This window comes from Streptomyces sp. NPDC002838 (genome assembly GCF_040295365.1).
Lineage (GTDB): Bacteria > Actinomycetota > Actinomycetes > Streptomycetales > Streptomycetaceae > Streptomyces.
Map to the genome: position 1 here is coordinate 1 of NZ_JBEOVF010000053.1, position 57,671 is coordinate 57,671.

Sequence of the window (57,671 nt, forward strand, 5' to 3'; positions counted from 1 at the left end):
ACCAGATGCGCGCCTTCGCCGACCAGCTGGCCGTAGTACTCGCGGGGGGTGCCGAGTGAAGCGCGGCCCCGTCCGCCGGCCGCCCCCCCACCCCGCCCACCCAGCGGCCCCGCGGGCGGCCCCCCCCCCCCCCGCGGCGCGGCGGGCGGCCGTTTTCGCCCTCGCTCTCTACCTCACCCCCTCCCAACCCCCCCCCCGCGCGGCCGCGCCCCCCCCCCCCCGGGACCCGTGCGCACACGAAAGGCATTGGACAGGGGGCGCTGGCCAGAACTTTCGACGCAAGGGGTGCAACACGACATGACAACGACCGATCTGCCTACCCCGGTTCCCTACCGTGAGGTGACCGACGCGAACGGCCGCGTCTACCGTCTCGGTGAGACCGACATCGACATCATGGGCCGCAAACGCAAGTGGATGGTCATCCTGCCGTGGGTCGGCATGATGGGCATCAGCTCGGCCGAGTACGCGTTCGCGTCCGCCGAGGACACTCTGCACACGGCGCACCACTGGAACAGCGGGCACATCTTCTGGATGCTGGGCGTCTGGGTCTTCTTCCAGGCGGCGGTGGCCTTCCCCGCGGGCAAGCTGCGGGAGAGCGGCAAACTTCCCGCCCGCTGGGCGATGATGCTCGGCGCACTCGGCACACTGCTGGGATATCTCTCCCTGGCGTTCGCGCCGCATGTGATCGTCGCCTACATCGGCTTCGGCATGTTCAGCGGCATGGGCGCGGGCATGGTCTACGCGACCTGCGTGAACATGGTCGCCAAGTGGTATCCGGAGCGCAAGGGCGGCAAGACGGGCTTTGTGAACGGCGGTTTCGCCTACGGCTCCGTGCCGTTCGTGTTCCTGTTCACCGGCTACATGGACCTCACCAACTTCCGCTGGGTGCTGGTCTGTGTGGGTCTGTTCCTGGCCGCGGTCGTGGCGGTGGCGGGCTACTTCTTCCGTGACCCGCCGAAGAACTGGTGGCCGGCCGACATCGACCCGCTGAAGAAGCCCGACGACGCACGTGCCCGGCGCGCGATGGAGAAGAACCCGCCGGCCGTGCACCAGTACACCCCCAGGGAGGCGTGGAAGACCGGCCGCGTGGGTCTGATGTGGTTCTGTCTGCTGTGCACCTCGGGCGTGAACATCTTCGGTATCGCCTTCCAGGTGCCCTTCGGCGACGAGGCGGGCTTCGCGGGCGGCATCGTGGCCACCGCCATGTCACTGAAGGCGATCGTGAACGGCACGGGCCGCGGGGTCATCGGCTGGCTATCCGACCGGTACGGCCGCAAGCAGTGCCTGATCTTCGTCTGCGTCGTCCTCGGGCTGTCGCAGTACGGCATCCTGCTCTCGGGGAACATCGGGAACCTTCCGTTGTTCCTGCTGTTCTCATCGATCTCCGGCTTCGGCGGCGGCGCCATCTTCCCCATGTTCGCCGCGATGACCGCCGACTACTTCGGTGAGAACAACAACGCCTCCAACTACGGCCTGGTGTACTCGTCGAAGCTGGTCTCCGGCCTGCTCGGCTCCGGTATGGGCGCCGTGGTGGTGAGCGCCTGGGACTACTCCGGCGCGTTCGTCCTGGCCGGCTCGATCTCCCTCTTCGCGGGCTTCATGGCCCTGTTCCTGCACCCGCCCGGACGCCCCAAGGCCAAGCGCATCGCCCCCAACCCGCACCCCCTCGGCGAGGAGATGGCATGACATGACGGCTGGCCCCGTCGCATCGAACAGTTCATCGGCACACCCCGACGCCGCGAACCGTCCCTACCGTGAAGTGACCGACTCCCACGGCCGCGTCTACCGCGCCGGCGAGAGCGATCGGGACATCCTCGGTCACTCCCACAAGCTCATGGTGTACCTGCCGTGGATCGCCATGATGGCCATCAGCATCTTCGAATACGCGTACGGCTCGGCGGAGGACACCCTGTCCCACGCCCACGGCTGGACGCAGAGCAACACCTTCTGGATCCTCAGCGTCTGAGTGTTCTTCCAGGCCGGTATCGCCTTCCCGGCGGGCTGGCTGCGCGAGAAGGGCATCCTGACCGCGCGGGGCGCCATGTACGCCGGCTCCCTCATGTGCGTCGTCGGGTTCCTCGCCCTGTCGCACCTGAGCGACGTCCGGCTCGCGATCCTCGGCTTCGGCGTCGTCGGCGGTGCCGGCGCCGGGTTGGTCTACGCGACCTGCATCAACATGGTCGGCAAGTGGTTCCTCACGCACTCCGGCAACCGCAAGAACGCCGCCGGTCTCGCCAAGAACCCTCCCGCGGTACGGCAGTACACACCGAAGGAGGCCATCGGGACCGGCATGCTGCCCCTGATGTGGATCTCCGTCGTGATGACCGCCGGTGTGTCGATCGGATCTCCTTCCAGGTCGACTACGCCAAGAAGGTGGGCTTCGGACCGCTGATGGCGGCGTCGTCGATGGGTGTCATGGCGGTCATCAACGGCATCGGCCGGGGTGTCGTGGGCTGGCTGTCCTACAGGTGGGGCCGCAAGTCCACCCTGGTGTTCGTCATCGTCGTCCTGGGCCTCGCCCAGTTCGGCGTGATCTGGGCCGGGGACATCAGGAGCGAGGGACTGTTCCTGTTCTTAGCCTTCCTGTCCGGCTTCGGCGGCGGCCTCGGCCCCATGGTGGTCGCGGCCTGGGGCTACGACGGTGCGTACGCGCTGGCCGGCGGCGTGTCCCTGGTGGCGGCGGCGATCGCGCTGCTGCTGCGGCAGCCGGGGCGGGACGCGGCGCGTGCTCCTCGACCGCGGCCCGTGGGCTGACGTGGCGCGTATATGAGGAGGCCCTCCCCGGTTGGGGGAGGGCCTCCTCACGTGTGTACGGCTGTCAGCACTTCTCGCGCAGCGAGTGCAGGTGCTCACTGGACCGGCGGGCGAACGTGAAGGACTCGGTCGGATTGTCGTGCTCGGCCTGCCAGTGGTGGGCGAACCGCTGGCCGCGCAGCCGGGTCACGGCGGAGATGAACCGCTGGTAGTCGATGTCGCCGTCGCCGACATCGACCATGCGGTAGCCGTACTGGTTCGACGGGTCGTTCACGCCGTCCTTGACGTGGAAGAGCGGGTAGCGGTCGGGCTGCTTGAGGACGTAGTCGAGCGGTTCGAAGGGTGCGGGGGTGCCGTCGGGCCGCTTGGAGAAGCGGAACTGGCCGGAGTACGCCCAGTAGATGTCCATCTCCAGGTATACGAGGTCGGGGTCGGTCTCGGCGAGCAGCACGTCGTAGAGACGGACCTTGGGGTTGTCGGTGGCGAAGGAGAACTCCTCGGAGTGGTTGTGCTGGTAGAACTTCATGCCGCGTGCCCTGGCCGCCGCGCCGTAGGTGTTGAAGTCCTCGGCCGCGCGCTTCCACGCGTCGACGGTGGAGCCGTAGCGGAACGGGCCGGAGGCGGTGCCGATGTGCTTCAGGCCGAGGGCCTGGGCGTCGTCGAGGACCTTGGTGAGGTTCTGGGCGAAGGTGTAGGCGTTCGGGTCGCTGGAGTAGTAGCCGACGTGGCTGCCGATCGGGTTCAGACCGTGGTTCCTGGCCAGCCGTTTGAGCTGGGCGAGGGTGATCGGGCCCGCCGCTCCTTGCGTGTAGCCGGCGAACTCGACCTCGTCGTAGCCGTACTTCTCGAGTTCGGCGAAGACAGGGGCGAAGCCCAGCGTGGAGACCTTGTCGCGCAGACTGTAGAGCTGGATGCCGAGCCGGCCGGGAGGCAGGACGGGACGGCCGCGGCCGGCGGCGGAAGCTTCTGTGGCGGTGGCTGCCGTCGCCGGGGCTGCGGCGGCGCCGAGCAGGGCGGCCGCTGTGGCGCCGGCTGCGACGCCGAGCATCCCTCGTCTGCTGAGGCGGTGGGCCAGTTCGGGGTCGTGCGCCTTGCTCGTTCGGGCCGTGCGAGGTGTGCGGCTCATCTGGAACTCCTCCAGGTCGCGGGGCGTTGTCAGTGGTGAGTGCTTCACTTGTGATCAGTCAGGAAAGACCGGCCAGTTGGAGCAGAAGTGCTTTCACGTCAGTGGCCGCGACGCGGTCGCCGACAGCGCGGGGGGTGGAGCAGATGAGGAGCGGACCGTCGTCGTCGCTCGCGGGAAGGCGGCCGTGGCTGCCGCGAATAGGTGAGGGATCCAGGGGCACGACCGCCATGCGGTAGCGCATGCCGAGCTTCTTGCGCGCCAGCGCCGTGGCCGCCTTGACCTTGACGTAGGGGTCGAGCGGGTCCATGAAGAGTTCGACCGGGTCGTAGCCGGGTTTGCGGTGGATGTCGACGAGCCGCGCGAAGTCGGGCGCGCGGGCGTCGTCGAGCCAGTAGTAGTACGTGAACCAGGCGTCCGGCTCCGCGACGGCGACGAGTTCGCCGGAGCGCGGATGGTCGAGGTGGTGGTCCTTCTTTCCCTCGTCGTCGAGGAGTTGCTCGATGCCGGGCAGTCCGTCGAGGGCGGCCCGGGTCACGTCGAGGTCTTCGGGCCGGCGGACGTAGACGTGGGCGATCTGGTGGTCGGCGACGGCGAAGGCGCGGGAGGCCATCGGGTCGAGGTACTCCATGCCGTCCTGCGTGTGCACCTCCAGCAGTCCGGCGCGGCGCAGGGCGCGGTTGATGTCGACGGGGCGTTCCGCGCGGGTGATGCCGTACTCGGACAGGGCGACGACCGTACGGCCCTCGGCTCGCGCGTCGTCCAGGAGCGGCGCCAGGGCCGCGTCCAGGTCGGCGGCGGCTTTCAGGGAGCGCGGGTCGTCGGGGCCGTGCCGTTGCAGGTCGTAGTCGAGGTGAGGGAGGTAGCAGAGCGTCAGGTCGGGGTGCCGGGTGCGCATGATGTGCCGGGTGGCGTCGATGATCCAGCGACTGGAGACCAGGTCCGCGCCGGGTCCCCAGAAGTGGAAGAGGGGGAAGGTGCCGAGTTTCTCCGTCAGTTCGTCGTGCAGGGCGGCGGGACGGGTGTAGCAGTCGGGTTCCTTGCGGCCGTCGGCGTAGTAGATCGGACGGGGGGTGACGGTGATGTCGGTGTCGGCGCCCATGGCGTACCACCAGCAGATGTTGGCGACCGTGTAGCCGGGGTGCGCGCGGCGGGCGGCGTCCCAGAGTTTGTCTCCGGCGACCAGGCCGTTGTGCTGGCGCCACAGGAGTACGTCACCGAGTTCGCGGAAGTACCAGCCGTTGCCGACGATGCCGTGCTCCGACGGGTGGGTGCCGGTCAGGAAGGTGGACTGGGCGGCGCAGGTGACGGCGGGCAGTACGGTGCCGAGCGGCGCACGGGAACCGGACTGGGCCAGGGCCTTGAGGTGCGGCATGTGATGGAGGAGACGGGGGGTGAGGCCGACGACGTCGAGGACGAGGAGCGGGGTCGGGCCCGGGGCGGTCCGGTGAGTGCTCATGGATGTTGCGCGGGTGCTCATGGCAGCTCCTTCAGACCGAGGTCCGTCAACAGGTCACGGGCTAGGGCCAGTTCGGCGGCGATGCCGTCGGCGAGCTGGGCCCGGCCGCGGGGCCTGAGCTCGGGCGGGAGTGCCTGCCAGGTGTAGGTCTCGACCTCGAGGTGGTGGGTGATCGGGTGCTGGCCGCCGACGAGCCGGGTCAGGGCGGCCTTGAGGACGGGGAGCGTGGAGGTGAGGGGTGCGTCGGGGGCCGCGTGCAGCGGGACGTGGAAGTGGGCGCGCCACGGGGCCGCGTCGGGAAGGGTGTCGCCCGCGAGGGCCTCGCCGAGGTCGTCGGTGCCGCGCAGGCCGGCGGACGTCGCGGTGCGGGTCTGGTGCAGGAAACGGGGTTCGTCGAAGGCGGCGAGGGCGGCGCGGACCTCGGGGAGATGGGGGTGTTCGGCGTGCAGGGCGGCCGAGAGCTGGGACTTGACGACGGGGATGCCGGCCCCGGCGAGGGTGTCCAGGGCGGTGTGCGGGTCTTCGAAGGAAGTGGCGAGATGGCAGGTGTCGACACAGACGCCGATCCGGTCGTGGCCGATCGCGGTCAGCGGGGCGATGGCATCGCCAGTGGTCTCGACGACGCAGCCGGGTTCGGGTTCCAGGCCGACGCGGATGGAGCGGCCGGTCAGTTCCGCCAGCGCGTCCAGACGCTCGGCAAGGCCTGCCAGGCGGGCGCGGGCCGTCTCCGCGCGCTCCGCCGCCGGCGTCCCGTCCGCCCGTGCGGAGCCGGGCGGTGCGGACAGGACGGTGCGCCAGGTGAGCGGCAGGGTGGAGATGCTGCCCTCGGTGACGTCGTCGGGCAGGAGCCCGGCCAGGACGCGGGCCAGGGCGGTGGTGTGGTCGAGGCGTTCGGGGTCGGCCCAGTCCGGCTTGTAGACGCGGTACTTGACCTCTTCCGCGCCGAAGCCCTGATACGGGAAGCCGTTGATCGTGACGACCTCCAGGCCGCGCCGGTCGAGTTCGGTGCGCAGGCCGCGCAGGGCGGACGGGTCCGTGACGAGGGCGTGCGCCGCGTCCCTGGCGAGCCACAGGCCGATGCCGAGTCGGTCGCGGCCGAGTCGGCGGCGGACGGGTTCGCAGTGGTCGCGGAGCTGGGCGAGGACGCCTTCGAGGGTTTCGGCGGGGTGGACGTTGGTGCAGTAGGCGAGGTGGACGGTGGTGCCGTCGGGGTGGCGGAAGCGCATCGGTCACGCCCCCGGGGACAGGGGGCCGGCCGTCTCGTCCGGGTCTCTCGGGGCGCCGCGCAGGATGGAGTTGCCCTCGTGGGTGGCCTGCGTGGCCGCGACGTCGAGGGCCAGGCGGCCGCTGAGGCCGTAGAAGGCGACGGGGTTGCGCCACAGCACCCGGTCCACGTCGTCCTCGGTGAAGCCCTCGGCGAGCATCAGGTCGCCGACCTTGCGGGTCTTGAGGGGGTCGCTGCGGCCCCAGTCGGCAGCGGAGTTCACCAGCACCTGCTCGGGTCCGTAGGCGCGCAGGATCGCGACCATCCGCTCCTCGTCCATCTTGGTGTCCGGATAGACGGAGAAGCCCAGCCAGCAGCCGCTGTCCTTGGCCTCCTTGACGGTGGTCTCGTTGAGGTGGTCGACCAGGACCCGTTCCGGAGCGAGGGCGGACTCCCGGACCACGTCGAGGGTTCGGCGCAGGCCGGCGAGCTTGTCGCGGTGCGGGGTGTGGACGAGCGCGGGCAGCTCGTGGTCGGCGGCGAGCTGGAGCTGCGCGGCGAGGGCGGTGTCCTCCGCGGGGGTCATCGAGTCGTAGCCGATCTCGCCGACGGCCACGACCTGGTCCTTGACGAGATACCGGGGCAGTTCGTCGAGGACGGGGACGCAGCGCGGGTCGCCCGCCTCCTTGGGGTTGAGGGCGATCGTGCAGTGGTGGGCGATGCCGTACTGCGCGGCGCGGAAGGGTTCCCAGCCGAGCAGGGAGTCGAAGTAGTCGAGGAAGGATGCGGGTGACGTGCGGGGCTGGCCGAGCCAGAAGGACGGCTCGACGACGGCGCGGACGCCGGCGGCGTGCATGGCCTCGTAGTCGTCGGTGGTCCGTGACGTCATGTGGATGTGGGGGTCGAAGATGCGCATCAGGACTCCTTGCCGTCGAGGCCGCGGATGCCGTGCTCGGCGGGCGGTGTGGGCGTGGGGTCGGTCAGGGCCAGGACGCGGTGGAGGTCTTCGGGGACGGGACGGCCCGCGGCGGTGCGTTCGGCGGCGTAGTCGCCGAGCATGCGGGCGAGTTCGCCGTCGGCGTGGGCGCGCCGCTCCAGGTCGGCCACCTCGGTCACGGGCACGCCGGTGAAGAGGCATTTCAGGACGGCGTGCCGCCAGTGGTGGGCGGCGAGGTGCCGGGCGGCGTACGGGCCGAGGGCGGCGGCCAGGAGTCGGGTGTCGTTGGTGCGCAGGGCGTCCTCGACGAGCGGGACGGCCTCGGGGCCCGGCACCAGGTGGGGCAGGGCGTGCAGGACGGCGCGGCGTTCGGCGGCGGTGCCCTGGGCGTAGACGCGGGCGAGGGCGTCCGGGTCGGCGCGTGCTGCGTGCAGGATGAGGACACGGACTGCGTCGGCGTGTTCGGGGCCGCAGCGGCGTCCGGCCTCGGCGAGGCGCAGCTCCCACACGGAGATGGGGCCGTGCGTGCCGGGATGGGCGGCGGCCTCGTCGAGGGCCTGGTCGAGCCAGGCGCGGGCGGCTGAGCCAAGGTGGGCGTTGGCGTGGCTGCGCAGGTCGTCCAGCGGGGTGCGGGCGAGGGTGGCGCCCTGGGTGTCGGCCGCGGGTGGGTGCGAGGCGGCACGGGGGTGGGTCATGAGGTGCTCCCTTCAGGGGTGGCGGAGGGCTCGCCTGGGGGTGCGAGGAGCGGGGTGCTCGGTGGGACGGATGGCCTGGGCTCGGTGGGCGGCGTCGAGGCCCTGGAAACCGCCGCGGTGGCTGCCGCTCGGCGGAGGAACGGAAGGGAGAGCTCGGCGAAGTGGGGGCCCGCGTGGGAGTGGCGGGGCAGTTCGACGACGGTCAGGCCCTGGTAGCCGGCGGCGGACAAGGCGGCGAGTACGGGTGGGAAGTCGATCTCCCCGTCTCCCAGAGGGAGGTGTTCGTGGATGCCGCGGCGCATGTCCTCGATCTGGACGTGGCGCAGCCAAGGGGCGGCGGCCCGTACGCAGTCGGCGGGTGGGAGCGGTTCGAGGCACTGGCAGTGGCCTATGTCGAGGGTCAGGCAGAGGTGGTGCGGGGCGCCGAGAACGCGGCGGAGGTGGTGGAAGTCCTCGAGGGTGGCGAGGAGATGGCCCGGTTCCGGTTCGACGGCCAGGGGGATGCCGGCGGTGGTGGCGGCGTCCAGGACGGGGGTGAGGGCCTCGGCCAGACGTTTCCATGCCGTGTCCGTGTCCGTACCTGCCGGCGTGACGCCGCTGAAGCAGTGGACCGCGTGGGCGCCGAGGTCTGCGGCGACCCGTACGCCACGGATCAGCAGGTCGACGCGTCGGGCGCGGTCGTCCGGATCGGGGTCCAGCAGCGAGGGGCCGTGTTTGCGGCGCGGGTCGAGCACATAGCGGGCGCCCGTCTCCACGGTGACCGTCAGACCGAGCGCGTCCAGCCGGTGTGCGAGACGGCGGGTACGGGCGGCGAGGTCCGGGGCGAGCGGGTCGAGGTGCATGTGGTCGAGGGTCAGCCCGACACCGTCGTAACCGAGGTCGGCGAGGAGGGCGAGGGCGTCGTCGAGGCGGAGGTCGGCGAGGCCGTTGGTGCCGTAGCCGAAGTGAAGGGAGGTGGTGGAGGGAGGGAGGGCTTCGGGGGTCATGTGATGCTCACCTTCCTCGCGAACCTCCTTGCGATCGGGGCCAGCGCCGCGGTGAGCAGCGCCGTGGCGGTCGCGCCGGAGCGGGCGGAGAGTGCGGCCTGGAGCGGGATCATGGCGCGGATGCCGCCGCTGACGGCTCGTTGGGTGAGCGGGGGTGAGGGGTTGAGAGCGGCGTGGAAGTAGGGGCGGGCGGCGGTGGCGGCATAGGCCGCGGCGAGAGCCGTACGCGGGGCGGCGACCGGCCAGAGCCATGAGCGAGGGCGGGCTGGGTTCCGGTCCGGCAGATCGAGCCGGACACGCCGGTTCGGCCGGTCGGGATGCCCGGGCCGGGGCGCGGTGGTGTCCCGGCTGGTGGGCGGGCGCGTCAGGAGCCTGGTCAGTACGCCGGTCGTGGCGAGTGCTGCCAGAGGGGCGAGGGGTGAACCGCCCTGGGTCTCCCTGCGGGACACGGTCGTGACCGCGAGGGTGTGTGCGCTGAGGAGAGCGGCGGACGGAAGGGCTCTGCGGACGCCGTCGGCGAGGCGCGCAGGGCCCGCGGTGACCCCCGTGTCACCCGTGCCTGTCGCGCCGCCCGTCGTGGCTGCCGCGCCGAGGAGCAGGTCCAGACCGCGCGCCGCCGCCATCGCGAGGGGGCCTGCCGGGGTGCGCTTCAGGGCGAGGTCGTAGGCCCAGACCGTCGCTGCGAGAGGGGTCGCGACGGCGAGGGCGGGGCGGCCGGCGCAGGCGGCCAGGGACAGGCCCGCGCCGGTGAACGCACAGGCTGCCGCGAGGGCCGCCGTGGGGCGAATGCGGCCGGAGGGGAGGGGGCGGTGCGGGCGTTCCGCCGCGTCCTCCCCCCGGTCGGCCCAGTCGTTGAGGGCCATGCCGGCCTCGTACAAGCACAGGGAGGAGCAGATGGCGAGCAGAGTGCGGGGGTTGGGGTGCGCGGCTGCTGCCGCGGCACCGGCGAGGGCGTCTCCCGGGACGGTGAACAGGGCCGGGAGGCGGAGCAGTTCGGTCCAGGCCCGCGCGCCGACGGGGCGGCTCGGTCCCACGCCGACCGCCCCCATCCCGACCAGGCCCGCACCACTCGCGCCCACACGGCTCGCGCCCGCACCATTCGGACGCACGCCTGCCAGGCCGATCGGGTGCACGCCGTTCAGGCTCGCGGCATCACGTCGGCCGCTCACCGGCCCTCCCCCGAGTGCTCGTCCGCCCGCCGCCCCGCCGCGCCGCCCCGCAACCGCTGCGCGAACTCCACCAGTGCCGCGTACTGCTCTCCCAGTGCCGACGGCCCTTCCCCCACCGGATCCTTGAAGTAGAACCCCAGCTCGGACAGTGGTCCGGACAGGCCCCTGTCGTGGGCGCGGGAGACCAGGCGGGCCAGGTCGAGGACCAGGGGTGCGGCCAGGGCCGAGTCGCAGCCCTGCCAGATGGTCTGCAGGATCATGCGGGCACCGAGGAATCCGTCGAAGGCGATGTGGTCCCAGGCGGTCTTCCAGTCGCCGAGCGCGGGGACGTCGTCGATGTGGACCTCGCCCTCGGGGGTCGTGCCGAGCGTGTCGGCGAGGACCCGCTCCTTGCCCGCGTTCTTCGCCGCCGCTGCGGCCGGGTCCGCCAGGGCGGCCCCGTCGCCGCCGCCGAGCAGGTTGGTGCCGGACCAGGCCCGGACCGCGAGCGCCCGCTGTGCGAACATCGGGCCCAGCGCCGAACGCAGCAGCGTCTGACCGGTCTTGCCGTCGCGGCCCGCGTACGGCAGCCCCGACGACTGGGCCGCCCGGGCCAGCGCGGGGTGGTGCAGACCGGTCGACGGGGTGAAGTTCACGTACGGGCAGCCGGCGCGCAGAGCTGCCGCCGCGTACAGAGAGCTGGCGGGGAGTTCGGTGCCGTTGGGCGCCGGTTCCGTGGAGGCGACGTTCACCACGACCGCGCACGCGAGGCCCTGCCGCCGTACGAAGTCCCGTAGGTCGTCGGCGAAGGCGGCGATGAGCTCCTCCGCGTCCCGCGTGTCACCGGGGAGTGGGCCGCCGGGTCTGATCTCCCGGTCGGCGGCGGTCAGTTCCGCGCCGATCGCTGTCGGGAGGCCGTGCGGCAGGACGCCTCCGGCCGCCAGCGTCTCCGCGCGCTTGGGCAGGGGGCAGTCCACCGTGTCATGGCCGCCGAAGACGAGGGACGACAGGTCGGGCAGGCCGCTGTCGGCGAAGTCGGGGGTCTCGGTGATCAGTCCCGTCGGCGGGTGCAGGCCCGCTGTCACGGCGGCGCATCCCGCGACGACCGTGGTGGCGACGGAGCCCCGTGCCCCGATCAGCCAGACGCCGACGCGCGGTGGGGAAACGGACGCGGACATGGGCAGCCTCCTCGTCGAACGCCTGGTATGCGAAGAACACCTCGTATGCGCACACGCCTCGTATGCGAGCCCGCAGGGCGGAGCACGCCTGGCGGGCGAAGACGGCGGGCGGGAGTCCGGCGTCCCCCGCCCGCCGCCGCTCAGTCGCCCTGCACGGGCAGTTCCTTGATCCGGATGTCACGGAAGGACACCTGGTCGTCGGCTCCGTGGTTCTGGATGCCGACGTGCCCGTCGCGCAGGCTCCGGGCCGGATCGGTGTTGGTGAAATCGTTGATCTTCACGCCGTTGAGCCACACGCGCAGGCGTTCGCCCTTCACGCGGATCTCGTACGTGTTCCACTCCCCCGGCGGATTCAGCGCGCGGTCGCGCTTCTTCAGGTCGGCGGACCGGAAGCCGTAGACGGACCCGGTGGTCTTCTCGGGTACGTCGGTGGCGTCGATCTGGATCTCATAGCCGTTGTTCACGGCCGACCACGGGTCGTCCGAGGGCGGGAAGCCCACGAACACACCGGAGTTGTCGTCGCCCGACTCACTGGCCATCTTCCAGTCGAGCTTCAGGGAGTACGCCCCGAAGCCCCGGTCGGCGTACCAGAGCATCCCCATCCCGCCCGACGACGTGATCGTGCCGTCGTCGTCCAGGGTGAAGGAGCCCGGGCCGGCCTGCTGCCAGCCCTCCAGCGAGCTACCGTCGAACAGTGGACGGTATCCGGTCTCCGGTCGACAGTCCGCCTGGACATCGCCTACTGCGTACAGGATTCCGCCTGCCAGATGTCGACGGAATGCAGGCTCCGCGAAGGACTCCTTCGTGTGACCGCCGCCCGTGTAGAAGGCGCGGCCGCCCTGGTAGTTCTGGCACCAGGCGATCGGGTGGTCGCCGTGCATGGTGCCGCCGGTGTACGACGACTCATCGAGCGAGGCGAGGACGTGGGCCCTCTCCCGGGGGTTCGAGCGGTAGTTGTACCACTCGTCGGTACGCTCCCAGGTCCTCGAAAGTCCCGAGGTCGCCGGGTGGGCACGGTCCTCGACGTGCACCGTCGCGGGCTGGATCGCCGGGTGCGACTGGAAGTAGGCGCCGGCCAGGCCGCCGTAGAACGCCCAGTCGTACTCGGTGTCGGCGGCCGCGTGGATGCCGACGTAGCCTCCGCCGCGGTGGATGTAGTCCTCGAAGGCCCGCTGGTGGGCGGGATCCAGGACATCGCCGGTCGTCGACAGGAACACGACCGCGTCATAGCGCCGCAAGTTGCGTGCGGTGAACGCGCTCGCGTCCTCCGTCGCGTCGACCGTGAAGCCGCCCGTCTCGCCGAGCTGCTTCACCGTCGCGACGCCCTCGGGGATGGAGTCGTGCCGGAAGCCGGCCGTCTTGGAGAAGACCAGCACCCGTTTGTCGTCCGCCGGGTGCGAGGCAGCCGGTTCCGAGACGCAGCCCAGCAGCAGGGCGGTGCCCACAACGGCGGTTCCCAGTCGTCGGGTTGAGCGCATCGCCGTCACCTCCTCTCAGCTCGTCTTGAAGGTGAAGTCGTCGACGTCGTACAGGGCTCCCGAACCGCTGCCCTTGAAGACCAGATAGAGCGTGGTCGTGCCGCGCGGGGCGCGCGCGAGGTCGGCGCTGACGTCCTGGAAGGTGTCCCAGCCGCCGGTCACCGGTACGGTCGCCTTGCCAAGCGGTGTGCCCGTCGAGGATCCCGCACGGACCTCGAGGGTGCCGCCCGCGCCGCCGGACGAGATGCGCGCGGTGATCGACTTGGCGTTGCTCAGGACGTACGGCGTGAAGGAGACCCAGTCACCGTTGTTGATGTCGCCGACGGTCTCGCCGCCGTGCGCGGTGTCCTTCGTGATGACCGAGACGCCGGAGCCGTTGCCGAAGTGCTCGGCCTGGCGGTGCTTGGGCTGGGTGACGTTCTGGTCGTGGGTGGTGAGCGGGGCCTGGCCGCCGCCTCCGCCGTCGGTGTACTCGGCGTCCAGGACACCGAAGATGTTGGCGTCGTCGTCGTGGCCGCCGTCGGCGCTGGTCTGGACGGTGCCGGTGCAGCCGTTCGCCGAGGTCACCGGGTGGCCGTGGCTGTCGTGGCCGAGGATGAAGGTGACCTTGACCTTCGCGCAGTCGATGTTCCTGCCGTCCTCGACGTCGGTGACCCGCACCTTGAACGGGATCGCGTCACCGAAGCTGAACAGCTGCCCGTCCTTGGGGAGTTCGAGCGTCACCTTGGGCGCGGTGTTGCCCACCACGACCTGCACACTCGCGCTGCCGGTGCGGCCGCTCGGGTCCTTCACGGTCAGCGTCGCGGTGTACGTGCCGTTCTTCTTGTACTTGTACGTCGGGTTCGGCTGCGTCGACTTGCCGCCGTCGCCGAAGTCCCAGCTGTACGTGAGGGCGTCGCCGTCCTGGTCCGTCGTCCCCTCGGAGGAGAACCGCAGCCTGAGCGGCGCCTGCCCCGACGTCCGGTCCGCGGCGGCCTGCGCGACCGGGGAGTGGCCGTCGGTCGCGTTCTCGATGCGGTACAGGGCCGAGTGCTCGTCGCCGCCGAACCAGGCGGTGCCGTAGTCGAGGACGTACAGCGCGCCGTCCGGGCCGAAAGCCATGTCCATCACCTGGGTGCCGGTCCACGGTATGTCGTTGATCGACTGCACCGTGCCGTTGTCATCGCTGACGATCCGCTTGATCCAGCGGCGGCCGAACTCCCCTGCGAAGAAGTCCCCGTCGTACGCCTCGGGGAACTTCACCGGCGAGTCGAGCGAGGCGTCGTAGTGGTAGACCGGGCCACCCATCGGCGACTCGGAGCCGCTGCCGAACTCGGGCAGGGAGTCTCCGTCGTACGGGATCCAGGCGGGCTGGGCCGGGGGCAGGTCGGTGAGGCCGGTGTTGTTCGGCGAGGTGTTCTTCGGCGCGCTGCAGTCGAAGGCCGCGCCGGATGCACCCGTCGCGAAATCGTATTCAATGTACGGGACATTGTCGCCCGTGCAGTACGGCCACCCGAAGTTGCCCGGACCGGTCACCCGCGCGAACTCGACCTGACCGGCCGGTCCGCGGGCCGGGTCGGCGGCGCCGGCGTCGGGGCCGTAGTCGCCGACGTAGAGGATGCCGGTCTTCTTGTCGACGCTGAAGCGGAACGGGTTGCGGAAGCCCATCGCGTAGATCTCGGGCCGCGTCTTGTCCGTGCCGGGCGTGAAGAGGTTGCCGTCAGGGACGGAGTACGAGCCGTCGGCGTTCACCCTGATGCGCAGGATCTTGCCGCGCAGGTCGTTGGTGTTGCCGGCCGAACGCTGGGCGTCGAAGGCCGGGTTGCGGTTCGCGCGCTCGTCGATCGGCGTGAAGCCGTCCGACTGGAAGGGGTTGGTGTCGTCGCCCGTCGACAGGTAGAGGTTGCCCGCCGCGTCGAAGTCGATGTCGCCGCCGACGTGGCAGCAGATGCCGCGGGAAGCGGGGACGTCGAGGATCTTCTTCTCGCTGGCCGTGTCGAGCGTGCCGTCGGTGTTCAGAACGAACCGGGACAGCCGGTTGACGCCGTCGAACGGCGCGAAGTCGGCCGCTGTGCCCTTCTCGGGCGCGTCGCCCGCCGGGGTGTTCAACGGGGGTGCGTAGTAGAGGTAGATGAAGCGGTTGGTGGTGAAGTCGGGGTCGACGCCGATGCCTTGGAGGCCTTCCTCGTCGTGGGAGTAGACGTCGAGCTTGCCGGCGAGTTTGGTGTTGCCCGCGGCGTCGGTGAGGCGGAGTTCGCCGTCGCGCGATGTGTGCAGGACCGAGCGGTCCGGGAGGACGGCGAGCGACATGGGCTCGCCGACCTCCGCCTCGCCCTTGGCGAGAGTGACCTGCTGGAAGTCCTCGGCCGCGGCAGCCCCCTCGTCGGCGACGGCTGCGCCGGCCTGGGGTGCGGTGAAGGTGAGGGTCGCGCCTGCCAGCAGTGCGCCGCTGAACAGCGCCACTGCTTTGCGGAAGGACAGGCGTCGTCTGTGGGTCTCGCTTCTGTCGGTGCTGGTGGTGCGGTCGTTCCCGTGCACGGGTGCCTCCAGAATGGGGCCGGTTGTACGGGCGAGTGCGTACGCCGGGATGCGCCGTCATCCCGGAGAGCGAAGAAAGATCAGTTGCCGAACGCCGCGTCGAAGGAGGCCGAGGGCGGCTCGAAGTCGTATGCCTTGAGACGGGTGAGGGCCTCGGGGGCGCCCTGGAGCCGGTCCATTCCGGCGTCCTCCCACTCGACGGAGACCGGGCCCTGGTAGTCGATGGAGCGCAGCATCCGGAAGACGTCCTCCCAGGGGACATCGCCATGGCCGGCCGACACGAAGTCCCAGCCGCGGCGCGGGTCGCCCCACGGCAGATGGGAGCCGAGGCGCCCGTTGCGGCCGTCGAGCCGCTTGCGGGCCTCCTTGCAGTCGACGTGGTAGATCCGGTCGCGGAAGTCCCACAGGAAGCCGACGGGGTCGAGGTCCTGCCACACGAAGTGGCTCGGATCGAAGTTGAGTCCGAAAGCCGGTCGACGGTCGACCGCATCCAGTGTGCGTACGGTCGTCCAGTAGTCGTATGCGATCTCGCTCGGGTGGACCTCGTGCGCGAACCGCACGCCCTCGGCGTCGAAGACGTCCAGGATCGGGTTCCAGCGCTCGGCGAAGTCCTCGTAACCGCGCTCGATCATCGACTCGGTGGCGGGCGGGAACATGGCGACCAGGTGCCAGATGGCCGAGCCGGTGAAACCGATGACCGTGTCGACGCCGAAGGCGGCCGCGGCGCGCGCGGTGTCGGCGATCTCGGCGGCGGCCCGCTGCCGCACTCCCTCCGCGTCGCCGTCGCCCCAGATACGGGCCGGCAGGATCGCCTGGTGGCGTTCGTCGATGATGGCGTCGCAGACCGCCTGGCCCACCAGGTGGTTGGAGATGGCCCAGCACTTCAGGCCGTACTTGTCGAGCAGGGCCCTGCGGGAGTCGAGGTACGACGGGTCCGCAAGAGCCTTGTCGACCTCGAAGTGGTCGCCCCAGCAGGCGAGTTCGAGTCCGTCGTAGCCGAAGTCGCGGGCGAGACGGCAGACCTCTTCGAGCGGGAGGTCCGCCCACTGGCCGGTGAACAGCGTGAACCTGCGCGGCATTTCTCTGCGCCTCCTCAGACCGCGATGGGCGTGTAGACGGAGTTCTTCTCGGCGCTCTCCTCCACCGCCGCCAGCACGCGCTGCACCTGCAGCCCGTCGGCGAAGGAGGGTTCGGGTTGCCGGCCCTCGGCAATCGCGTGGACGAGGTCGCGGGCCTGGTGGACGAAGGTGTGCTCGTAGCCGAGGCCGTGGCCCGGCGGCCACCAGCCGTCCAGATAGGGGTGGTCGGGTTCGGTGACGAGGATGCGGCGGAAGCCGGCGTGCGCCCCGGGTTCCGTACCGTCGTGGTACGCGAGCTCGTTGAGGCGCTCCAGGTCGAAGGCCAGCGAGCCGCGCTCGCCGTTGAGTTCGATGCGCAGCGCGTTCTTGCGGCCGGTGGCGTAGCGGGTGGCCTCGAAGGAGGCGAGGGCGCCGGAGGTGAAACGGCCGGTGAACAGGGCCGCGTCGTCGACAGTGACCTGTCCACTGCCGACTGCCGACACGGCGGACAGGCCGCTGGTGGGTCCGCCGGGCAGCGGTCGCTGCCGTACGAAGGTCTCGGTCAGGGCGGAGACGCCGGCCAGCCGTTCGCCGGTCAGGTACTGGGCGAGGTCGACGATGTGCGCGCCCAGGTCGCCGAGCGAGCCGGAGCCCGCCTGTTCCCTGCGCAGTCGCCACGTCAGCGGAAACTCCGGGTCGACCAGCCAGTCCTGAAGGTACGTCACCCGCACGTGCCGCAGCGCTCCGAGCCGACCCTCGTCGATCATCCTCCGGGCCAGCGCGGTGGCGGGCACCCGGCGGTAGTTGAAGCCGACCATCGCCAACCGGCCACGCTCGTACGCCGATTGGGCGGCCGTCACCATCGCTTCGGCCTCCTCCACGGTGTTCGCGAGGGGTTTCTCGCACAGGACGTGCTTTCCGGCGGCGAGCGCGGCGAGGGCGATCTCGGCGTGGCTGTCGCCGGGGGTGCAGATGTCGACGAGGTCGATGTCGTCCCGCGCGATCAGGGCGCGCCAGTCGGTCTCGGTCGTCGCCCAGCCGTGCCGGTCGGCCGCCGCGCGCACAGCGGCCGCGTCTCGCCCGCAGACGGCGGCCAGGACCGGGCTGAGCGGCAGGTCGAAGACGCGGCCCGCGGTGCGCCAGCCCTGGGAGTGGGCGGCGCCCATGAAGGCGTAGCCGACCATGCCGACGCGCAACGGCGGCTTCTCGGCTCCGGGCCCTTCTGACTGCTGCGGCTGTGCCATGCGGAGTGTCCTCCTCGTGGTCGTGGCGCGGTGGGGGGTGCGGCCCGGCCCCTGGACGGGGCGGGCTCCTTGGAGGGAGGCCTCACTTGAAGCCGGTGGACATGTACTGGTCGACGTTGGTCTTGTCGACGACCGCCGAGTAGAGCGTGAGCGACGCCGGGATCTCGTACTCGGCGAGGCCGCTGATGCCCTTCGCCTGACCGAGAGCGCGGGCGAGGTCGATCGCGGAGGCGGCCATGGTCGGCGGGTAGAGGACCGTAGCCTTCAGGACGCCGTTGTCCTGCTTGATGGCCTGGAAGGCGGAGAGCGCGCCCGCGCCGCCGACCATCAGGAAGTCGTCGCGGCCGGCCTGCTCGATGGCGCGCAGCGCGCCCACGCCCTGGTCGTCGTCGTGGTTCCACAGAGCGTCGAACTCCGACTGAGCCTGCAGGAGTTGGGCCATCTTGGCCTGCCCCGACTCGACCGTGAAGTCGGCGGCCTGGCGGGCCACCTTGCGGATGTTGGGGTAGTTCTTCAGCGCGTCGTCGAAGCCCTGGGTGCGCTGCTTGGTCAGCTCCAGGTTGTCGAGGCCGGCCAGCTCGATGACCCGGGCGTTCGCCTTGCCCTTGAGCTTCTCGCCGATGTAGTGGCCGGCGTTGAGGCCCATGCCGTAGTTGTCGCCGCCGATCCAACAGCGGTACGCCTGCGGGGTGTTGAAGATCCGGTCGAGGTTGACGACGGGGATGCCCGCGCGCATCGCCTTCAGGCCGACCTGGGTGAGCGCCTTGCCGTCGGCGGGCAGCACGACCAGGACGTCGACCTTCTTGTTGATCAGGGTCTCGATCTGGCCGATCTGCTGGGCGGTGTCGTTGGAGCCCTCGGTGATCTCCAGGGTGACGTCGGAGTACTTCTTCGCGCGGTTCTTGGCGTTGTCGTTGATGGCGTTGAGCCAGCCGTGGTCAGCCTGCGGGCCGGCGAAGCCGATGGTGACCTGCTTGCCGGGCTTGTCCTCGGCGGCCGGCTGGTCGTTCGCGGCGGGCTCGTCATTGTCCGGATCATTGCTGGTGCAACCTGTGAGGAGGGCACCGGCCGAGACGGCGGCGGTCCCGAAGAGCAGTCCTCTGCGACTGGTGAAGCGGCTAGTGAAAGACGTCGGCTCTGGCATGGCGGTGAACCCTTTCCTCAGGTCGTGCTCGCGGTACGGCGCTGGACCAGCACGGCAGCGACGATGATCGCGCCCTTGGCGATCTGCTGGACGTCGCTCTGCAGGTTGTTCAGGGCGAAGATGTTGGTGATCGTGGTGAAGATCAGGACGCCGAGCACGGAGCCGGTGATGGTGCCGCGGCCCCCGCTGAGCAGCGTGCCGCCGATGATCGCGGCGGCGATGGCGTCGAGCTCGTAGAGGTTGCCGTTGGTGTTCTGGCCGGAGCCGGACAGGATGATCAGCAGGAAGGCGGCGATGCCGCAGCACAGTCCGGACAGCAGGTAGAGGTACAGCCGCTGGCGGCGTACGTCGATGCCGGCGAGCCGGGCCGCCTCCGCGTTGCCGCCGACGGCGACCGTACGGCGTCCGAAGGTGGTCCGGTTCAGCACCAGCCAGCCGATGATGGTCACGACCGCGAACACCATCACCAGCGGCGGAACGCCGAGCACGTAGGAGTCGCGTTCGCCGAGGTCGAGGATGCCGTCGACGGTGACGATCTGCGTGCGGCCGTCGGTGATCTGCAGGGCCAGGCCGCGCGCGGAGGCAAGCATGGCGAGCGTGGCGATGAAGGGGACCATCCCGCCGTACGCGATGAGCAGTCCGTTGACCAGGCCGCATCCGAGGCCGACGAGGACGGAGGTGAGGAGGATGCCGCCGAAGCCGTACTCCTGCGTGGCGACGGTGGTCGCCCACACTGAGGCCAGCGCGACGATCGCGCCGACGGACAGGTCGATGCCGCCGGAGGTGATGACGAAGGTCATCCCGACGGTGACGACGCCGATCACCGAGGCCTGGGTGAGGACGAGTTGGAGATTGCGAGTGTCGAGGAACTCGTCCGGCTTGGTGATGCCGCCGATGAGGACCAGTACGGCGAGCACGCCGAGGAGGGAGAGGGTGCGCACGTCGGCGCGGAACACGAGGGCGCGCCACGCGGGGGTTTGGGCGGCCGGGGGCACCTTGTCGGCACTGTCCCTGGGCGGGGAGACGGGCTGCGTCATGACGCGGGGCTTCCTTCCATGACGAGGTCGAGTACGCGGTGTTCGTCCAGGTCGCGAGCGGCCGCCGTGTGGACGACGCGGCCCTCCCGGAGCACCAGGACGCGGTCGGCGAGGCCGAGCACCTCGGGGACCTCGCTGGAGACGAGCAGCACGGCGAGGCCTTCATTGGCCAGTCGGCGGACGACTGCATACAGTTCGGCGCGGGCGCCGACGTCCACCCCACGGGTCGGTTCGTCGAGCAGCAGCACCCGGCAGCCGCGCAGCAGCCAGCGCGCCAGGACGGCCTTCTGCTGGTTGCCGCCGGACAGGGTGCGCACAGGGACGGACGGGTTGTCGGGCCGCAGCGACAGTTCGCGGGTCGCCGCCCGTGCCGCGCCCTGTTCGGCGCCCCGGTCGATCCAACCGCCGCGGGAGAAGCGGGACATGGAGGAGACGGAGACGTTGCGGGTGACCGACTCCAGCATCAGCAGGGCCTGGGCCTTGCGTTCCTCGGGGGCGAGTCCGAGTCCGGCGCGGACGGCGGCGCGCACGCTGCCGGGCCGCAACGCCCGCCCGTCGACGAGGACTTGACCGGTGGTGGGTTTGCGGGCGCCGTAGATCGTCTCCAGGATCTCGGAGCGGCCCGAGCCGACGAGTCCCGCGAGTCCGACGATCTCGCCCGGCCGGATGTGCAGGTCCAGCGGCTCGAACTCACCCTCCCGGGCCAGCCCCCGGACCTCCAGAACCGGCGTGCCGTCCGGTGCCGCCGCGGGGCGCTCCGGGAAGACGTACTCGACGTTGCGTCCCGTCATCAGAGCGACGACCTCGCGGGTCGGCGTCGTCTTCGCGGGCAGCCCGACCGCCACGGCCCGCCCGTCTTTCAGAACGGTCACCCGGTCGCCGATCCGGCGGATCTCCTCCAGGCGGTGGGAGATGTAGACGACGGCCACTCCATCGGCAGTGAGGTCGCCGACGATCCGGAAGAGGTTGTCGACCTCGTCCGGGTCGAGGGCGGCGGAGGGTTCGTCCATCACGATGAGCCGGACGTCGTGCGAGAGCGCACGCGCCATGGACACGATCTGCTGCTGAGCGGCCGACAACTCCCCCACCAGGCGGGCGGGATCGATCTCCGGGTGCCCAAGTCGCCTCATCAGAGCGGCCGTTGATGCTCGTGCAACTTTGCCTCGTACGACGAACCCGGCCGCTGTGGGTTCATGGCCGAGGTGGACGTTCTCCGCCACGGACAGGTGTTCCACCAGATCGAGTTCCTGGTAGATGGTGGCGATGCCGAGGCGCATCGCGGCGATCGGCGAACGGAGCGTGACGTCCTCGCCGCGCCAGCGGATGGTGCCGGTGTCGGGCTGGTGGGCACCGGCGAGGACCTTGATGAGCGTGGACTTGCCGGCCCCGTTCTGGCCGAGCAGGCAGTGCACCTCGCCGGCCTGGACGTCGAGGTCGACGCCGTCGAGGGCCCGGACTCCGGGGAACGACTTGGTGATGCCGGACATGCTGAGCAGCGGTGGTTCTGATGCCATCAGGTTCCCCTTGGCGGACGTGCGGGCCGGTTCAGGGCAGGGCAGAGCAGGGAGCGGTGCTGGTGAGCTGTATGAAGTGAGCCGTATGACGTGAGCTGTATGACGTGAGCTGTATTTAGTGAGCTGTATGCAATACGCGTATGCGGTCGGTCCTACGAATAACGCTGCTTACGCGGGTGAGAACAGGTGGTCGCTGATGAGGCGGGCCGCGCCGATCACTCCGGCGGTAGGACCCAACTCCCCGAGGACGATGGGCAGATTGCCGGTCGCAAGTGGCAGCGACTGGCGGTAGACCTGGGTGCGGATCGCGGCGAGCAGGGTGTGGCCGAGGCCGGTCACCCCGCCGCCGATCACCACCAGGCCCGGATTGAAGAAGCTGACGAGTCCGGCGATGACCTGGCCGGTGCGGTTCCCGCCTTCGCGGATCAGGTCGAGCGCGGTGGCGTCGCCCGCGGCGGCCGCGGCGGCGACGTCGACGGCACTGAGTCCGCCGTTCGTCTCCAAACGGGTCGCGAGTTCCACCGACAGGCCCTGCTGGGCCGCCTCCGTGGCGTCCCGGGCCAGGGCCGCCCCACTGAAGTGGGCCTCCAGGCAACCTCGGTTGCCGCAGGCGCACGGGCGGCCGTCGGGCACGGCCTGGATGTGCCCGATGTCGCCGGCGCTGCCCGTCACACCGCGGTGGACCTCACCGCCGGCGACGATGCCGCAACCGATGCCGGTGCCGATCTTGACGCAGAGGAAGTCGCCCACGGAGCGTGCGACGCCCGCGTGCATCTCCCCCATCGCCATCAGGTTCACGTCGTTGTCGACCATGACCGGGCAGCCGAGTTCCTGGCTGAGCGCCTCCCGCACCGGGAAGCCGTCCCAGCCCGGCATGATCGGCGGGGCGACCGGTACGCCCTCGGGGAAGCGGACCGGTCCCGGGACGCCGATGCCGGCGCCGTCGTAGCCCTCCGCCAGACCCGAGGTCCTCAACTTCGCGGCCATGGACAGGACTTGTTCGAACACCGCGACCGGTCCCTCACGTACGTCCAGGGGCTGGTTGAGGTGTCCGAGGATCTCCAGCTCGGCGTTGGTGACGGCAACGTCGACCGAGGTCGCGCCGATGTCGACGCCGAGGAAACGCAAGGCCGGGGCCAGCCGGATGTTGTGGGAACGGCGGCCGCCACGCGAGGCGGCGAGTCCGTCGGCCACCACCAGGCCTGTCTCCAGCAGCCGGTCCACCTCCACGGCCAGCTTGGACCGTGAGAGATCGATCTGATCGCCCAGCTGAGCACGGGAGTTGGGACCGCCGTCCCGCAACAGCTTCAGCAATCGGGCCTGATGGGCGTTCGCGGGTCGTGCCGTCATGCGTCTCACGAGCCCCTCCCCGCCTCAATCGGCCACCGGTTGGCTGGCTTTCGAGGGGAACGTAGCAGTGGCGGCCGAAGGTGGGAAGAAGTTGGGCACAGATTGCCGCACACTTTCTCCACTCCCAGGACAAAGGCCCGCAGTGGCCTGGTGTCCCCCGCACCGGCACCGGCACCGGCACCGCAGGATGGACACCACCATGCTCGGGCCGACTGCGGCCCGGGACGGCAGAGGGGGACCGAGTGGTTCTGGTGACGGGTGCCACGGGGAACGTGGGCGCCGAACTCGTCCGCGCATTGGTCCGGTTGGGCGAACCGGTGCGGGCGCTGAGCCGTTCCGGCCGGGCGGACGCGGGGGCACCGGGGGCGGACGCCGTGGCGGGCGATCTGAACCGCCCCGAGACGGTGCGGGACGCGCTGGACGACGTACAAGCCTTGTTCCTGATGCCCGGTTACGGCGGGCAGCGGGAGATCCTGGCGGACGCGCGGGCGGCGGGCGTGCGGCGGGTCGTGACGCAGTCCGGGAAGTCGGCGGGCACGGGCGACACCGGCAACGCGGTCGCCGACTATCTGATCGAAGCGGAGGTCTCGGTACGCGAGTCGGGGCTGCCGTGGACGTTCCTGCGGCCGACCAGCTTCATGTCGAACGCGCTGCGGCTGGTGGACCAGATCCGCAAGGGGGACACGGTGCGGGTGCAGTTCCCGGACGTGTATACCGCCGACATCGATCCGTATGACATCGCGCAGGTCGCCCTGACCGCCCTGTTGTCGGACGCGTACGCGGGCCGTGCCCTCGAACCGACCGGCCCCGAAGCCCTGTTGCCCGCCGACCGCGTCCGCGCCCTCGGCGAGATGCTGGGCCGGGACCTGTGCGCCGTCGGGCTCACGCACGAGGAGACGCGCATCGAGTTGGAGGCCGGCATGCCGAAGCCCTAGGTCGACGCGTTCTTCAGTTTCTTCGTCGACGGCACCCTGGACGAGTCGGTGGTTCTGCCGACGGTCCAGGAGGTCACGGGCCGGGCTCCGCGCACCTTCGCCGAGTGGGCGCGGGGGCACGCGGAGGCGTTCTGAACAGCGATCCCCGGTACGACTCGACCGGTTGTACGGCTACGACCGCTGTCGTGCGTGGTACGAGCGCCGCGTGTGCTCCGTGTGCTCACGCATCAGCCGGGTGGCGAGCTCCTCGTCACGCTGGGCGATCGCATGGATCATTGCCTCGTGTTCGACCCAGGACTGGTGCCCGCGCTGCCGGGCGACCGGCGTGTAGTACCAGCGCACCCGGCGGTCGACCTGGGCAGCCAGCTCGGAGAGGACGGCGTTGCCGGCCAGCTCCATGACCTTCGCGTGGAAGCGGGCGTTCAGGGCGACGGCGGCGTCCACGTCGTCCTTGGCGACGGCGAGCTTTCCCTGCGCCAGCAGCTCGTACAGGGCGTTGAGGCCTGCCTTGTCCGCGTTCGCGGCGGCGAGCCGGGCGGCCTCGGCCTCCAGCAGGGTCCGTACGGTGAGGAGCTGGTCGGCCTCCTCCTCCGTCGGTTCGTGCACGAACGCGCCCTGGGCGGGCCGCAGATCGACCCAGCCCTCGGTGTTCAGCCGCTGCAGCGCCTCGCGCACCGGCTGCCGGGAGACGCCGAGGTGCCCGGCGAGTTCGCTCTCCACGAGGTGCTGGCCGGGCTGCAGGGCGCGGGTGGTGATGAGTTCGAGCAGCGCCTCGTAGACCCGCTCGCGCAGCGGCCCCGGCCGTTCCAGCTTGGGCACGGCCCCCTGCGGCAGTCCTGTCGACAACATCGCGGTCCCCCTCCTCAGCAGGGCCGTGCGCAGCGGCGGTGAAGCCGGTGTCACCTGTAGACCCAGTATCGATTGTCTTTCGTCTACAGTCTACGGTGCACAATGACCAGGAAAACGCGGAGTTGACCTCGTCACACCCCGTTGTACCGGCACGTCAGGGGCAGCGGACGACCTGTCCGGCGTACGAGAGGTTCCCCCCGAACCCGAAGAGCAGCACCGGATCCCCCGTGGAGATGGCCCCCTGCTCCACCAGCTTGGAGAAGGCGAGCGGAATGCTCGCCGCCGACGTGTTACCGGATTCGGTGACATCGCGCGCGACCACGGCGTTGACGGCGCCGATCTTCTCCGCGAGGGGTTCGATGATGCGCAGGTTCGCCTGGTGCAGCACGACGGCCGCGAGGTCTGCCGGGGCGAGCCCCGCGCGCTCGCATGCCCGGCGGGCGATGGGCGGCAGCTGAGTGGTCGCCCAGCGGTAGACGCTCTGCCCCTCCTGCGCGAACCGCGCCGGCTGCCCCTCGATCCGTACCGCGTGCCCCATCTCGGGCACGGAACCCCACAGCACGGGCCCGATCCCGGGCGCGGAATCCGACGGCTCCGCCTCCACGACGGCGGCCCCCGCCCCGTCGCCGACGAGCACGCAGGTCGTGCGGTCGGTCCAGTCGGTCACGTCGGACATCTTGTCGGCGCCGATGACCAGTGCCCTGCTCGCCGCGCCCGCGCGGACGGTGTGGTCGGCGGTGGCCAGGGCGTGAGTGAAGCCGGCGCACACGACGTTGACGTCCATGGCGGCGGGCGACGGGATGCCGAGCCGGGCGGCGACGCGGGCGGCCATGTTCGGAGAGCGGTCGACGGCGGTGGACGTGGCGACCAGTACCAGGTCGATGTCGGCGGGCGCGAGGCCCGCCGAGGCGAGCGCCTTGGCTGCGGCGTGCGCGGCCAGCTCGTCGACCGGTTCGTCCGGCCCGGCGATGCGGCGCGTGCGGATGCCCACCCGGGACCTGATCCACTCGTCGCTGGTGTCGACCAGGCCCGCCAGGTCCTCGTTGGTGAGTACCTTGGCGGGCTGGTAGTGACCGACGGCGGCGATGCGCGTGCCGTTCATGGGCGATCCCCCCTCATTGTGTTGCGGACAGCGGGATCCACCAGTCTGATCAGTGACTCGCGGGTACGACGGCAGGTGAAGCCACAGGAAACGGGCGCCCGCCTTGTCGGCTTCACGCAGACCGTCGGACGCCCGAACACTTCTCGAACGGTTACCCGGTGAACAGCTGTGTCGCCTTCTGGACGAGTTCGTACAGCCCGTAGCCGAGCGGCGCCCCCACCCACAGCCAGGCGAAGGCGATCAGCCCGCGCCGGTCAGGCAGACTCTGACTGCTGTCGCTGGACATCGACGGCCTCCTGTTCGGGTGCGGGGATGTGATGACGAGCGTGGACGGGACGAACGAGTTCGTTGGCGACGAAGCCGACGACGAGCAGCCCGATCATGATGACGAACGACAGACCGTACAGGGCCGAGCCGTGCTTGCCCGCCTCCTCCTGCCGGTCGGCGATCCAGTTCACGATCAGCGGTCCGAGGACTCCGGCCGTGGACCAGGCGGTGAGCAGCCGGCCGTGGATCGCGCCGACCTGGTAGGTGCCGAAGAGGTCCTTCAGATAGGCGGGGATCGTCGCGAATCCGCCGCCGTAGAAGGACAGGATCACCAGAGCGGCCAGGATGAACAGGGGCTTGGACGAGTCGCCGAACAAGGCGATCAGCGCGTACATCAGCGCGCCCGCGCCAAGGTAGACGCGGTAGATGTTCTTGCGCCCGATCAGGTCTGAGGTCGACGACCAGCCGATGCGGCCCGCCATGTTGGCCGCCGACAGCAGGGCGACGAAGCCGGCCGCGGCGGACACCGACACTGGTGTGGAGGTGTCCGCGAAGAAGTCCGTGATCATCGGGGCGGCCTTCTCCAGGATGCCGATGCCCGCGGTGACGTTCATGCAGAGCACGACCCACAGACACCAGAACTGCGGGGTGCGCACCGCGTTGCGCGCCGACACCTGCGGCCCCTGGAAGGCACTCGGCCCGGCGTCCACGGGCCGCTCGCTGCGCGGCACCCGCACCAGCAGCACGCCCAGCAGCATGAATACCGCATACGACAGCCCGTGTACGAGGAACGCGAGCGCGATCCCGGAGCTGTCGGAACCGAACGACTCCAGCATCTGCGCCGACCAAGGGGAGGCGATCAGCGCACCGCCGCCGAAGCCCATGATGGCGATGCCGGTGGCCATGCCGGGCCGGTCCGGGAACCACTTGATCAGCGTCGAGACGGGCGAGATGTAGCCGATACCGAGACCGATCCCGCCGACGAAGCCGTAGCCGAGGACGATCAGCCAGAACTGCTCGGTGGCCGCACCCAGCGCGGAGAGCAGGAAGCCGGAGGAGAAACAGACCAGGGCCACGGTCATCGCCCAGCGCGGCCCGTTGCGCTCCACGAGCGTGCCGCCGAACGCGGCCGACAGACCGAGCATGACGATGCCGAGCTGGAAGGGCAGCGCGCTCTGCGTACCGCTGAGACCGAGCGCGGATTCGAGCGGCGGCTTGAACACGCTCCAGGCGTAAGCCTGCCCGATGGAGAGATGGACGGAGAGGGCGGCCGGGGGGATGAGCCAGCGGCTCCAGCCAAGGGGGGCGACAGGGGGACTCATGAATCCGGAACGGTAGGAAGGATCACGGAAGTTGAAAAGGCGGCGCGGCGACCGTATCCGATGAGCGGTATCCAGGATGCGCCGAACGGTCGTACCGACCGGTTTCAGGTGCTGCGCAAACCCTTGCTGCACCATCCTCCATACTGTAGACAATATTTCGTCGACAGAGTTCGGCAGTTCCTCGGTACCCTCGACCGAACGGAGCTCCCTCGCATGAAAGTCGCAGTACTCGGCGCCGGTGCCATCGGCGCCTACGTCGGCGCCGCGCTCCACCGCGCGGGCGCCGACGTGCACCTCATCGCCCGTGGACCGCATCTGGCGGCCATGAGGCAGCACGGAGTGCGCGTGCTCAGCCCGCGCGGCGACTTCACCGCCCGCACGCACGCCACCGACGACCCGGCCGAGGTCGGCCCGGTCGACTACGTCTTCCTGGGTCTGAAGGCCAACTCGTACGCGGCGTGCGGGCCGCTGATCGAGCCGCTGCTGCACGACACCACAGCGGTGGTCGCCGCCCAGAACGGCATCCCCTGGTGGTACTTCCACCGGCACGGCGGCCCGTACGACGGCCACCGTGTCGAGAGCGTGGACCCGGACGGCGCGGTCAGTGCGGTGCTCGCGCCCGAACGGGCCGTCGGGTGTGTCGTCTATGCCGCGACAGAGCTTGAAGGGCCTGGAGTCGTACGCCACTTGGAAGGCACCCGGTTCTCGATCGGCGAGCCCGACCGCAGCGTCTCCGCGCGCTGTCGGGCTTTCAGCGAGGCCATGCAGGCGGGCGGCCTGAAGTGCCCGGTCGAACCCGGCCTCCGCAACGACATCTGGCTCAAGCTGCTCGGCAACATCTCCTTCAACCCGATCAGCGCGCTGGCCCGCGCCACCATGCGGCAGATGTGCCTGCACGGCGGCACTCGCAAGGTCATCGAGATCATGATGACCGAGACGCTGGCCGTCGCCGAGGCCCTCGACTGCGAGGTCGGCGTCTCCATCGAGCGCCGGCTCGCGGGCGCCGAGCGGGTCGGCGACCACCGCACCTCCACGCTCCAGGACCTGGAGCGCGGCAAGCCGCTCGAACTCGACGTCCTGCTCGCGGCCGTCGTCGAGCTGGCGGAGATCACCGGGGTGGAGGTGCCCACCCTGCGCACCGTGCACGCCATCTCGGACCTGCTCGCGCTGAGGAGCGCCGCATGAGGAAACGCGATCGAACCCCGAAGACCTACACCCGGCTCACTCACCCGCTGGTCAGGGACTCCCGCGAGGAACCGTTCCGGCGGGCGAGTTGGGAGGAAGCCCTGGACCGCGCGGCGCGGGGTCTTGAAGCGGCGCGCGGCGCGTTCGGCATGTTCTCCTGCGCCCGGGCGACGAACGAGATGAACTACGTGGCCCAGAAGTTCGCCCGGGTCGTCATGGGCACCAACAACGTCGACTCCTGCAACCGGACATGTCACGCCCCGAGCGTGGCCGGCCTCTCCGCGGCCTTCGGATCGGGCGGCGGGACGTCGTCGTACGAGGAGATCGAGCACACCGACGTCATCGTGATGTGGGGCTCCAACGCCCGCTTCGCGCATCCGATCTTCTTCCAGCACGTACTGAAGGGGATACACAACGGCGGCCGACTGTATGCGGTCGACCCGCGACGGACCTCCACCGCCGAGTGGGCGGAGAGCTGGCTCGGTCTCAACGTCGGCACCGACATTCCGATGGCGCACGCGATCGGCCGCGAGATCATCCATGCGGGCCTGGCCAATCAGGCGTTCATCGAGCGCGCCACCAGCGGCTTCGAGGAGTACGTGCAGCTCGTCGAGCCGTGGACGCTGTCGCTCGCGGAGAAGGTCACCGGTGTACCGGCCGCCGCGATACGGGAGTTGGCGCACGCCTACGCCCGCGCCGAACGCGCACAGCTGTGCTGGACCCTCGGCATCACCGAGCACCACAACGGCACCGACAACGTCCGCGCGCTGATCAACCTGGCCCTGCTCACCGGCCACGTGGGCCGCTACGGCTCGGGCCTGCAACCCCTGCGCGGCCAGAACAACGTGCAGGGCGGCGGCGACATGGGCGCCATCCCCAACCGCCTGCCAGGCTTCCAGGACATCCTCGACCCTCAGGCCCGGCTGAAGTTCGAGTCGGCCTGGGACACCGCCATCCAGCCGCACTACGGGCTGAACCTGACGGAGATGTTCGAGGCGATGGAGGAGGACACGCTCAAGGCGGTCTACTGCATCGGCGAGAACCCGGCGCAGTCGGAGGCGGACAGCGAGCAGGCCGTACGGCGGCTGAAGGCGCTGGACTTCCTCGTGGTGCAGGACATCTTCCTCACGAAGACGGCCGAGCTGGCGGACGTGGTTCTGCCCGCGACCGCCGGCTGGGCCGAGACCGACGGCACAACCACCAACAGTGAGCGCCGAGTTCAGCGCGTGCGCCGGGCCGTGACACCGCCCGGTGAGGCACGTGAGGACATCGACATCATCTGCGAGCTGGCGGCGCGGCTCGGCCACGACTGGAAGTACGCCGACGCGGAGTCCGTCTGGAACGAGCTCAGGTCGGTGTCGCCGGACCACTACGGGATGACGTACGAACGCCTGCAGGAGCACCAGGGCATCCAGTGGCCCTGCCCCGACATGGAGAAGCTCCAGCCGACGTACCTGCACGGCCGGTTGTGGGAGACGGACCCGGACCGGCGCGGCCGGCCGGCACCCTTCGGACTCGTGCAGCACGATCCGCCGGTCGATCTCACCGACGAGGAGTACCCGATCCGGCTGACCACGGGTCGCCGACTCGACTCGTACAACACCGGGGTGCAGAGCGGGGGTTACGCCTCGCCGCTCCGGCGTGGCGAGTACGTCGAGCTGTGCCCGGAGGACGCCGAGCGCTACGGGGTCGCGGTCGGCGAGGAGGTACAGGTGACCTCGCGGCGCGGCTCGGTCGTCGCACCCGTGTGGGTCGACACCGCCCTGCGACCCGGGCTGGCCTTCATGACCATGCATTTTCCCGACGAGGTGGACACCAACCAGCTGACGATCGAGGCGAATTGCCCGATCGCGGGGACGGCGGAGTTCAAGGCGTCGGCAATCCGGATCGAGAAGCTTCCGGTCGTGACCTACGTGAGGTGACGCAAGTGGACCTGCACTTCGGTGACAGCAAGCCGACGGACGAGGAACGGGCGGCGATCGACGCGCTGCTCGGTCCCCCCGAGTCCTCGTGGGAGGGGGCGGACCGCTCCGACGCGGACCTGAGGTGGGCCCGCGGCGGGCGCGCGGCCCGGGACCGCCGCGACCTGCTGTTGCCGGGGCTGCACGCGGTCAACGACCGGGTCGGCTGGATCAGCGAGGGCGCCCTCGACTACCTGTGCCGACGGCTGACGGTACCGCCGGCGGAGGCGTACGGCGTGGCCACCTTCTACGCGATGTTCTCGGTCAAACCCCGGCCCGCGACCGTGCTCCACGTGTGCACGGACCTCGCGTGTGCGGCCGCAGGGGCGTCCGAGTTGTGCGCCGGTGTCGAGGCCCGGCTGGGCCTCGGCAGTGGGGTGTCGGTCGAGCGCAGTCCCTGCCTCGGCCTGTGCGAACGCGCCCCGGCCGCGCTCGCGATCAAGGCGGGGGATCCGGTGCGTACGGCGGTGTCGGCGCCGGCGACCGTGCACGAGGCCGTTCTCGCCGCGAGCTCCCCCGACTCGGCGCCCGCGGAGCCGCCCGCGGCGATGGCGGTGCCCCAGACGGGAGACCCCTCGCTGACACTGCTGCGCCGGGTCGGCGTGGTGGACCCCACGAGTCTGGACGACTACCGCGCCCACGGCGGCTACACCGCCCTGCGCCGGGCCTTCGCACTGGGCCCCGCCGGAGTCATCCGCGAGGTCACCGAGTCCGGTCTGGTCGGGCGCGGGGGCGCCGCCTTCCCCACCGGCCGCAAATGGCAGGCCACGGCGTCCCAGCCCGACCATCCGCACTACGTGGTGTGCAACGCGGACGAGTCCGAGCCGGGCACCTTCAAGGACCGCGCGCTCATGGAGGGCGACCCGTACGCGCTGGTGGAGGCGATGACGGTCGCGGCGTATGCGATCGGTGCACATCAGGGATACCTGTATCTGCGCGGCGAGTATCCGCGGGCGATACACCGTATGCAATATGCCGTCGACCAGGCGCGTGCCCGAGGTCTGCTGGGCGACGACATCCTCGGCCAGGGCTACGCCTTCGACATCGAGATCCGCCGGGGCGCGGGGGCGTACATCTGTGGTGAGGAGACGGCCCTGTTCAACTCGATCGAGGGCTACCGGGGCGAGCCGCGCTCGAAGCCACCGTTCCCCGTGGAGAAGGGCCTGTTCGGCAAGCCTACCGTCGAGAACAACGTGGAGACGCTGGTCAACGTACTGCCGATCCTCACGATGGGCGCGGCGGCATACGCGGCGATCGGCACGGGGAGGTCCACCGGGCCGAAGCTGTTCTGTGTGTCGGGGAGCGTGGAGCGGCCCGGAATCTACGAGCTGCCCTTCGGCGCGACGCTGGGCGAGCTGCTGGAGCTGGCCGGCGTGCGCGACGGCCTGCGGGCGGTCCTCCTCGGCGGAGCGGCCGGAGGCTTCGTACGCCCCGACGAGAGGGACATCCCGCTCACCTTCGAAGGCACGCGGGAGGCGGGCACGACGCTCGGTTCGGGAGTCGTCATGGCCTTCGACGACACGGTGCCGCTGCCTCGACTGCTCCTGCGCATCGCCGAGTTCTTCCGGGACGAGTCGTGCGGGCAGTGCGTGCCGTGCCGAGTGGGGACCGTGCGTCAGGAGGAGGCGCTGCGCCGGATCGCCGAGCGCACGGGCGCGGCCGCGGCCGATGACATCGCCCTGCTCAGGGAGGTCGGCCGCGCGATGCGGGACGCCTCGATCTGCGGTCTCGGGCAGACCGCGTGGAACGCCGTGGAATCCGCCATCGACCGTCTGGGGGCGTACGAATGACCGTGACACCGCTGGGGATCCCCCGCCGCCTGCTGGAGTTCACCATCGACGGAGAGGCGGCCAGGGTCCCCGAGGGCTCGACCATCCTCGACGCGTGCCGGGCGGCCGGAAAGGACATCCCGACCCTCTGCCAGGGCGACACCCTCACCCCGAAGAACGCCTGCCGAGTGTGCGTCGTCGAGGTCGAAGGGTCCAGGACACTCGTCCCCGCCTGTTCCCGCAGGGCCGAGCCCGGCATGGAGGTGAAGACCGACACCGAACGCGCCCGGCACAGCCGCAAGATCGTCCTCGAACTGCTCGCGTCCTCGGTCGACTTGTCGATAACACCGAAGGTCGCAGAGTGGATCAAGGAGTACGAGGCGAAGCCGGATCGTTTCGGCCCGGACGCGGCCCGAGTCAACGAGGAACCGAAGGTCGACAACGATCTGTATGTGCGGGACTACGACAAGTGCATCCTCTGCTACAAGTGCGTGGATGCCTGCGGCGACCAGTGGCAGAACACCTTCGCGATCTCCGTCGCGGGCCGCGGATTCGACGCCCGGATCGCGGTGGAGCACGACGCCCCGCTCACGGACTCGGCGTGCGTGTACTGCGGCAACTGCATCGAGGTGTGTCCGACGGGGGCGCTGTCGTTCAAGTCGGAGTTCGACATGCGGGCGGCGGGTACGTGGGACGAGGCGAAGCAGACCGAGACGACGACGGTGTGCGCGTACTGCGGAGTGGGCTGCAACCTCACCCTGCACGTGCAGGACAATGAGATCGTGAAGGTCACCTCCCCGCACGACAACCCGGTGACCCACGGCAACCTCTGCATCAAGGGCCGTTTCGGCTACCAGCACGTACAGAACCGGGGCTGATCAGGACATGGGACGAGTCACGGAACGACGCAAGGTGATCCGCATCCGGGACGGGGTGGTCTCCAGCCGCCCGGACACGCTCGTCGCCGAGGAACCCCTGGAGATCAGGCTGAACGGCAAGCCACTCGCGATCACCATGCGCACGCCGGGCGACGACTTCGCGCTGGCCGCCGGTTTCCTGGTGAGCGAGGGTGTACTGGCTGCCGCATCCGATCTGCTGAATATCGTCTACTGTGCGGGCGCGACCGTAGACGGCTCGAACACATACAACGTGGTGGACGTGAAGACGGCCCCCGGCGTGACGATCCCCGACATCACGCTCGAGCGGAACGTCTACACCACCTCCTCCTGCGGCCTGTGCGGCAAGGCGAGCCTCGACGCGGTCCGTACGACGGCCCGCTGGCCCATCGCCGACACTCCCCCGGTCCGCGTCGCCCCGGAGCTGCTCGCGAGCCTCCCCGACCGGCTGCGCGCGGCCCAGCGGGTCTTCGACCGGACCGGCGGCCTGCACGCGGCGGCCCTGTTCACCGAGGACGGGGAGCTGCTCGACATACGGGAGGACGTGGGCCGGCACAACGCGGTCGACAAGCTGGTCGGCCGTGCCCTGCAGAACGGGGACCTGCCGTTGTCGCGGACGATCCTGCTGGTGTCGGGCAGGGCGTCCTTCGAGCTGGCGCAGAAGGCCGTGATGGCGGGCATCCCGGTGCTGGCGGCGGTCTCGGCGCCGTCCTCGCTGGCCGTGGACCTGGCCGCGGAGACGGGGCTGACGCTGGTGGGCTTCCTGCGGGGCAGTTCCATGAACGTGTACGCGGGCGAGGACCGCATCGCCCTGCGGGCCGCGGCCGCCCAGGGCTGACCGGTTCCCCGCGACACGGCGGCGGGGCCCCGACCGGCGGGGAGCGCCCCCTGCGCCGCAGGGGCCCCGCCTCACCGACGCCTGCCCCTCATCAGCCCTGGGCCTGCGCCCGCGCGGCCGCGGCGAAGGCCGCGACCAGAGGTGAGCGCCGGCTCGCCTCCCAGGCGAGGTAGACCTGGTCCGGGTCGGCATCCGTCACCGGCACGTAGGTGATGTCCGGGCGGGAATACTGCCCGGCGACGGACTCCGGGACAAGGGTGATGCCCTGTCCGGCCACCACGCGTTCGAACTTCTCCTCGACGGTGCGGATCGGGACGTCGTCCGGCCCGGCGTCGGCGTAGCACAGGCAGTCACGTAAGGAGAACGGGATGAGTCTGCGAGGACAACGGATCGTCGTCATCGGCGGCACAGCGGGCATCGCTCTGACGGTCGCGGAGGCGGCCGCGCGGGAGGGCGCGGGGGTGGTGGTCGCCTCGCGCAGCCGGTCGCGTGTGGACAGGGCGCTGCGACGGCTGCCGGCGGGCAGTGAGGGGCACGCCTCGACGTGACCGAGGAGGCGGCCGTACAGGCGTTCTTCGAGCAGGTCGGCGCCTTCGACCACCTCGTCTTCACCGCCCGTGAACCCCTGAGGTTCCAGCCGCTGGCGACCACGGAGCTGACGGGAGCCCGGAGCTTTCTGGACACCCGGCTGTGGGGCGCGTACACGGCGGTCAAGCACGCCGCACCGGTGATCCGGGAGGGCGGTTTGATCGTGCTGACCACGGGCACCATCGCGCGCCGACCGCTGCCGGGGGCCAGCGTGGTGGCCGGTCTGGCCGGGCGATGGAATCGCTCACCCGGGCGCTCGCCCTGGAACTCGCGCCCGTCCGGGTCAACGCGGTCTGCGCCGGTGTCGTCCGTACCGATCTGTGGCAGGACCTGCCGGAGGGGGAACGCGACGCCCTGTTCGAGTCCGCCGTCGAGTCGCTCCCCGTCGGGCGGGTGGGCGAGCCGGAGGACATCGCCCAGGCGTACCTGTATCTGATGCGCGGCGGCTACAGCACCGGCTCGGTGGTGGTCGTGGACGGGGGAACGGTCCTGGTCTGAGCGCTCAGTGCGTCGTGAAGCGCAGCTGAGCGGCCGTCACCACCGTGCCCAGCCGAGGGAAGTCGAGCCGCACCGACGCCTCGTGCTCGGCCGCCGTGAACGCGGCCATGGCGTCCTCCACGAAGACGAGGTCGTAGCCGAGGTCGCCGCCCGCGCGGGCGGTGGACTCCACGCCGAGGTTGGTGGCGATGCCACCGAACACGATCCCGGTGACGCCGCGTTCGCGCAGGCGCTCGTCGAGGCCGGTGCCCTGGAAGCCACCGATCGTCCGCTTCACGATCTCGATGTCGCCGTCGTGCGGCAGGCCGGCCGCCAGCCCGCTGCCGGACGGCTGTTCGGCGACACCCGGGCGCTCGACGCGTACGAGCACGACGGCTGCGCCGGCCGAGCGGAAGCGGGTCGCCAACTCCCGGCAGACGGCGAGGACTTCGGTTCCCTTGCGGGGTTCCAGCGGCAGGGCGACGATGCGCTCCATCAGGTCGACGAGGACGAGTGCGGTGCGCGCGGGGTCGAGCGCGAGGGGTGCGGCGTTCATGACGGAACGTTATCGGTAGTGAGCCGTCCGTACCGGAAATCTGGGTCAACAGGCCCATGAACTGGTCGCGTTCGGCTGCCGTCAGCAGGCGAGGAGCGCGTCGTTCGCCGCGCGGGCCACTTCTCGCAGCGTTGCAGCAGGCGCGCGCCTCGTCCGTGGGGGAGACCGCGTTCTGCGGCGGTCCCCGGGGGTGCTGTTCGCGCGCGGCCAGGCCCGCGGACTGAAGGTCGTTGAGGATGCCGACGAGGTCCTTGGAGTCGAGCCGGACGCCGCGGCCAGGTCGACCTGGCGACCGGGGCAGGTCGCGGACGGCGGAAAGCACCACGTGGTGCCACGTCTTCATGCCTTCCGCGGCCAGCGCCTCGGCCACCAGGCCCGGCCGCGGGCGGCCGCGCGGCCGAAGGAACCAGCTGAGCGGTGGCACTCGTCCGCAGCGGCCTGGTCGCTCGGCGCCCTGACGGCAGCGCGGCCCGTGCCGGGAGAGGCGGTCCTGAATACGGCCGCGGCGAGCGGAGTCGGCCCGGCGGGAGCTGTGGCGGATGTTCGCGGACGGCACGCTGCAGCCCGCCGTACACGAGGTGTTAGCGCTCGAGGACGCGGGGAAGGCGCACGAGGCGATCGAGCCGCGCGGCAATCTTGGAAGGGCGCTGTCGCGCCCCTGGCCCCGCCGGGCTATGCCCCCCAGGCGCGCCGCTTGTGGCGCGCCAGCGGCCCTGACTGACGTCTGTGACGGATCGTCAGACATAGCATGTCCAGATGTTCAGACAGGAAGGTCGCCCCACGTCGTCGGCCGGGTTCCCCACACGTCTCAGACCCACCTTGACCGCGCTCATCGCCACCGCGGCGGTGGCCGCGTCGCCCACGCCCGCCCACGCCCGACCCACCACCTCCGCACCGGAGTTCCAGCAGCAGATCCTCTTCGAGGCCTCCCAGGATCCCGGCTACGCCTGCTTCCGCATCCCGACGATCGTGCATACAGTCGACGGCACACTGCTGGCATTCGCCGAGGGCCGGGTTCTCGACTGCGGTGACGCCACCGACATCGACATCGTCCTCAAGCGCTCCACGGACGGCGGCCGCACCTGGGGACCGCTCCAGGTGGTCAACGACGGCGGCGGCGACACTCACGGCAACCCGGCCCCGGTCGTGGACCGGCAGACCGGCCGCATCCTGCTCGCCGAGACCTACAACACGGGCCGTACGGACAGCGCCGGTTGCTCCGTGCCCTGCGACCGCACCCCGCGTCTGCAGTACAGCGACGACGACGGTCTGACCTGGTCGGCGCCGCACGACCTGAGCGCCGAGATCATGCCCGCGCACTGGAACTCCTGGTACGCCACCGGCCCGGTGCACGGCATCCAGCTCACCCGCGGCCCGCATGCCGGCCGCCTGGTGTTCGGAGTCAACGCCGAGACATGGAACGGCAGTCGGGTCACCGCCAACCACGCGGCCCTCGTCGTCAGTGACGACGGCGGCGACCACTGGAGGATCGGCGCCACCGACTCCTGGCCGCTCGCCGGCGACGGCACTTTCCGGCAGAAGCCTGCTGAGCTGACCCTCACCGAGCGCACCGACGGCTCGCTCCTGGTCAGCGGCCGCGAGGAGGAGGGCACCGTTCTCGGCCACCGCACCCAGGCCGTCAGCCTCGACGGCGGCGACAGCTTCACGGCCCCCTTCGCCCCGCTCCCGGACCTGTACGCGCCCCAGGTCCAGTGCGCGACCCTCGGACTCGGCGACCGCACCCTGCTGTCCTGCCCCGGCGACCCGGACCGCCGACGGACGATGACGATCCGCTCCTCCTACGACGGCGGCCGCTCCTGGGACACCGTCGACCGCGCCACGGTCGTCACCACGGACTGGTCCGGCTACTCCGACATGGCGGCGATCGACGATCACACGGTGGGCCTGCTGTACGAGGGAGGAACCGCCGACGCGCGCGACGAGATCCGCTTCGCCCGGTTCACTTCGGACTGGCTGCGGCCACGCCGCGGCCCCGATCCGACCACCGCCGACCTCGCCCCGCAGGCCGGCCCCGCGGCCGTCCTCGGCGGAGCGAAACAGACGGACGGCGCGGTCGGCGGCGCGCTGGAGTTCGACGGCGCGGACGACGCCGTACGCTTGCCGTACCGTGCACAACTCCCCCTCGGCACAAAAGACTTCACGGCGTCGCTGTGGTTCCGCCACACCGCCAGGACGGGGGAGCAGCCGCTGCTGTGGATGGGCGGGGTCGGCAACCGCCAGCCGCAGGTCCGGCTGCGCGGTGAGCCCGCGAGCGGCCGGGTGCGCGGGCTGATCACCGTGCGGGAGGGCCGGACGACCCTCCGCATGGCATCCGTGAGCACCGCCGACGCCTACAACGACGGCCGGTGGCACCATCTGGCCCTGCGCCGTGGCGGCGGCCGACTGGCCCTGTTCATCGACGGCAGAGCGATCGGCGCCGCGGACGTACCGGGCTCGGTCAGCCGTAACTCGCCCTTCGGTGTGCACATCGGGCAGCGCATGGACAGCAGGGCGTTCTTCACCGGTGCGATCGACGACGTCCGCGTCTGGGACCGGGCGCTGACCGACGAAGAACTCGCCCCCGGCGGGGCGCCGGTGGGCGATCCCGTCCTGTGGCTGCCCATGGACCGGATGAGCGCGAGCCACTAACGTCCCGGATCGTGCCCGAGGACACACGAGCACGACAGCGCACGGGAGCCGGGGTCGGTCTGCTGCTGACCCTGGTTCTCGCGGCCGTGCTGCTCACCGCACTCCCGGACGACCGTGAACAGGATGGCGACGACTGCATACCGCATACCGTCGGCTCGTGGTCGACCGACGACCGTCTCACCACCGAATTCGCCCGCTACGGCGACGACGCGACCCGTACCGACGACTGGACCGGCGGCGACGGCACACACTCGGTGCGGCTGCCGGACGGCCGGATGCTGTGGCTGTTCTCGGACACCTACCTCGGACAGGTGCACGGCCCGCCCAACCCGGTCGGCGAGTCCTACGCCTGGCGGGACACAACAGCCCCGCTGGTGCGCAACTCGGCCGTGGTGATGCGCGACGGACGCCTTCAGACCACGCTCCCCGCGCCCCTCTTCCCCGACCCGGGCCCGAACCAGTGGCGCTGGCCGGTCGCGGCCCGCGTCGAGCCGCGCTCCCCCGGCTCCTCCGAGCAGGTCCTGCGGGTGCTGCTGTGGGTCCGGACGGCGGGCTCGGCCCCCTGGATCTACGGGGTGCCCACCGCCACCGAGGTCGCGACCCTGTCCCTGCCCGACCTGCGCGTGGAGTCGGTGGTGAACGTGCTCGACCAACAGCAGGTCCAGGACCCGTCCCGGCGCGTGCTGTTCGGCACCACGCTGGTGAAGAAGGGCGACTGGACGTACGTCTTCGGCGGCGACGACGGCCAGGCCGCGTCCCGGCCCACCTCGTCGGCGTATGTGGCGCGGGTGCCGGAGGGCGGGCTCGGCGATCCGGCCGCCTGGGAGTACTGGGACGGCTCGGCGTGGACGGCCCGCGCCCGCCCGGCCGCGGTGCTGGGCGACGGGCAGCGCACCGGAGTGGGCAGCGCTTTCTCCGTGGTCCGCCAGGAGGGGACGTACATGCTGTTCACGATGGCCTCGGGGACGAAGGGACTGACCACGGTGACCTCGTACTGGTCCTGCTCCCCCACCGGTCCCTGGCACGGCCCGACCAAGGACTTCAGTCCGACGCTGCCACCGGGCCAGGTCGCCGCCTACAACCCCCAGACGCACCCCGAGCTGAGCGACGACGGGCGGCTCGTGCTCAGCTACGACGTCAACTGGCTGGAGCCGACCGGCGCCGCCGCGCAGCTCAACCGGAATGTGTCCCTGTACCGACCGCGGTTCGTGACGCTGCGGCTGGCTCCGAAGGCGTGACCTCCTCGCGGGGGTCGCGCGAGCGGCGTTTGGCGATCACCGCGCACACCATCAACTGCATCTGGTGGAAGAGCATCAGCGGCAGCACGGCCAGCGAGGCGTGCGCGCCGAACAGCACGCTCGCCATGGGCAGCCCGGAGGCGAGAGACTTCTTCGAGCCGGCGAACTGGATCGCGATCCGGTCCTCGCGGTCGAAGCGCAGCGCCTTGCCGCCGTACCAGGTCAGGGCGAGCATCACGGCGAGCAGCACCGCCTCGACGGCGAGCAGACCCGCCAGCCGGACGGGGCTCACCTGGTGCCAGATGCCCTGGACCATGCCCTCGCTGAACGCGGTGTAGACGACGAGGAGGATCGAACCGCGGTCGACCAGACCGAGGACCTTCTTGTGCCGGGCGACGAAGCCCCCGATCCAGCGCCGCAGCACCTGCCCCGCGACGAACGGCACCAGCAGCTGGAGCACGATCTTGAGGAGCGAGTCGGCGGAGAACCCGCCGGCGCTGCTGCCGAGCAGGGTGGCCGCCAGCAGCGGGGTGATGACGATGCCGGCCAGGGAGGAGAAGGAACCCGCGCAGATCGCGGCGGGCACGTTGCCGCGGGCGATGGACGTGAAGGCTATGGACGACTGGATGGTCGACGGGACGAGCGTGAGGAAGAGCAGCCCCTGGTAGAGCGGGTGCGTCAGGAACACCGGGACGAGTCCGCGGGCGGCCAGGCCCAGCAGCGGGAACACGACGAACGTGCAGGCCAGGACGGTGACGTGGAGCCGCCAGTGCTTGAGTCCGTCCAGCGCCTCACGGGTGGACAACCGGGCGCCGTAGAGGAAGAACAGGAAGGCGATCGCGCCGGTGGAGGCACCGGAGGACACGTCGGCCGCCGTCCCGCGGGCGGGGAGGAGGGCCGCGAGGCCCACCGTCCCGAGCAGCAGCAGGATGTACGGGTCGATCGGCATCCAACTCGGCCATCGCAGGCGTTTCACGGTGCTCCACTTGCTCGGTGCTGTCGGCGGTACGGGGGACGGGCCCTCCGGTACGAAGGGCCCTTTACTACAGGGGCACGGATCCCCTCTCCATCCTGCTCCCCCGTCCGGCGATCGGGAATCCGGTATACCGCACTCACTGTCATCATGTTTCGCGATAACCTGGGAGCGTGTACGACCCCTCCCAGCTGCGTACGTTCCTCGCGGTGGCCCAGACGCTGAGCTTCACGCAGGCCGCCCGGCGGCTCGGGCTGCGCCAGTCGACCGTCAGCCAGCACGTACGGCGGCTGGAGGACGCCACCGGACGGCAGCTGTTCAGCCGGGACACCCACTCCGTGGAGCTGACGGAGGACGGCGAGGCGATGCTCGGCTTCGCACGCCGGCTCCTGGAGGTGCACGAGCAGGCGACGGCGTTCTTCACGGGGACGCGGGTGCGCGGCCGGCTGCGTTTCGGCGCGTCCGAGGACTTCGTCCTGACCCGGCTGCCGGAGATCCTGGAGGGCTTCCGCCACGACCATCCCGAGGTCGACCTGGAACTGACGGTCGAGCTGTCGGGCACGCTGCACGAACAGCTGGCGGCCGGGAAGCTGGATCTGGTGCTGGCGAAGCGGCGGCCCGAGGATCCGCACGGGCGGCTGGTCTGGCGGGACGAGCTGGTGTGGATCGGCGCGGAGCGGCTGCGGCTGGATCCGGACCGGCCGGTACCGCTGATCGTCTACCCGCCGCCCGGCATCACCCGAGCGCTCGCCCTGGAGGCGCTGGAGCGGCAGGGGCGGGCGTGGCGCATCGCGTGCACCAGCGGCAGCCTCAACGGCCTGATCGCGGCGGCCCGCGCGGGCCTCGGCGTGATGGCGCATTCACGGGGACTCGTCCCGCCGGGCCTGGTGCGCGTGCCGGAGCGGGCAGGCCTGCCCGAACTGGGCCGCGTCGACTTCGTCCTGGTCCACGGCCGCCGCCGCACCTCGGCCCAGAGCGCGGCGGACGCCCTCGCGACGGCCGTCCTGGCGGGCGGCGACCGACTGCAGCGCCGCGGACGCGGCTGACCCGGAGACGGCGGTACGTCGGCGGCGGTGGCGATGACGCCGGCGCGGACAGTGACGGATCGGGCAGCGCTGACGCTGACAGAAGAGAGGTCCGCGCCCCCGGCGGGACAGGCTGCGACCGGACACGCCGGGAGTAATCGGGTCGTACAGATTCGGTGGAGATTACGGCACCGAAACTTACTCAACCGTCAGTTTTCTGTCCGACCCTTCCCCATGTGAGCGCATTTTCCGCCACTGACCAGTGCATACGTGAGCCATGCTCGGCTTCTGACCCCCTCCCGCCCCGTCTTCGGGTGGGGTAGCTTTCACGGCGCTGTGCGGAGCGCCACAAGATAGCGGGGAGCGGGGTTTGCGCGAGTTCACCAACCCTCCGTTGGCGTTGGCACCGCCGGTGGGCGGACTGGCCGACGTCGTCTTCCAACATGCCCAGGACGACCCCCTGTACATCGCGCTCGGCCGCAAGGACGAGACGGGGCAGTGGCGGGACGTGACCTCCGCCGAGTTCCGCGACGAGGTCCTCGCCCTCGCCAAGGGCCTGCTCGCCCGGGGCGTCCGGTTCGGCGACCGGGTCGCCATCATGTCCCGCACCCGCTACGAGTGGACGCTGTTCGACTTCGCGCTGTGGACGATCGGCGCCCAGGTGGTGCCGCTCTACCCCACCTCCTCGGCCGAGCAGTGCTTCTGGACGCTGTACGACGCCGAGGTCTCGGCGGCGATCGTGGAGCACGAGGACCACGCGATGACGATCGCCACCGTCATCGACCGGCTCCCCCAACTGCGCCAGTTGTTCCAGCTCGACGCGGGCGCGGTGCAGGAGCTGTACGACGCCGGCGCGCACCTCGACGACGAGGTGGTGCACCGGCACCGGCAGGCGGTCACCCCGGACTCGGTCGCGACGATCATCTACACCTCGGGCACCACGGGTCGCCCCAAGGGCTGTGTCATCTCGCACGGCAACTTCATGTTCGAGGCGGACACGGTCATCCAGCGCTGGGAGCCGGTGTTCCACTCCAAGAAGGGCGACCAGGCGGCGACTCTGCTGTTCCTGCCGCTCGCGCATGTCTACGGGCGGATGGTCGAGGTCGCCGGAATCCGCGGCAAGGTCAAGTTCGGCCACCAGCCGCAGCTGAGCGCCTCGGCCCTGCTGCCCGACCTGGCCGCGTTCAAGCCGACCTTCTTCCTGGCGGTGCCGTACATCTTCGAGAAGGTGTTCAACGCGTCCCGCCGCAAGGCGGAGCGGGAAGGCAAGGCCGGGCCGTTCGAGAAAGCCGTCGAGGTCGCCGTGAAGTACGCGGACGCGGTGGAGGCGAAGGCCTGGGGCATCGGGCCCGGGCCGTCAGCGGGTCTGCGCATGCAGCACCAGCTCTTCGACAAGCTCGTCTACGCCAAACTACGGGCCGCGATGGGCGGCCGTATCCGGCACGCGATGACCGGCGGCTCGGGGATGGACCGCAAGCTCGGGCTGTTCTTCGCGGGGGCGGGTGTGCACATCTACGAGGGCTACGGCCTCACCGAGTGCACCGCGGCCGCGACCGCCAACCCGCCCGACCGCACCCGCTACGGCACGGTCGGGCAGCCCATCCCGGGCATGACCGTGCACATCGCGGACGACGGCGAGATATGGCTGCGCGGCGAGAACGTCTTCCAGGGCTACCTCAACAACCCCAAGGCCACCGACGAGGCCCTGCACGACGGCTGGCTGGCCACCGGCGACCTCGGCTCCCTCGACGAGGACGGCTTCCTCACCATTACCGGCCGCAAGAAGGAGATCCTCGTCACGTCCGGCGGCAAGAGCGTCTCGCCGGGGATGCTGGAGGAACGGGTGCGCGACCATCCGCTGATCTCCCAGTGCATCGTCGTCGGCAACGACCGCCCGTACGTCGCCGCCCTGGTCACCCTCGACCACGAGGCCGTCGAACACTGGCTGGCGATGCGCGGCAAACCGCAGATGCCGCCGGCCCAACTGGTGCGCGACGCGGACCTGGAGACGGAGGTGCGGCGCGCGGTGGTCGCCGCCAACACGCTCGTCTCCCAGGCCGAGTCGATCCGCACCTTCCGCATCCTGGCCCAGCCGTTCACCGAGGAACACGGCCTGCTGACCCCGTCGTTGAAACTGAAGCGCAAGGCGATCGAGAACGCGTACGCCAATGAGGTCGAGGCGCTGTACCGGGCCTGAGGTTGTTTCCGGCGGATTCTCCGGTCAGGAATGCATCGCGGCTCGTGATCGTTGACGATGGGAGTACCACCTGACGACAACCGTAAGGATCGAGAGCTCGTGAGCAGCAAGGTCCCCCCGATCATCCTCAACAACGGCGTCGAGATGCCCCAGCTGGGCTTCGGCGTCTGGCAGGTGCCGGACGACGAGGCGGAGCAGGCGGTCACCACCGCGTTCGAGGCCGGGTACCGCAGCATCGACACAGCGGCGATCTACGGCAATGAGGAAGGCACCGGCAAGGCCATCGCCGCCTCTGGCCTCTCCCGCGAGGACATCTTCGTCACCACCAAGCTCTGGAACAGCGACCAGGGGTACGACTCCACGCTGCGCGCCTTCGACACGTCGCTGGAGAAGCTGGGCCTGGAATACGTCGACATGTATCTGATCCACTGGCCGCTGCCGTCCGTGGACAAGTACGTCGACACGTACAAGGCGTTCGAGAAGCTGCACGCCGACGGCCGTGTCCGGGCCATCGGTGTCTCCAACTTCCTGCCGGAGCACCTTCAGCGGCTGATCGGCGAGACCTCGGTCATTCCGGCGGTCAACCAGATCGAGCTGCACCCGCACCTGCAGCAGCACGCCTCCCGTGAGTTCCACGCCGAGCAGGGCATCGCCACCGAGGCCTGGTCGCCGCTCGGTCAGGGCAAGGGCCTGCTGGAGGTTCCGGCGATCGTGGCCATCGCCCAGAAGCACGGCCGTACCCCGGCCCAGGTCGTGCTGCGCTGGCACCTCCAGCTCGGCAATGTAGTGATCCCGAAGTCCGTGACGCCGTCCCGGATCAAGGAGAACATCGAGGTCTTCGACTTCAGCCTGGACACCGAGGACCTGGCGGCGATCAGCGCACTGAACGAGGACCGTCGGCTGGGTCCGGACCCGGCCGTGTCAACATGACCTGACCTGACGTCGACGGCTTCGCGCCCCGGGACCGGCACCACGGTCCCGGGGCGCGCTCGTCTGCCGGCCGCCTGGCCGGGGGACGACACCCGGCTGAGGTCGCTTTGGTCATATAGGCGGCTCGTCATGATCGAATCCGGTGTGGAAGCTTTCCGGACAGAAAGGTCATCCGACGTGCGCATCCGACCACTGCCCCTGGCCGCGGCCTCGGGAGCCGCGCTGCTCGCCGCCGGGTTGCTGCCCGCCGGCGCTTCCGGCACCCCACGTCCGACGTCGGCCCAGACCCGAGTCCAGGTCCAGGTCCAGGTCCAGGTCCAGGCCCAGGTCCAGGTCCAGGCCCAGGAGGGCACGGTCGGCGCGGCCGAACTGCTCGCCGAGGTGACGTCCTGTGACCCGATCTCCCACGGCAGGTACCGCACCGACGCGGGGGCGCGGGCCACCGTCCCGGTGTGCGGCAAGAACGGCGCGGTCTTCTGGAAGGCCGACATGGACATCGACTGCGACGGTCAACGAACCGCCCGGTGCAACGAGGACACCGACCCCGGGTTCCACGGCGACACCGCCGTCCACCAGTCCGACGGCAAACCCCTGAAGTCCGACACCCTGCCGTACGTCGTCGTGCCCAGCCCCAGCCGCACGTGGAACTACAAGGCCGCGGGTATCAAGGGCGGCGGTGTGGTCGCGGTGATCCACCGCGGCCGGGTCCAGTACGCGGTCGTCGGCGACACCGGCCCCAGGAAGATCATCGGGGAGGCCTCGTACGCCACCGCGCGGGCCCTCGGCATCGACCCGGACCCGGCACACGGCGGCACCGGCTCCGGGGTGACATACATCCTGTTCACGAACTCACGGGTCTCCCCCATCGAGAGCCACAGCGCGGCGGTGTCCCTCGGCGAGCGGTTGGCGGAACAGTTTCTTCAGGACAACTGACTGCGGCGATAAGTCAGTTGGGCTGCCCGATCGGCCGTACGACGACGGTGTTGACGTCGACGCCGGCGGGCTGCCCGACGGCCCAGACGACCGAGTCGGCGATCTGGTCGGCGGTGAGCAGGTGACCGGGCGGCAGGCTGCCGTAGCTGTCCCAGAAGGGAGTCTCGACCCGGCCGGGCGCGATCAGGGTGACGCCGACGCCGAACTCGGTCACCTGACGGCGGGTGTTCTCGGCGAGCCCGGTCACCGCCCACTTCGTCGCCCCGTAGAGGTTGCCCGGCCCGTGGACGAACCCGGCGACGCTGCCGACCAGCACGATCCGGCCGCGGGTCTCCTTCAGGGCGTCGATCGACGCGCGGATGAGCAGTGCGGGGCCGAGGACGTTGGTCAGCACCATCTCGGTCCAGCCGGCGGGGTCGCCTTCGGCGACCGAGTCGTGGGTGGCGAAACCGGCGTTGGCGACGACTGTATCCAGTCGACCGTATTCCTTGAGCGTACGGTCGACAGCCGACTGTATGTCGTCGTAGTCGGCCGCGTTGCCGACCATCGTCAACAGACCGTCGGGATGCCCGAGTTCGTCGGCGAATCCGCGCAGCCGCTCCGCGCCGCGACCGGTGACGGCGACCCGCTGCCCCGAGTCGAGCAACCGCCGGGCGACCGCGGCGCCGATGCCACTGCCGCCGCCGGTGATGAGCGTGACCGGTGAGTCGGTCATGAGTACCCCCCTGGGTTCTTCGTTGGACGCCCGGCAGTCCATCAGTTGGAGCGCTCTCGATGTCAAGGACGTGAGGAGGGATCAGTGCCCGCAGGTGCCGCGATACTCGGCCGAGGGGAAGTAGCGGCGCCACTCGGCCTCGGTCAGACCGCGTCGCGCCCGCGCGCACACCTCTTCCGCCGCCCGGCTCGCCGCCAACAGGCGGGCACGCTCGGCGAGATGCGGAGTGGCGATGCGCAACTCGCTGCTGTCACCGGTGAACCCGAGCCCGAGAACGGGCCCGTCCCCGGCCGGCAGCGTCGCCGCCGGCAGGGCGGGCGAGGCCGTCTCCCATACCTCTACGTTCCCGCCGGGCGCGCCGCTCGCGAGGAGTGAGCCGTCGGCGGAGAACGCCAGCGCCGTGTCCTGCGCGGTGGAGCCGACGGCCCTCAGTACCGCGATCCTGCGCCAGGTGCGGGCGTCCCACAGTGTGAGGCGGCCCTGGGAGTCGGCCACGGCGAGGTATCGGCCCTCCGGGCTGAAGGCACCGTCGCGGAGGAGGTCCTCGCCGTCGACTCCCTTGACTCCCTTGCGGGGCTTGCCGGTTGACACGTCGACGAGGGTTCCCTCGGGGGTCAGCGCGGTGCGGCCCGTGGGGTCGACGGTCACGGCCATGGAATCAGTGCCGTCGACGGTGACGCGGGGGGTCGCGTCGGACGTCGGCGCGTCCCGCCAGCTCCCGCCCAGCAGCCCCTGCAGCGAGAGGGTACGTACGACGCTGGTCCGTCCGCCCTCGCGGTAACGCAGCACGCCCTTGCCGGGGTCCAGACGGATGTCGCCAATCGTGGAGGCGGCCACGGGATGGGTGAGGAGCGGCTCGCGCGCGCTGTCGTCCGCCGGGGCCGGAAGGTCCGTACGCCACAGCGTGAAGGAGCCCCTGCCCCAGGCCAGGGCGTAGGCACCGGCGAACTCCACGGCGTGCGCGCCGCCCGCGATCTTCAGCCGGGGACGCTCGCGGCCGGGCCCGGAAGTCCCAGGTCACGATCCCGTCGGAGGTACCGGATGCCACGGCCCGGTGATCGGGCGTGAACGTGAGTTCCCCCTGGCACAGCGTCCGCTGGGTCGGCCGGGGCACCCGCGTGGCCACGAGGCGTCCCTGGACGCCGTCGAGGACCTGTAGTCGGTCACCGTCGTGCGAACACCAGGCGAGGTACCGGTCGTCACGGCTCAGCACGGGCAACCCGCCGTCATCGCTGCCCCGGTCGTACCGGAACAGCACCCGCTGCCGGCGCACGTCCCACACTTCGAGCGTCGCCCGGCCGTCGTCCGCGCCCAGCACGGGACGCCGTACGACGAAGGTGCGCCCGCTCGGCCCGAACATGCCTTCAATATTGGTCGGCGCCCCGGTCGCGAGCCGGCGTGTGCTGCCGTCCGCCAGTCCGCCGATCACCATGCCCGCACCCTCCGGTGAACGGTATGCGACATACCGACCATCGGCGCTGGCATCGAGCACCCCCTCGGACAGACCGGGGCGCTGAACGGAACGGATGCGCCGGTGCCCCGGCACGTCCCACTGGACCGCCTTGTCGTGGACGACCGTCGTCAGGATCCGGCCGTCGCGGCTGAGCCAGGCGGGCGCGTTCAGCGCCCGTCCGCCGTCCTCGGGCTGGGTGAACACGTCCTGCTCGCTCTGCGCGGCGGCCGTCCTCAGCGCCTCCCGCGTCTCCGGCAGGTCCGCGGTGCGCCAGGCGGCGAGCGCCAGCCGCATCGCGGCGCGCGGGTCGGCGGAACGGAGCGTGTCGGCCTGGGCGGCGGCCCGGCGGGCCTCGGCCTCGTCGCGCTGCCGTGCACTGACCCCGCTCTGCCACCAGGCGGCCGCGCCCGCGAGCACGGCCAGGCACAGCAGCACGGCGAGGGCGCCGGTCAGCGTGCGCAGGCGGCGGGCCGCCCGGGCCGCGGCTCGCCGACCCTGCTCGTACGCCGCGATGCTCGCGGTCACGAAGTCGCGTTCGAGCCTGTTCAACTCGCCCGCCACCGCGCCCGCCTGGCCTCCGTCGCCGAAGGTCTCGCGCGCCTCGGTCAGCCGTGTCCCCCGGTACAGCGCGCCCGCGTCCCGCTCCAACTCCTCCCAGGTGAGGGCCGCTTCGGTGAGCCGTCGGTGCAGGCGGAGCCGCTCGCGGTCCTCGTCCAGCCAGCCGCGCAACCGCGGCCAGGCGCCGATCAGCGCTTCGTGGGCGAGGTCGACCGTGTCGTCGTCGACCGTCAACAGCCGACTGTCTACAAGCTGCTCCAGAACGTATGCGGTCGTCTCGTCGGCGTCGAGTTCCGCGCGGTCGACGGGGCGCCGGGTGTCCTCGGTGCCGTCGCCGGGATTCACCAGGCGCAGCAGCAGGGCGCGCAGCGCGGCAGCCTCGGCGGGTGTGCACCTGGTGTAGGCGGCCTCCGCGGTGTGGGCGACGGCGCCCCGGACTCCGCCGACGGCCTCGTACGCGGCGAGGGTCAGCGCCTTGCCGGTGCGGCGCCGCCACACCTCGCGCAGGGCGTGGGCCATCAACGGCAGACCGCCCGGCTCGCCGGCCACGTCCGCGACGATCCGCGCGGTCAGGGCGCGTTCCACGACCAGGCGTCGTGCGGCAGCCGGCCGCACCACGGCCTGGCGAAGGTCGTGCGGCGACATCGGTCCGACGAGCAGGGCGGAGTCCCGCAGCACCTCGGCGAGCGGCCCGTGCTCGGCGCAGCGGCCGTAGAAGTCGGCGCGCACGGCGATCAGCACACGCAGCCGGGACGCCGAATCGGAAGCCGTGAGCAACTGCCCAAGGAAGCGGGCCCGTTCGGCGGGGTCCGCGCAGAGGGTGAAGACCTCCTCGAACTGGTCGACGACGAGCAGCGTGTCGCCCGACGCCTCGTGTGGGGTGAACAGGGCCGCGTGGATGCGGGCCGGATGAGGGCCGGGGGTGAGCAGGCGGATGGTGGCGAGGCGTAGGTCGGGGTGGGTCGCCTCGCGCAGCGCCGGGATCAGACCCGCCCGCAGCAGCGACGACTTGCCGCTGCCCGAGGCGCCGACGATCGCCGCGAATCTCGTGCGGGCGGTGAGCCGGAGCAGGTCGGCGGTCAGGTCGCCCCGGCCGTGGAAGTGCTCCCCGTCGCCGGTCTCGAACCGGGTGAGTCCCGGGTAGGGGCTGTCCTCGCCGTCCGGGTCGTCCCCCGCTTCGGCCGACTCGGCGACGGCCTCCCGCCATCGGCGCTCCCACTCCCCGGTGTCGCCGCCGCACGCGGTGACGTAGGCCAGGAGCACCGGCAGGGTGGGCAGGCGTTCGCCGCCTGCCGCGGCGGACAGCGTGGGCGCCGAGTAGCCCGCGCCCAGCGCCATCGCGCGGTAGGTCGGGGTGCCCGCCTCGTCGCGCAGCTTGCGCAGTTCGTACGCGAAGCGCTGTACCGCGCCCGCGCCCGGATCCAGCGGTTTCTCCCGGCGCCCCATGCGTGCCTCCCCCTCGGTCACGGCCGTCCCACAAGCTAACAACCGGCCTCCGCGAATTGATGGGCACGCCGAATCGGGGCTGCCCAACAATCCTTCGGCGTCTGAACTCGTCGGTGCACGCCTCCTCTCGACCCGCTCCCGCGGCCTCGCGCCTGGACCCACGCACCGGAGTCAGTCATCGCCACCACACACTCTCCTGGACCTCTTCTGCGGCCCGCCCGGTTGCCCTCCGCACCCGCCGTTCGACGCCGACGCACGCCCTGGCACGCGCTCGTCCCTGTCGCCCTCTCCCTGGCCCTCGGGCTGTGGGGCGTCCGGCGGGGCGGCAGCATGTGGCGGGACGAGGCGGTGACGTACGACATGGCGCGGCGCTCGCCGGGCGACCTGTGGCCGACGCTGGAGCAGATCGACGCCGTGCACGGGCTGTATTACCTGGTGCTGCACGGGCTGTTCCGGATCTTCGGCGGGGTGGACCCGCTGCTGGTGCTGCGGTTGCCGTCGGTGCTGGCGGCCGCCGCGGCGGCCGGGACGCTGGCGTTGCTGGGGAGCCGTCTGGCCGGCCCGCGCGCGGGGCTGTGGGCCGGGGTCGTCTTCGCGCTGCTGCCACCGGTGCAGCGGTATACACAAGAAGGTAGATCGTATGCACTCGTGTGCGCCCTGGTCGTGTGGGCGTCGTATCTGCTGATACGGGCCGTGGAGCGGGCGACCCCGCGCGCCTGGACCGGTTACGCGGCGGTCATGCTGACCGCCTGCCTGCTGCACGAGTTCGCCGTGCTGGCCCTGGTCGCGCATCTTGTGGCGCTGCCACGGGCTGCCCGCCGCGCCTGGGTTCTGGCGGCGCTCGCGGTCTGCCCGGGCCTGGCCCCGCTGGTCGTGCTGAGCACACGTCAGTCGGCCCAGGTGGCGTGGATCGGCGGCCTCGGCGCCGCCGCGGTCGTCGGCTTCGTCGGCGTAACCGTGCTCGGGGTGGCCTGTGCGGCATTGCTCGGAGGTGTCCGAAGGAGCCGGGGCCTCGTGGGGCTCACGGCGCTGGCCCTGCCCCTGCTCGCCCTGCCCGCGTTCCTGCTCATCGCACTCACTCCGCTGAAGCCGCTGTACGTGGACCGTTACGTCCTCTACGGCCACGCGGGAACGGCCCTGCTGGTCGGCGCCGCCCTCGAGCGGCTCGTGCGCGCCGGCGGACGGATCCGGACCGTCGCCGTGCTCGCGGCCGGGGCGGCCGTGCTCGCGCTGCTGCCGGTCACCTTGCAGCTGCGTACGCCGCAGAGCCGTACCGACGACGTCGGCGCCGTCGCCGAGGCCGTCCGTGCGGAGGGAGGCGACGCCGACGGTGTCCTCTACATGCCGTCGCGGCGCCGGGTGTGGTCGCTGCCGGAACCGGACTCCGTCCGCGGCCTGCGCGACCTCGCCCTCGACCGCGGCCCGGCCGCCTCGCACACGCTGTACGGCACGGAGGTGCCCGCCCCCGTCATCCGCTCCCGCATGCTGGCGGCCACCCGCATCGTCGCCTTGCGCGATCCCGCCGGGCAGCCGGTCGACCACAACGAGCGGGAAGCGGCCAAACGGCGGGTGCTCGCCGCCTACTTCGTGGAGTGCCGGACCCGGCACGTCCTGGGCGCGCGGATCACCGTCTACGCCCGACCGGGCCTGTGCTGAATCCCGTATACCGTCGTCAGCCGGTACGCACGGCGGTGAATACCGTATGCACCGCCAGGACGAAGACATCCGGCCGGTGGTGCACGCTCGCCTCGTCGTCGGGGTCGAGAAGCCGGTCGAGGGTGGCGCGGTCGCCGGCGCCGAGATGGTCGCCGAGGCCGTCGCGGATGCGGGACAGGGAGGCGGCGACGTAGGCGCGGGCCCGGTCGGTGGTCGGTGCGGGCAGGTCGAGCAGGAAGCTGCGCGTACCGGTGGGCCTGAGTCCCGCGGCGGCCATCAGCGCGGGCCAGTCCTCTGTCTCGGCGACGGCGCCGGGCAGGTCCGCGCGCATCCGAGTGAACCAGTCCTCCTGCAGGGCGTCCAGTCGGGCCTGCAGTCCGGGCCGCCCGATGCCGATGTCGCGGGGCAGGAACCGCGCGGGCAGTCCGCCCTCCAGGAGCGCGAGGGTGCCGCCGGGGGCGAGCCGCGCGGCGAAGGCGGCGAGCGCGGCACGCTGGTCGGCGAGGTGGTGCAGACTCCGGCCTGCCCACATCAGGTCGGCGGGGTAGTCCAAGTCGTCGAGGACGCCGGGCAGCTCGCCGGCCAGTGTGCCGAAGCGGTCGGCGACGCCGAGCCGGCCGGCCCGGGCACGGGCCCGCTCCAGCAGCGGCTCGGCGCCGTCGACGGCTACCACCCGGGCGCCGGGGAAGGCCTCGGCGAGCAGACAGGAGACGACGCCGGGACCGCTGCCCGCGTCGACGATCAGCCCCGGCTCGGTCTGCTTGTGGCCGAGCCAGGCCAGGGCCCGTTCGTACAGGGGTGTGAACAGCTCCGCCTGCGTCTCCAGCAGCGGGCCCATCTCGGTCCAGTCGATGTCGGTGTGGTCGTGGTGATGGCCTGCGTGGCCGTGGCCGTCGTTGCTGTGGCTGTCGTGGTGGTGGTCGTGCGCCATGGTGGTCAGCCTCTCGTCGCGATGCGGCCAGCGTGCGCCGACGCACCGCGACGGGGCCACCGCCCTTGCCGCAACGGCAAAAACGGCGGCCATGCGGACGGGGCGGCTTCCTGTCGATCCGCCGGGGCCGGCCCCGAAGGGCACAGACCCCGGCGGATCACCCGGGTGCTACAGCGCCGGGTAGGCGTTCTTCATGAGCTCCTGGAACTGCGCCGAGAACCAGTGCCCCGAGATCGGGGCGTTCGGCAGGGCGCCGGACAGGTTGTCGCCGTTGCGCGGGTTGCCCGTGTAGGTCGGGTCGCACATCCGGTCGAAGCCCTTGCCCTCGTCGTTCTCGATGAACTCACTCGAACCGTCGGACTCCCCCGGGGGCTTCATCCACACGTAGGCGTCGATCCCGGCGGCCGGGTTGGCCTGCGGGCGCTCGCCGAGGCCGGCACCGGACTGGTTGCACCAGTTGCCGACGTGGATGCGGCGGTCGTAGCGGCCGCCGTTGACGTAGTCGTCCACGCTGGTCATCGGACCCGGGCCGGCGGGTCGGGCGGTGCCGCCCCAGCCGTTGCGGGAGGTGTCGATCAGCATGCCGATGCCGGACGGGAAGCCGACCGAGACCAGCTGGTTGCGGAAGGCCTGGGCGAACGACAGCTCGTCGACGTACCGGTTCCAGTCGACCCACTCCGACTCACGGACCGACTTGCCGCCGACGTTGTCGTTGACCGAGAAGTTGTTCTCCTTCAGGGCGCTGTAGTTGGCCGTGTTGGTGATGAAGCCGTGGACGTCGTTGACCGTGGCGCCCTCGGCGGTCGCCGCCTCCTTGAAGACGTTGGCCGAGGCGCCGAAGTTGTCGTCCCAGCCGATCCAGCCGTGATGTCCGGCGTCCACGTAGTTGTAGACGTTCGGCACGTCGCCGAGCTTGTTCAGCGCGTACCCGACGCCCTTGACGTAGTTGCCGTTGGCCTTCATCACGTCGCACTGCGGGGTGGCCGTCGGGCGGCTGCCGGTGTTGGTGACGAGGTTCGGCAGCGAGTCGATCTCGACGGTGGTCACGATCCGCAGCGAGGCGTACTTCGAGTCGGCGAGGATCGCCTTGATCGGGTCGATGTACTGCGTCTTGTACTTGTCGATCTCGTCGGGCTTCAGCTCGCCGTTGGAGGCGAGGGCCGCGCAGTCACGGCCGGGCAGGTTGTAGATCACCAGCTGGACGACGAGTTCGTCGGAGCCCTTCTGCCGCAGCGCCTCGTCGAGGTGGGCACGCAGACCCATACCGCCGTTGACGCCGTTGATCGCGGCGGTCCGGTCCAGCCAGACACCGGTCGGCTGGTTGGCGATCCGGCTGCCGCCCGGCTCGGCGGCGGCCTTCGCCCGCCATTCCGGGTTCACGTACACTTTGGCGCCGTTGTAGGGGTTGTCGACCCGGTTGGCGGGGCCGCCGGGACCGGGCGGATCGGTGGGCCCGGGGTTGCTGCCGTCATCGACATTGCAGGTCACGCCGTCGAGGGTGAAGGTGGCCGGGATGGCGTTGGTGCCGCTGTACGTGCCCTGGAAGCCGAAGCTGACCGAGCCGCCTGTCGCCAGCGAGGCGTTGTAGCTCTCGTTGGCCGCGGTGACGGCGGCACCGCTCTGGCTGAGCTTGGCGTTCCAGCTGCTGGTGATCTTCTGGTTTCCGGCGTACGACCACTTCACCGACCAACTCGACTTGGCCGCGCTGTTGTTGGTGACGGTGACGTTGGCGGTGAAGCCGGTGTCCCACTGGTTCTGCACCTTGTAGTCGACGGTGCAGGGGACGGCGGCGGCGCCGACGTCACCGGGGACGACGGCCAGTGCCGTCCCGGAGGCCCCGGCGACCAGCGCCAGGGCAGCGAGTATCGCGGTTCTGGTACGACTCATGAGTGCGGGTTCCTTCTCGGTTGCGGGTGTTAGCCGTTCAGGGCGCGCAGGTGATCGCGCAGCCCGATGCCGTACGCGGTGGGCGTACCGTCGTAACTGGAGATCAGGGCGGGACCGGTGTTGCAGTTCCAGGTGTTCCAGGTCCAGCCCAGGTAGGACAGGCCGCGGTCGTCGAACCACTTCATGACCTGGTCGACGAAGCCGTGCGAGCAGGTGTTCTCACCGATCTCCCCGGCCACGAGCGGCACTTGGGCGGCGACCGGGGCCAGCGTGGAGTTGAAGCAGCTCTCGTTCGAGCAGGAGTTGAAGTTGTACACGTGCCAGGCGGCGGCGAGATTGCCCGCCGGGTCCGTGGGCTTGTACGTGAGCCACTGACTGAGGTCGTTCGAGTACGCCAGACCGCCGACCAGGATCAGGTTTCTGGCGCCGGTCTCCCGGATGCTGTCGACGAGATCCTGCATACCGGCGGCCTCGTACCCGATACCGGAGCAGGTGCCGCCGTCCCGCCAGCACTGCCAGGCCTGGGTGGCCGTGGCCGTCGCGCGGTCCGGGTAGGGCTCGTTGAACAGGTCGAAGACGACGGTCGGGTCGTCCTTGAAGGTGCTCGCCACCGACGCCCAGAAGGACGGGGTGTACCGCATGTTGGGCATCGGCTTCTGGCAGCTCGCGTGCACGTCCGAGCAGCCCGAGGAGTTCCCGGTGTACTGGCCGTGGGACCAGTGCAGCTCGAGCATCGGCGTCATACCGTGTGCCTTGACCTTGGCGACCAGGTCCTTGACGGCGTCGATGTAGTTGGCGCCACCGTATTCGGGTGCGATGTTCGAAAGGCCCAGCCAGCACTCCTCGTTGAGCGGGATGCGCACGGTGTTGGCGTTCCAGTCGGCGATCGCCTTGACGGAGGCGTCGTCGACGGGACCGTCCCAGATGCCGCGGCCCTGCACGCACATGAACTCGCCGCCGGACCGGTTCACGCCGAGCAGGCGACGCGTCCCGCCCTTGGCGTCCACGAGCTTGTTGCCCACAACGCGCAGGGCGGGTGCCGTGCCGTCACCGGGGTCCGGCGGATCCGCCGGACCCGGCGTGGGCGACGGTTCGGCGTCGACGTTGCAGGTGGTGCCGTTGAGCTCCAACGACGTCGGTACGGCGGTGCTCCCCGACCCGGAGGCGAGGAACCCGGCGCTGATACTCGCGCCGGTGGCCAGCGAGCCGTTGTAGCTCTCGTTGACCGCGGTCACCGTCGTACCGAACTGGGACCACTTGGCGTTCCAGCCCTGGTTGACCTTCTGGCCGCCGATGAGGTCGAAAGTGAGTCGCCAACTGCTCACCGCGGCCGTGTTGTTGGTGATCCGCACGGCACCCTGGAAGCCGGTGTCCCACTGACTGGTGACGGAGTACTCCACCGTGCAGGCAGGTGCGGCCCCGGACGCCGTGACCGCCGGCACCGTCACGGACCCGACAAGGGCGGCCGCTCCGGCGACGGCTAAAAGTACTGAACGCGGGGGGTGTCGCATGAGCGACTCCTTGCAGTTCGGGCGCGTCGTGACGGACGCGTCGACTGATGGAATCGCTCCCACTGGTGTCAATGAAGCTAGCGCCAAGTGACGGTAAAGAACAGAGGAGTCACTGACTTTTCCTCAACGCCTACTGTCGAATCTTTTCGACTCTTCAAGCACCTTGACCCCTCTCAGCCCCGTCCCCACTATGGGAGCGCTCCCACTGGTTCAAGCCTTGACTTCTCCGAGCCGCAAGGAGGAACCAGCACATGCCCCCCAGGAAAAGACGCCGGGCCGCCCGGCACTTGTGGACCGCTGTCGTGGCGGCCCTGGCCCTTCCGTTCACCATGGTGAGTACGGGTTCGACTCCCGCTCAGGCTGCGGCACTTCAGTGCAGCGTCGACTACAAGACGAACGACTGGGGCGCCGGTTTCACCGCGGACCTGACGGTCACCAACCGCGGCACGGACGCCATCAACGGCTGGACCCTGACCTACAGCTACTCGGGCAACCAGAAGCTGTCGAACGGTTGGAACGGCTCCTGGTCGCAGTCCGGCCAGGCGATCACGGTCAAGAACGCCTCGTACAACGCCACGATCGCCGCCGGCGTCGCCGTCTCCACCGGCGCGCAGTTCACCTACAGCGGCACCAACGCCGCCCCCACGAACTTCGCGGTCAACGGCACCAGTTGCACCGGCGCGCACCAGCCGCCCATCACCGTGCTGACCAGCCCGGCCGCGGGCGCGGTCTACACGCAGGGGGACGCGGTGCCGCTCGCGGCGACCGCCGCGGCCGCCGACGGCGCGACGATCAGCAAGATGGAGTTCTACGACGACACCACGCTGCTGGGCACGGACACAAGCGCGCCCTACACCTTCTCCGCTTCCGGCTTGACCGTGGGCAGTCATTCGCTCCTCGCGAAGGCGTATGACAGCCTGGGCGCGTCCGCGGAGTCCACGCCGGTCGGCATCACGGTCGCCTCGGGCCCCACAGTGGTGGCCTCGACCAACCAGCTGGCCGTCCAGCAGGGCAAGACAGCCACGTACGACGTGAAGCTGTCGACCCAGCCGTCGGGCAACGTGACCGTGACGACCGCCCGCACCGGCGGCAACTCCGGCCTCACGGTGACCGGCGGGGCGTCGCTCACCTTCACGCCGTCGAACTGGAACACCGCCCAGAAGGTGACCATCACGGCCGACTCCTCCGGCACGGGCGCGGCGACCTTCGAGTCGACGGCCACCGGTCACGGCAAAACCTCGGTGACGGTCACCCAGATCGCGGCGACGAAGGCGTACGACGCGCGGTTCCTGGAGCTGTACGGCAAGATCACCAACCCGGCGAACGGCTACTTCTCGCCCGAGGGCATCCCCTACCACTCGGTCGAGACACTGATCGTCGAGGCTCCGGACCACGGCCACGAGACCACGTCGGAGGCGTACAGCTACCTTCTCTGGCTGCAGGCCATGTACGGCAAGGTCACCGGTGACTGGTCCAAGTTCAACGGCGCCTGGGAGATCATGGAGAAGTACATGATCCCCACCCACGCCGACCAGCCCACCAACTCCTTCTACAACGCCTCGAAGCCGGCGACGTACGCGCCCGAACTGGACACTCCCAACGAGTACCCGGCGAAGCTGGACGCCGGAGTCTCGGTCGGTTCGGATCCGATCGCCGGTGAACTGAAGACCGCATACGGTACGGACGATGTCTACGGTATGCACTGGCTGCAGGACGTCGACAACGTCTACGGCTACGGCAACTCGCCGGGCAAGTGCGAGGCGGGCCCGACGGACACCGGGCCGTCGTACATCAACACCTTCCAGCGCGGCGCGCAGGAGTCGGTGTGGGAGACGGTGCCGCAGCCGACCTGTGACGCCTTCAAGTACGGCGGCAAGAACGGCTACCTGGACCTGTTCACGGGTGACGCGTCCTACGCCAAGCAGTGGAAGTTCACCAACGCCCCGGACGCCGACGCCCGTGCGGTGCAGGCCGCGTACTGGGCGGACAAGTGGGCCG

General features: G+C 70.6%; 45 protein-coding genes and 3 pseudogenes (1 of these 48 running past the window's edge). 18 read left to right on the forward strand and 30 right to left on the reverse strand.

The features are described 5' to 3' along the window. The first annotated feature begins 297 nt into the window (after positions 1–297). Positions 298–1,686 carry an OFA family MFS transporter gene (locus ABT063_RS41965; protein ID WP_351066213.1) on the forward strand — a complete coding sequence of 463 codons (1,389 nt, stop codon included), beginning with the start codon at positions 298–300 and terminating at the stop codon, positions 1,684–1,686. A gap of 1 nt (position 1,687) precedes the next feature. Then, positions 1,688–2,754: pseudogene (locus ABT063_RS41970) on the forward strand (MFS transporter). 64 nt (positions 2,755–2,818) lie between these two features. Here ABT063_RS41970 and ABT063_RS41975 read toward each other — a convergent pair. The 16 genes from ABT063_RS41975 to ABT063_RS42050 all read right to left on the reverse strand — a co-directional run bounded on the left by ABT063_RS41975 (position 2,819) and on the right by ABT063_RS42050 (position 22,826). Beyond that, a complete protein-coding gene (locus ABT063_RS41975; protein ID WP_351066214.1) occupies positions 2,819–3,880 on the reverse strand; it encodes a sugar phosphate isomerase/epimerase family protein in 1,062 nt (353 codons plus the stop codon). A gap of 58 nt (positions 3,881–3,938) precedes the next feature. Beyond that, complete coding sequence (locus tag ABT063_RS41980) at positions 3,939–5,357, reverse strand: alkaline phosphatase family protein (RefSeq protein WP_351066215.1); 1,419 nt, start codon at positions 5,355–5,357, stop codon at positions 3,939–3,941. After that, a complete protein-coding gene (gene eboE / locus ABT063_RS41985) occupies positions 5,354–6,562 on the reverse strand; it encodes a metabolite traffic protein EboE (protein WP_351066216.1) in 1,209 nt (402 codons plus the stop codon). The genes ABT063_RS41980 and eboE overlap by 4 nt, the downstream gene beginning before the upstream one ends. Before the next feature lie 3 nt (positions 6,563–6,565). Then, positions 6,566–7,456, reverse strand: a complete 891-nt coding sequence (locus ABT063_RS41990) for a TatD family hydrolase (RefSeq protein ID WP_351066217.1) — start codon at positions 7,454–7,456, stop codon at positions 6,566–6,568. Continuing rightward, positions 7,456–8,172, reverse strand: a complete 717-nt coding sequence (locus ABT063_RS41995) for an EboA domain-containing protein (RefSeq protein ID WP_351066218.1) — start codon at positions 8,170–8,172, stop codon at positions 7,456–7,458. The genes ABT063_RS41990 and ABT063_RS41995 overlap by 1 nt, the downstream gene beginning before the upstream one ends. Further along, entirely contained in the window at positions 8,169–9,158 is a 990-nt protein-coding gene (locus ABT063_RS42000) for a sugar phosphate isomerase/epimerase family protein (RefSeq protein WP_351066219.1), read from the reverse strand. Before ABT063_RS42000 ends, ABT063_RS41995 begins: the two co-directional genes overlap by 4 nt. Next, complete coding sequence (locus tag ABT063_RS42005) at positions 9,155–10,207, reverse strand: SCO3242 family prenyltransferase (RefSeq protein WP_351066256.1); 1,053 nt, start codon at positions 10,205–10,207, stop codon at positions 9,155–9,157. The genes ABT063_RS42000 and ABT063_RS42005 overlap by 4 nt, the downstream gene beginning before the upstream one ends. 116 nt (positions 10,208–10,323) lie before the next feature. Beyond that, complete coding sequence (locus tag ABT063_RS42010) at positions 10,324–11,484, reverse strand: inositol-3-phosphate synthase (RefSeq protein ID WP_351066220.1); 1,161 nt, start codon at positions 11,482–11,484, stop codon at positions 10,324–10,326. Positions 11,485–11,624: 140 nt separating this feature from the next. Beyond that, positions 11,625–12,962 carry a ThuA domain-containing protein gene (locus tag ABT063_RS42015; RefSeq protein ID WP_351066221.1) on the reverse strand — a complete coding sequence of 446 codons (1,338 nt, stop codon included), beginning with the start codon at positions 12,960–12,962 and terminating at the stop codon, positions 11,625–11,627. 15 nt (positions 12,963–12,977) lie between these two features. Next, entirely contained in the window at positions 12,978–15,479 is a 2,502-nt protein-coding gene (locus ABT063_RS42020) for a PQQ-dependent sugar dehydrogenase (protein ID WP_351066222.1), read from the reverse strand. An 80-nt stretch (positions 15,480–15,559) separates the two neighbouring features. Further along, complete coding sequence (locus ABT063_RS42025; protein WP_351066223.1) at positions 15,560–16,558, reverse strand: sugar phosphate isomerase/epimerase family protein; 999 nt, start codon at positions 16,556–16,558, stop codon at positions 15,560–15,562. Between the two features lie 14 nt (positions 16,559–16,572). Continuing rightward, the gene (locus ABT063_RS42030) at positions 16,573–17,781 is read right to left on the reverse strand and encodes a Gfo/Idh/MocA family protein (RefSeq protein WP_351066224.1); all 1,209 of its coding nucleotides are present in this window, start codon (positions 17,779–17,781) and stop codon (positions 16,573–16,575) included. An 82-nt stretch (positions 17,782–17,863) separates the two neighbouring features. Continuing rightward, on the reverse strand, positions 17,864–18,925 hold the full coding sequence (locus ABT063_RS42035) for a substrate-binding domain-containing protein (RefSeq protein WP_351066225.1): 1,062 nt from the start codon (positions 18,923–18,925) through the stop codon (positions 17,864–17,866). 17 nt (positions 18,926–18,942) lie between these two features. Then, positions 18,943–19,962, reverse strand: coding sequence for an ABC transporter permease (locus ABT063_RS42040; RefSeq protein WP_351066226.1), 1,020 nt, complete (start codon positions 19,960–19,962; stop codon positions 18,943–18,945). After that, positions 19,959–21,476, reverse strand: coding sequence for a sugar ABC transporter ATP-binding protein (locus ABT063_RS42045; protein ID WP_351066227.1), 1,518 nt, complete (start codon positions 21,474–21,476; stop codon positions 19,959–19,961). Before ABT063_RS42045 ends, ABT063_RS42040 begins: the two co-directional genes overlap by 4 nt. 168 nt (positions 21,477–21,644) lie before the next feature. Continuing rightward, a complete protein-coding gene (locus tag ABT063_RS42050) occupies positions 21,645–22,826 on the reverse strand; it encodes an ROK family transcriptional regulator (protein ID WP_351066228.1) in 1,182 nt (393 codons plus the stop codon). 242 nt (positions 22,827–23,068) lie between these two features. On the opposite strand from ABT063_RS42050, the gene ABT063_RS42055 reads away from it, so the two are divergent. Then, on the forward strand, positions 23,069–23,761 hold the full coding sequence (locus ABT063_RS42055) for an SDR family oxidoreductase (protein WP_351066229.1): 693 nt from the start codon (positions 23,069–23,071) through the stop codon (positions 23,759–23,761). Between the two features lie 171 nt (positions 23,762–23,932). Here ABT063_RS42055 and ABT063_RS42060 read toward each other — a convergent pair whose 3' ends face one another. From ABT063_RS42060 to ABT063_RS42075, 4 genes are all read right to left on the reverse strand, one after another. Then, on the reverse strand, positions 23,933–24,610 hold the full coding sequence (locus ABT063_RS42060) for a GntR family transcriptional regulator (RefSeq protein ID WP_351066230.1): 678 nt from the start codon (positions 24,608–24,610) through the stop codon (positions 23,933–23,935). A 154-nt stretch (positions 24,611–24,764) separates the two neighbouring features. Then, entirely contained in the window at positions 24,765–25,712 is a 948-nt protein-coding gene (locus ABT063_RS42065; RefSeq protein WP_351066231.1) for a beta-ketoacyl-ACP synthase III, read from the reverse strand. 151 nt (positions 25,713–25,863) lie between these two features. Then, positions 25,864–25,998, reverse strand: coding sequence for an MFS transporter small subunit (locus tag ABT063_RS42070; RefSeq protein WP_351066232.1), 135 nt, complete (start codon positions 25,996–25,998; stop codon positions 25,864–25,866). Then, positions 25,967–27,301: an OFA family MFS transporter gene (locus ABT063_RS42075; RefSeq protein WP_351066233.1), complete on the reverse strand. Its 1,335-nt coding sequence runs from the start codon at positions 27,299–27,301 to the stop codon at positions 25,967–25,969. Before ABT063_RS42075 ends, ABT063_RS42070 begins: the two co-directional genes overlap by 32 nt. 213 nt (positions 27,302–27,514) lie before the next feature. Here ABT063_RS42075 and ABT063_RS42080 point away from each other — a divergent pair, with 213 nt between their 5' ends. Genes ABT063_RS42080 through fdhD form a run of 5 tightly spaced genes read left to right on the forward strand, consistent with a single transcriptional unit; the run spans position 27,515 to position 33,950 of the window. Next, on the forward strand, positions 27,515–28,486 hold the full coding sequence (locus tag ABT063_RS42080) for a 2-dehydropantoate 2-reductase (RefSeq protein ID WP_351066234.1): 972 nt from the start codon (positions 27,515–27,517) through the stop codon (positions 28,484–28,486). Then, positions 28,483–30,408 carry a molybdopterin oxidoreductase family protein gene (locus tag ABT063_RS42085; RefSeq protein WP_351066235.1) on the forward strand — a complete coding sequence of 642 codons (1,926 nt, stop codon included), beginning with the start codon at positions 28,483–28,485 and terminating at the stop codon, positions 30,406–30,408. The genes ABT063_RS42080 and ABT063_RS42085 overlap by 4 nt, the downstream gene beginning before the upstream one ends. Before the next feature lie 5 nt (positions 30,409–30,413). After that, the gene (locus tag ABT063_RS42090; RefSeq protein ID WP_351066236.1) at positions 30,414–32,237 is read left to right on the forward strand and encodes an NAD(P)H-dependent oxidoreductase subunit E; all 1,824 of its coding nucleotides are present in this window, start codon (positions 30,414–30,416) and stop codon (positions 32,235–32,237) included. Then, complete coding sequence (locus tag ABT063_RS42095; protein ID WP_351066237.1) at positions 32,234–33,094, forward strand: 2Fe-2S iron-sulfur cluster-binding protein; 861 nt, start codon at positions 32,234–32,236, stop codon at positions 33,092–33,094. Before ABT063_RS42090 ends, ABT063_RS42095 begins: the two co-directional genes overlap by 4 nt. A 7-nt stretch (positions 33,095–33,101) precedes the next feature. After that, complete coding sequence (fdhD, locus tag ABT063_RS42100; protein ID WP_351066238.1) at positions 33,102–33,950, forward strand: formate dehydrogenase accessory sulfurtransferase FdhD; 849 nt, start codon at positions 33,102–33,104, stop codon at positions 33,948–33,950. Between the two features lie 91 nt (positions 33,951–34,041). Here fdhD and ABT063_RS52440 read toward each other — a convergent pair whose 3' ends face one another. Continuing rightward, a complete protein-coding gene (locus ABT063_RS52440; protein WP_502990998.1) occupies positions 34,042–34,551 on the reverse strand; it encodes a LysR substrate-binding domain-containing protein in 510 nt (169 codons plus the stop codon). Between ABT063_RS52440 and ABT063_RS42110 the strand changes: the two are divergent. Both ABT063_RS42110 and ABT063_RS42115 read left to right on the forward strand, forming a co-directional pair. Continuing rightward, positions 34,495–34,707: pseudogene (locus ABT063_RS42110) on the forward strand (Rossmann-fold NAD(P)-binding domain-containing protein); the annotation flags it as partial. The gene ABT063_RS52440 and the pseudogene ABT063_RS42110 sit on opposite strands and share 57 nt — an antisense overlap. Before the next feature lie 65 nt (positions 34,708–34,772). After that, complete coding sequence (locus ABT063_RS42115) at positions 34,773–35,036, forward strand: SDR family oxidoreductase (RefSeq protein ID WP_351066239.1); 264 nt, start codon at positions 34,773–34,775, stop codon at positions 35,034–35,036. A 4-nt stretch (positions 35,037–35,040) separates the two neighbouring features. Here ABT063_RS42115 and ABT063_RS42120 read toward each other — a convergent pair whose 3' ends face one another. Both ABT063_RS42120 and ABT063_RS52445 read right to left on the reverse strand, forming a co-directional pair. After that, positions 35,041–35,571, reverse strand: coding sequence for an isochorismatase family protein (locus tag ABT063_RS42120; protein ID WP_351066240.1), 531 nt, complete (start codon positions 35,569–35,571; stop codon positions 35,041–35,043). 22 nt (positions 35,572–35,593) lie between these two features. After that, positions 35,594–35,970: pseudogene (locus ABT063_RS52445) on the reverse strand (winged helix DNA-binding protein); the annotation flags it as partial. 357 nt (positions 35,971–36,327) lie between these two features. Here ABT063_RS52445 and ABT063_RS42125 point away from each other — a divergent pair. Together ABT063_RS42125 and ABT063_RS42130 are read left to right on the forward strand one after the other, a co-directional pair. Continuing rightward, positions 36,328–38,220 (forward strand): exo-alpha-sialidase, encoded by a 1,893-nt coding sequence (locus ABT063_RS42125; RefSeq protein WP_351066241.1) that lies wholly within the window; start codon positions 36,328–36,330, stop codon positions 38,218–38,220. 11 nt (positions 38,221–38,231) lie between these two features. Continuing rightward, positions 38,232–39,458, forward strand: a complete 1,227-nt coding sequence (locus ABT063_RS42130; RefSeq protein ID WP_351066242.1) for a DUF5005 domain-containing protein — start codon at positions 38,232–38,234, stop codon at positions 39,456–39,458. On the opposite strand, the gene ABT063_RS42135 is transcribed toward ABT063_RS42130, so the two are convergent. Beyond that, a complete protein-coding gene (locus ABT063_RS42135) occupies positions 39,394–40,407 on the reverse strand; it encodes a bile acid:sodium symporter family protein (protein WP_351066257.1) in 1,014 nt (337 codons plus the stop codon). The genes ABT063_RS42130 and ABT063_RS42135 overlap by 65 nt on opposite strands. Before the next feature lie 197 nt (positions 40,408–40,604). On the opposite strand from ABT063_RS42135, the gene ABT063_RS42140 reads away from it, so the two are divergent. The 4 genes from ABT063_RS42140 to ABT063_RS42155 all read left to right on the forward strand — a co-directional run bounded on the left by ABT063_RS42140 (position 40,605) and on the right by ABT063_RS42155 (position 45,516). Beyond that, the gene (locus tag ABT063_RS42140) at positions 40,605–41,477 is read left to right on the forward strand and encodes a LysR substrate-binding domain-containing protein (protein ID WP_351066243.1); all 873 of its coding nucleotides are present in this window, start codon (positions 40,605–40,607) and stop codon (positions 41,475–41,477) included. Positions 41,478–41,826: 349 nt separating this feature from the next. Continuing rightward, complete coding sequence (locus tag ABT063_RS42145; RefSeq protein WP_351066244.1) at positions 41,827–43,653, forward strand: AMP-dependent synthetase/ligase; 1,827 nt, start codon at positions 41,827–41,829, stop codon at positions 43,651–43,653. A 99-nt stretch (positions 43,654–43,752) separates the two neighbouring features. Then, positions 43,753–44,583, forward strand: coding sequence for an aldo/keto reductase (locus ABT063_RS42150; protein ID WP_351066245.1), 831 nt, complete (start codon positions 43,753–43,755; stop codon positions 44,581–44,583). Positions 44,584–44,760: 177 nt separating this feature from the next. Next, the gene (locus ABT063_RS42155) at positions 44,761–45,516 is read left to right on the forward strand and encodes a glycoside hydrolase family 75 protein (protein ID WP_351066246.1); all 756 of its coding nucleotides are present in this window, start codon (positions 44,761–44,763) and stop codon (positions 45,514–45,516) included. Positions 45,517–45,529: 13 nt separating this feature from the next. Here ABT063_RS42155 and ABT063_RS42160 read toward each other — a convergent pair whose 3' ends face one another. The 3 genes from ABT063_RS42160 to ABT063_RS42170 form a co-directional block, all read right to left on the reverse strand. Next, entirely contained in the window at positions 45,530–46,231 is a 702-nt protein-coding gene (locus ABT063_RS42160; RefSeq protein WP_351066247.1) for an SDR family oxidoreductase, read from the reverse strand. 81 nt (positions 46,232–46,312) lie between these two features. Further along, positions 46,313–46,885 carry a WD40 repeat domain-containing protein gene (locus tag ABT063_RS42165; RefSeq protein WP_351066248.1) on the reverse strand — a complete coding sequence of 191 codons (573 nt, stop codon included), beginning with the start codon at positions 46,883–46,885 and terminating at the stop codon, positions 46,313–46,315. Positions 46,886–46,889: 4 nt separating this feature from the next. Beyond that, a complete protein-coding gene (locus tag ABT063_RS42170; protein ID WP_351066249.1) occupies positions 46,890–49,688 on the reverse strand; it encodes an nSTAND1 domain-containing NTPase in 2,799 nt (932 codons plus the stop codon). A gap of 222 nt (positions 49,689–49,910) precedes the next feature. Between ABT063_RS42170 and ABT063_RS42175 the strand changes: the two genes are divergently transcribed. Then, positions 49,911–51,344 (forward strand): glycosyltransferase family 39 protein, encoded by a 1,434-nt coding sequence (locus ABT063_RS42175; protein ID WP_351066250.1) that lies wholly within the window; start codon positions 49,911–49,913, stop codon positions 51,342–51,344. 16 nt (positions 51,345–51,360) lie between these two features. On the opposite strand, the gene ABT063_RS42180 is transcribed toward ABT063_RS42175, so the two are convergent. The 3 genes from ABT063_RS42180 to ABT063_RS42190 form a co-directional block, all read right to left on the reverse strand. Further along, entirely contained in the window at positions 51,361–52,275 is a 915-nt protein-coding gene (locus ABT063_RS42180) for a class I SAM-dependent methyltransferase (protein WP_351066251.1), read from the reverse strand. 168 nt (positions 52,276–52,443) lie between these two features. Beyond that, the gene (locus ABT063_RS42185) at positions 52,444–54,162 is read right to left on the reverse strand and encodes a glycoside hydrolase family 6 protein (protein WP_351066252.1); all 1,719 of its coding nucleotides are present in this window, start codon (positions 54,160–54,162) and stop codon (positions 52,444–52,446) included. 29 nt (positions 54,163–54,191) lie between these two features. Then, the gene (locus tag ABT063_RS42190) at positions 54,192–55,673 is read right to left on the reverse strand and encodes a cellulase family glycosylhydrolase (protein ID WP_351066253.1); all 1,482 of its coding nucleotides are present in this window, start codon (positions 55,671–55,673) and stop codon (positions 54,192–54,194) included. A gap of 251 nt (positions 55,674–55,924) precedes the next feature. Here ABT063_RS42190 and ABT063_RS42195 point away from each other — a divergent pair, with 251 nt between their 5' ends. Continuing rightward, positions 55,925–57,671, forward strand: partial view of a glycoside hydrolase family 48 protein gene (locus ABT063_RS42195; protein WP_351066254.1) — the 5' portion only. The gene runs 1,169 nt beyond the window's last position; 1,747 of the gene's 2,916 nt are visible here — the first part of the coding sequence; it begins with the start codon at positions 55,925–55,927; the stop codon falls past the right edge of the window.

Coding starts and splice junctions, on each gene's coding strand:
- ABT063_RS41995 (WP_351066218.1), bottom strand. CDS start 8,172: ATGACCCACCCCCGTGCCGCCTCGCACCCACCCGCGGCCGACACCCAG.
- ABT063_RS42065 (WP_351066231.1), bottom strand. CDS start 25,712: ATGAACGGCACGCGCATCGCCGCCGTCGGTCACTACCAGCCCGCCAAG.
- ABT063_RS42160 (WP_351066247.1), bottom strand. CDS start 46,231: ATGACCGACTCACCGGTCACGCTCATCACCGGCGGCGGCAGTGGCATC.
- ABT063_RS41965 (WP_351066213.1), top strand. CDS start 298: ATGACAACGACCGATCTGCCTACCCCGGTTCCCTACCGTGAGGTGACC.
- ABT063_RS42085 (WP_351066235.1), top strand. CDS start 28,483: ATGAGGAAACGCGATCGAACCCCGAAGACCTACACCCGGCTCACTCAC.
- ABT063_RS41975 (WP_351066214.1), bottom strand. CDS start 3,880: ATGAGCCGCACACCTCGCACGGCCCGAACGAGCAAGGCGCACGACCCC.
- ABT063_RS42010 (WP_351066220.1), bottom strand. CDS start 11,484: ATGTCCGCGTCCGTTTCCCCACCGCGCGTCGGCGTCTGGCTGATCGGG.
- ABT063_RS42135 (WP_351066257.1), bottom strand. CDS start 40,407: ATGCCGATCGACCCGTACATCCTGCTGCTGCTCGGGACGGTGGGCCTC.
- ABT063_RS42015 (WP_351066221.1), bottom strand. CDS start 12,962: ATGCGCTCAACCCGACGACTGGGAACCGCCGTTGTGGGCACCGCCCTG.
- ABT063_RS42060 (WP_351066230.1), bottom strand. CDS start 24,610: ATGTTGTCGACAGGACTGCCGCAGGGGGCCGTGCCCAAGCTGGAACGG.
- ABT063_RS42045 (WP_351066227.1), bottom strand. CDS start 21,476: ATGGCATCAGAACCACCGCTGCTCAGCATGTCCGGCATCACCAAGTCG.
- ABT063_RS42035 (WP_351066225.1), bottom strand. CDS start 18,925: ATGCCAGAGCCGACGTCTTTCACTAGCCGCTTCACCAGTCGCAGAGGA.
- ABT063_RS42050 (WP_351066228.1), bottom strand. CDS start 22,826: ATGACGGCACGACCCGCGAACGCCCATCAGGCCCGATTGCTGAAGCTG.
- ABT063_RS41980 (WP_351066215.1), bottom strand. CDS start 5,357: ATGAGCACCCGCGCAACATCCATGAGCACTCACCGGACCGCCCCGGGC.
- ABT063_RS42095 (WP_351066237.1), top strand. CDS start 32,234: ATGACCGTGACACCGCTGGGGATCCCCCGCCGCCTGCTGGAGTTCACC.
- ABT063_RS42000 (WP_351066219.1), bottom strand. CDS start 9,158: ATGACCCCCGAAGCCCTCCCTCCCTCCACCACCTCCCTTCACTTCGGC.
- ABT063_RS41990 (WP_351066217.1), bottom strand. CDS start 7,456: ATGCGCATCTTCGACCCCCACATCCACATGACGTCACGGACCACCGAC.
- ABT063_RS42165 (WP_351066248.1), bottom strand. CDS start 46,885: ATGGCCGTGACCGTCGACCCCACGGGCCGCACCGCGCTGACCCCCGAG.
- ABT063_RS42125 (WP_351066241.1), top strand. CDS start 36,328: ATGTTCAGACAGGAAGGTCGCCCCACGTCGTCGGCCGGGTTCCCCACA.
- ABT063_RS42005 (WP_351066256.1), bottom strand. CDS start 10,207: ATGGGGGCGGTCGGCGTGGGACCGAGCCGCCCCGTCGGCGCGCGGGCC.
- ABT063_RS42180 (WP_351066251.1), bottom strand. CDS start 52,275: ATGGCGCACGACCACCACCACGACAGCCACAGCAACGACGGCCACGGC.
- ABT063_RS42080 (WP_351066234.1), top strand. CDS start 27,515: ATGAAAGTCGCAGTACTCGGCGCCGGTGCCATCGGCGCCTACGTCGGC.
- eboE (WP_351066216.1), bottom strand. CDS start 6,562: ATGCGCTTCCGCCACCCCGACGGCACCACCGTCCACCTCGCCTACTGC.
- ABT063_RS42115 (WP_351066239.1), top strand. CDS start 34,773: ATGGAATCGCTCACCCGGGCGCTCGCCCTGGAACTCGCGCCCGTCCGG.
- ABT063_RS42025 (WP_351066223.1), bottom strand. CDS start 16,558: ATGCCGCGCAGGTTCACGCTGTTCACCGGCCAGTGGGCGGACCTCCCG.
- ABT063_RS42170 (WP_351066249.1), bottom strand. CDS start 49,688: ATGGGGCGCCGGGAGAAACCGCTGGATCCGGGCGCGGGCGCGGTACAG.
- ABT063_RS42075 (WP_351066233.1), bottom strand. CDS start 27,301: ATGAGTCCCCCTGTCGCCCCCCTTGGCTGGAGCCGCTGGCTCATCCCC.
- ABT063_RS42185 (WP_351066252.1), bottom strand. CDS start 54,162: ATGAGTCGTACCAGAACCGCGATACTCGCTGCCCTGGCGCTGGTCGCC.
- fdhD (WP_351066238.1), top strand. CDS start 33,102: ATGGGACGAGTCACGGAACGACGCAAGGTGATCCGCATCCGGGACGGG.
- ABT063_RS42120 (WP_351066240.1), bottom strand. CDS start 35,571: ATGAACGCCGCACCCCTCGCGCTCGACCCCGCGCGCACCGCACTCGTC.
- ABT063_RS42190 (WP_351066253.1), bottom strand. CDS start 55,673: ATGCGACACCCCCCGCGTTCAGTACTTTTAGCCGTCGCCGGAGCGGCC.
- ABT063_RS42030 (WP_351066224.1), bottom strand. CDS start 17,781: ATGGCACAGCCGCAGCAGTCAGAAGGGCCCGGAGCCGAGAAGCCGCCG.
- ABT063_RS42070 (WP_351066232.1), bottom strand. CDS start 25,998: ATGTCCAGCGACAGCAGTCAGAGTCTGCCTGACCGGCGCGGGCTGATC.
- ABT063_RS42040 (WP_351066226.1), bottom strand. CDS start 19,962: ATGACGCAGCCCGTCTCCCCGCCCAGGGACAGTGCCGACAAGGTGCCC.